The sequence below is a fragment of the Novosphingobium sp. genome (assembly GCF_032093395.1).
Lineage (GTDB): Bacteria > Pseudomonadota > Alphaproteobacteria > Sphingomonadales > Sphingomonadaceae > Novosphingobium.
In genome coordinates, this window is the sequence record NZ_DAMDBA010000002.1 from 1 (window position 1) to 56,281 (window position 56,281).

Sequence of the window (56,281 nt, forward strand, 5' to 3'; positions counted from 1 at the left end):
GATCGGGAACGAGGATTGGCGGCAAGTTCCGCCTCCCCCGGCCGCACGGCCTTGGCCACCTGATCGAACGTCGCCTGCGGGCCGGAGCCGACTTGCGGCAAGTGCCGCGAGATGGTCTGGGCCTGGCCGGCGGCGTCGCGCAGGAAGCGCTTCACCTTGCGGTCCTCGAGACTGTGGAAGGTCACCACCGCTAGCCGCCCCCCGGCGCTCAGCACGGTTTCAGCCCCTTCCATCCCGGCATCGAGTTCGTCCAGCTCTCCGTTCACGTGGATACGGATCGCCTGGAAGCTGCGCGTCGCCGGATCCTTCGGCGCGGAAGCTCCCTTGTAATTGGCATTGTACCCCAAGGCCTTGCGGACCACGCGGGCGAGTTCGCCGGTCGTCTCGATCGGCCGCGCCGCCACGATCGCGCGCGCCACGCGGCGCGACTGGCGCTCTTCGCCGTAGAGATAGAGCACGTCGGCGATCTGGGCCTCATCGGCCTCGTTCACGAAGTCGGCAGCGGACATCCCGGCCTGGCTCATGCGCATGTCGAGCGGACCATCGGCGCCGAAAGCGAAGCCGCGCTCCGCCTGATCGAGCTGCATCGAGGAGACACCGATATCCATGACGACGCCGTCCACGCTCGTGACTCCGGCTTCTTCCAGGCCCGCGACCATTTCGGAGAAGCGACGCGCGTGCAACACGAGGCGGGGCGGATTGGCATCGAGTTCCGGCCATTTCGCGCGGTTATCCACGATTGCAGCGATGGCGTCGGGATCGCGGTCGAAAGCATGGACGGTCGCGCCGGCATCCAGCAGGCGGCGGGTATAGCCGCCCGCGCCCAGGGTGCCGTCGACGATGACGTCGCCGCCCTGGGGGTTCAGGGCGGCGACGACCTCCTCAAGGAGCACCGGAACGTGGGGAACACCCTCGGGTATGGTGCGAGAGGCGCTCATTTCTTCGACGCTTTCTGAAGTTCCTTGGCGGCAAGGCTGCGGCAGGCGGTCTGCGCCGCCTTCCAGCCTTCGTCCATTTCGTTGAGGTTTTCCGGGCTCCACACCGTGAAGAAGCGGCCGTTGCCGCGGAAGTAGAGCTGGTCGGTGACATTGGCGAGGGCGGACAGATCCTCGGGCAGGACGAAGCGCCCGCTGCCGTCGAACGGCACTTCGTAGGAAGCGTAGATATCCGCCGCGCGCTTTTCCGCGTCGAAATCCTTACCCGCGCGAACGGCCATTTCCTGCTGTTCGCGGATTTCCTGCTCGAAGTCCTGGATGCGCGAGAGACCGAAGCCGACAAGGCAGGGCCAGCGGTCATGGGTGGTCAGGCAGAGCAGGTCCTTGCCGCTCGATTCGCGCACGGTGCCGCGAAATGCATTGGGCAGCACGAAACGGTTCTTGTCGCGTAGCAGCGAGAAGCCCTGTCCGTTGTAGATGAATGGCTGCCCAGCCATGATGTCCCTGTTTCGCCCCTTGGCTCGCCTCTCGGGCATGACGAGGCCCTACCCCACCGCACGGTCGCGCGATTGGGCCCGCACCCTGAGCACAGGGCACGACGAGACTCAGCCATTCCGATTGACATTGCTTTTATAACGGGAAATTCGGGGATTAAAGGGAAATGTGGGGATCAACGGGAATTAATCGGCGGATTTCTTCGGATTTTAGACACGGGTCATCCCACGGGCCGTCATGGTAACAGCCATTAAACTCTGAAAATACTTGATATCTATGGATTTTCCCTGAGCTGAAGCGCGCGCCTGCGTATTCCCCGCTCAATCCCCACTTTCGGCACGAGCGATCAGCGCCGCCAGGGCTTTCCGCCGCTGGGCAAGCATATCGGGATCATCGCCCTCTTCCAGGATGGACGCATCGGAAACCGCAAGAACCCGACCCTTTTCCACCCGACAGCGAGCGATGAGACCCTCAGCCTCCAGCTGGCAGATGCCCGGCGCGTCCCCGACTTTCCCCTTGATCCCGGATTTTCCCGTGGACGCTTCGCGGCCCCGCTTCTCCCCACTCTCCCCGAAATTCCCCAGGACGCGGAAACGTCCGGTAAAGTTCACCGGGATCGCACCAAGCGTGGTTTCGACCATATGCTCGCCGGAGGGCTGCACTTCGTCGAACTCCAGGCGCAATCCCCAGCGGGTAAGAATCGGCGAGAGCAGCACGGTGTCCTGCGGTCGACGCGGATCACCCAGGGCGTAAGCGGTCGGTGCGGTGAGCATCGGGTCGGCAAAAAGCAGGACCCTGCCGCCCTCTCGCACCCAACGATCCAGCGCCACGTTTTCCTGCGGGCCAAGCGGGCGCGGCTGGGCGAGCACCAGCAGCGCATCGCGGGGTAGCGGCAGACTGCCGTCCCCATCCGCCAGCGAATCCAGCGGAATCACCGGTCCCGCCGACGAGAGCGCGGCCAAGGCCCAGTGCTGCGGCCGTTCGGAAGCAAGCAGCTCGCGAATGTCGCCGCTCTCACTCCAGACGATCGGCAGACTGGTATAGAGGCCGATCGCACGACCGGAGCGAGGCGCCGCCGGGTCGCCGCAGGCAGCAAGGGCCAAGGCACCCGCCAGCACGAGGAGCATGACGATGCTGCGCAGCGTGCCTTCCGGCGACTTACTGAACCGCAGTACCGCTCGTTTCGACATCGGTGGCTTCAGGCGTCGGCGCGGGCGTTGGGCTGGGATCGGCTGCCGGCACCACGCCGATATCGGCAAGCGGATCGCTCGCCGTCTTTTTCGGCTTCGCGTCCACGGCGACGACCTGCTGGATCGGATCGGTGGTGTCGATCAGGCGGGTGCGATCGTTGATGATGTTCGCCAGCCCGACGATCAGCAGCATGGCGCAGAGGCCGAAAAGCCCCACCTGCAAGCGATGCACGGCCTGAGAGCGCAGTTCGCGCGCCGTCGGCGGCACGAAGTGCTGCGGTGCTGTGATCGGCTCGACCATCGTGGCCCCGACCAGAGTAGGCGGAATGTGTCCTGCCATCGACGGACCGTTTACCTCAGGATTGCAGCCATGGGAAGACGGGCAGGTTCTTCGACTTCAACCATTCCGGATTGTAGAGCGACGAAAGGTAGCGGAAGCCGGTGTCGCACAGGATCGTCGCCACGCGCGCATCGCCCCGGCCTTCCGCGACCAGCTTGCGGCCGAGCGCGACCGCCCCGGCCACGTTGATGCCCGATGACAGGCCGAGGCAGAGCCCTTCTTCCGTCAGCAGTCGGCGCACCCATTCGAGGCCTTCCTCGTCGGAGATGCGAAACTGGGTATCGATCGGCGCGCCTTCGAGATTGGCGGTAATCCGGCCCTGCCCGATACCTTCGGCAACCGAGCTGCCCTCGGCCTTGAGTTCGCCGTGCGCATAGTAGTTGTAAAGCGCGGCGCCATGCGGGTCGGTCAACGCGACGGCGATATTCTCGTCGAACGCCTTGAGGCCCAGCCCCGTGCCCGCGATCGTGCCGCCGGTGCCGGCCGCGCAAGTGAAGCCGTCGATGCGGCCTTCCATCTGCTGCCAGATTTCCGGCGCGGTGCTTTCGATGTGCGCCTTGCGGTTGGCGATATTGTCGAACTGGTTGGCCCAGATCGCGCCCGGCGTCTCCTCGGCCAGGCGGCGCGAGGTATGGACGAAGTGTCCGGGATTGGAGAACGGCGCTGCCGGGACGAGCACCAGCTCGGCGCCGAGCGCTCGCAGCGTATCCATCTTCTCGCGCGATTGGGTCTCGGGCATGACGATGATCGTCTTGTAGCCCAGCGCGTTGGCCACAAGCGCGATGCCGATGCCGGTATTGCCCGCCGTCCCCTCGACGATGGTGCCACCGGGCTGGAGCAGCCCCTTCGCCTCGGCATCCCGCACGATCCAGAGCGCCGCGCGGTCCTTCACCGAAGCGCCCGGATTCGCGAATTCGCACTTGCCCCAAATCTCGCAGGCCGCCGCTTCGCTCGGTCCCTTGAGGAGGACGAGCGGGGTGTTTCCGATGAGATCGAGAGTGGAGCGCTGGGGGATGGGTGCAGTCATGGCCGCACAGGTAGGAAGTGAATGGGAAAGGCGCAAATGTTTTGCGCGATTATCTGCCGAAAGCGAATTCTCCCCGCTTCCGGCACAGCCCCACCGTCGTCCCGGACCTGATCCGGGACCGCTGGCAGTTCTTGAGGCGATAGCTTGCGCGAGAGCGCCCTGCCATGGGGTGGGCGGTTCATAGCCAGCGGTCCCGGATCAAGTCCGGGACGGCGCCAGATCGCTAAGCCTTAGGCGCGACTCTCAGTCTTCCTGCGCGATAGTAACCTTGCAGCCTTCGAGCGCCGCAGTGATCGGAACCTGGCACGACAGGCGCGAGAATTCGTTGCGATGATCGGAACTGTCGAGCAGATCGTTCTCGTCTTCGCTCATCGCCGGCAGCTTGTCGGCGAAAGCGGGATCGATGTGGACATGGCAGGTTGCGCAGGAGCAGCAGCCGCCGCAGAGGGCCAGCAGTTCGTCGAAGCCGCTGTCGCGGATCGTTTCCATCAGGGTGCGGCCTTCGGCGGCCTCTACAGTGGATTCTTCGCCCGATTGATTGATGACGATGATCTGCGGCATTCTCGTCGATCCTCTTTTGATATTGCATGTATCATAACATGCGTGTTTCGGCCTTTGAGGCCGGCTGCTAATGACTGCAACCCGCTTTTGCAAGGTAATCGACGAATGGGCTTGAGCGCTGACGCACTGAAACTGGGACTGGACGCAATTGCAGCGAAAGAGCCCGCCGTCGCCCGCGCGCTCGATGCGGCCGGCTACCCCGAGCCGCGCCTGCGGCCGAGCGGCTATGCCACCCTGCTGAGGACGATCGTGGGCCAGCAGGTCTCGGTGGCGGCGGCGGCTTCGGTATGGAAACGCCTCGAAGACCTGCTGGGCGAGGGCATCGCGCCCGAAACCCTGCTGGCTGCGGAGTTCGACGCGCTTCGCGGCTGCGGCCTGTCACGCCAGAAACAGGGCTATGCGCGCAGCCTCTGCGAACTGGTGGTCGCCGGGGCGCTGGATTTCGACAACCTGCCTCACGACGACGAGGAAGCCATCGCCCAGCTGGTACGGATCAAGGGGATCGGCAGATGGTCCGCGGAAATCTACCTGCTTTTCGCGGAAGGCCGGGCCGACATCTGGCCTGCGGGCGACCTCGCCGTTCAGGCCGGGCTACACAAGATCCTGGGTCTGGCGGAACGCCCGAGCGAGAAGGAAACGCGCGCATTGGCCGAGGACTGGCGCCCCTATCGCGGCGCCGCCGCGATCTTCACTTGGCACTGCTACAACAATCCCGCGCTTTAGGGTGCGTGGGGATTCAGCTCATGCGGGCCTGCGAACGGCGGCCTTTCGCGCTTCCGGTGCTCACGTACCGAAAGTACGCTGCGCTCCGGGTCACGAAAGTCCACCATTCTCGGCTCCACCTGAGCTGAATCCCCACGCACCCTAGGCTGGCGCCATCCCGACAGGCGTTTCCAGGAAACGGGCCTCCATCCACCGGCGCAGACGCGGCGACTGGCGCTCCGTCAGGATCGATATCCCCGCGCAGGTCAGCACGATGAGCGCGATCAATGCCGCGAAAACCGGCAGGCTGCGGCCGGCCTCCAGCCCCCAGGACCGCAGGAGCTGGATAAGGGGCCAGTGGAACAGGTAGAGCGTGAAGGAGAAACCGGCGAGCGTCCGTGCTGCCTCGCCGCATCGCAGGATCGGGCCCTCCCACCGGCTCGCCACCGGGCGCAGGGCCACCAGCGCCAGCGTCATCACGATGCCCATGAACACGTCGGAAAGCGCCCATTGCGACCACTCGGCATCGCCCGGCCACCAGGCCTTCAGCAGCGGATTGAGCACATCGTGATCGACGCGGAACAGGGCAAGCGCCATCAAGAGCGCGCCAAGGGCCACGGGCGGCGCGGCGCCGAGCGGAAGACGACGCGCGACCGGCGCATGGGTCAGGGCCACGCCGAAAAGCCACACCGGCATCAGCAGCAGGATCGCCCCGCCCGCCGCCACGCAGCCCATGGCCACGGCGACGACGCGCGACCAGCCGCGCAGGAAGAAGGCCAGCGCAAAGATCGCGTAGTACCAGACCTCATAGCAGAGCGACCAGTAGGGCGGGTTCCAGACCGGCCCCGCCACGCCGGGCCAGGCGCTGATGAACGTCAGCGGCGCCAGGAGTTGCCTGGTCACGGCCAGCGCGTCTTCCGGGCTGTTGTCCATGCGCACCGGGCTCGGCCCCGCCAGCAGGTAGGCGGCAAGCGTGCTGAACACCAGCGAGGGGATCGCGACCGGCAGGATGCGGGACAGACGCGCCACCGCATAGCGCGGCAGGCTGGACCGACCGCCCAGCACCGAAGTGCTGATGACCAGCCCGGACAGCACGAAGAACACGATCACGCAGTAGTGCTGCATCCGCACGCCGAACGGAAACCAGCCGTGATAAAGTCCCAGTTGGACCGCGTGTCCCACGGCCACCAGCAGCGCCGCGCCGAAGCGCACGAAATCCAGCACGACCGACAGCGGACGCGTGAGAAAAGGTTCTTCGTGCTGCTTCACCGCAGCGCCCCTGTCAGGCCCGGGGCGCCAGGGCGTCTATGAAGCGCGCCATCTCCACATCGCGGCGGCTGAGCCCGCCTGCGTCATGCGTGGTCAGCGTGATCTCCACGCGATTGTAGACATTGAACCATTCGGGATGGTGATCGACCTTGTCCGCTTGGATCGCCACGCGCGTCATGAAGCCGAACGCCTCGTTGAAATCCTTGAATTTCAGCTTGCGCGAGAGAGCAAGGCCATCTTCCGCCAGTTCCCAGGCAGGCAGCGCAGGCAGCGCTTCGTCGCGTTCGGCATCGGTAAGGCGGGCAATCGACATCGGCGACTCCGTGTGGGACGCGGCCAGCTTGGCACTCGTGGCCCTTTCCACTATCGCCTCACGCCATGCAAGGGGCCTCCATCGCCATCGACGATCTCGCCTGCCGGCGCGGCGACAGGCTGCTGTTCCGTGGGCTCTCGCTGCGGCTGAAGGCGGGCGAGGCGCTACGGGTTTCCGGCCACAACGGCATCGGCAAGTCCAGCCTGCTGCGAATCGTCGCCGGGCTTGCTCCTGCTTTCGCGGGAACCGTGGTCACGGAAGGCGCGATCGGCCTGGTCGACGAACGTCCCGCGCTCGACCCGGCGGTGACGCTGGGCGCCGCCCTGGCCTTCTGGCAGCGGCTCGATGGCGGCATCCGCGAAAGGCACGTCGACCGGCTGGGCCTGAACGACTTGCTGGACGTTCCGGTCCGCTATCTTTCGACCGGGCAGAAGAAACGCGCCGCCCTCGCCCGCCTGCTCGGCCAGGACGCGCGGATATGGCTGCTCGACGAACCGCTCAACGGGCTGGACAGCCACGCCACGGCGCTTGCCGAGACGCTGGCGGCCGAGCACTGCGCCGAAGGCGGCATCGCCCTGATCGCCTCGCACCAGCCCTTCGCCCTGCCGGGAATGCGGGTGCTGGCACTTGCGGACCACGCGGCATGAGCGGCGCTTTCGGGCCGCTGCTCAAGCGCGACCTTGCCCGCCTGCTGATGGGCGGACGGGGGGGCGGGGCACTGTTGCCGATCCTGTTCTTCCTCTCGGTAGCGATGCTCTATCCCTTCGCGGTCGGGCCCGACGCCCCGCTGCTCGCGCGAACCGGCGGCGGCGTGATCTGGGTGGCCGCGCTGCTCGCCGCGATCCTGCCGCTCGACCACCTCGTCGAACCCGACATCGAGACGGGCCTGTTCGACCAGTGGGCCTTGCGCGGCATTTCCGAGGAACTGGTGCTCGCCGTGCGGGTTCTGGCCCACTGGCTCAGCTTCGGGCCGCCGCTCATGCTGGCGACTCTGCCCGCCGCCGCTCTGCTCGGGCTGGAGAGGCACACGCTGATCACGGTGGAAATCGGGCTCCTGGCGGGAACCCCCGGCCTCGCCGCGCTGGGGGTGACGGTGGCGGCGCTGACGGCGGGGTTGCGCGGCGGGGCAGCGCTGGCGGGCCTGCTGGTCATTCCGATGGCCGTGCCGGTGCTCGTATTCGGCGCCGGAAGCCTCGGCAGCGGGGGCGAAAGCGGACTGGCGCTTACCGCTGCGGCAAGCCTGATCCTGCTTGCCATCGCCCCTTTCGCAGGGGGCGCGGCGGTCCGCGCGGCGAGAGGGTGAACTCCCGAGATTCCGGGCAGAGTACGTCGTCCCGGACCTGATCCGGGACCGCTGGCCGGGAACAGCCCAACCCTCGGCAGGGCGCGGACCGGAAAGGTTGCGCCTAAAGAACTGACAGCGGTCCCGGATCAAGTCCGGGACGACGGTCTGAGCAACGGCCCCTTCATCGCCACGGCGGTTGGCGCAGCCGCACCCCACCTCGCATAGTGCCAACCCGATCCGGCCGGAAACGAGCCGGACGCCGGGAGAGCGTCATGCAGGGTTATCGCCAACTGATCGACCGAGCCAGAAACGAGACCGGCCTCGACGACTTCGGCCGTGATTCGTTTCGGGAAGGCCTCGAAATCCTGGTCGATTCGCTCAGGCGAGAGGCGCGCCTCAATGCGCTGGGCGAGAGCGCGCTGGCGGAACGGATCGTCCTGCATCTCAGGCAAAGGCTGGAAATCGAGGACTGGTACAGACGCCATCCGGAGATCGCGGAGGAGGAAATCCGCCAGCCGCTGTTCGGCGTCAGCCTGCCACGCACCGGCTCTTCCGCACTCTCCTTCCTGCTCGCGAGCGATCCGGCGATCCGCTACCTCCGCGTCTGGGAGAGCAGCCGCCCCTGCCCGCCGCCCGGCACGGTTGACGGGCCCGATCCGCGCCGGGGCGTCTCGGCCAGCAGCGCCGACGAAAGCCTCAAGGGTGGACATCGTACCCCAACCGGGATCGACGGTGCGATGGAGTGCCAGGATCTCATGGCGCTCGATTTCAAAAGCCAGATCTTCCAGGCCTTCGCCCAGGTTCCCCGCTATTCCGACTGGCTGCTCCAGGCCGACCTGACGGAGACCTACGCCTACCAGAAGCGCGTGCTGAAACTGCTTCAATGGCGCCAGCCGGCCCGGCCCTGGCGGCTGAAGGCGCCAAGCCACATGCTTTATCTGGACGCGCTGGTTTCCGCGTTTCCCGACGCCCGCTTCGTGATGACGCACCGCGATCCCAGCGAGGTGATCCTGTCGGTCGCCACCGTCTATGCCGACATCGTCGGCAAGTTCACCGACAGCATCGACCATGCCTATCTCGGCGACCTCAACCTGCGCACCTGGTCCGAGGCGATGCGCCGCGCCATCGCCTTCCGCGATGCGGGGAACGACCATCGGTTCCACGATATCCACTTCCGCGCCATGCACCGCGATCCGCTGGCGCAGGTTCGCGAACTCTATGCCTGGCTCGGCGAGCCGGTCTCTCCCGAATTCGCACGAACGATGGCCGAATGGTGGGCCGCAAACGAGGGCGGCGAGCGGCTGGCCAAGCCGGATCCCGCCCGGTTCGGCCTCGATCTGGCAGAAGTGCGGGGGATGTTCGGGGAATATCTGGCCCGCATGGAGCGCTGGGCGCCGTCCAGCGAAGCCGCATGACCCATTTACAGAAAAGCAGGTGATGACAGATGAGCGAAATAACCAGCGGCCCGGTGCAGTTCGACGCCGCTGCGCGAGAAGCGCAGACGATTGCGGGGGGCCCGCGCTATGCGCCGCTGCGCCTCGATGAAGTGAGCCCCGAGGGTCAGGAACAGGTGGATGCGATTCGCGCCGCTTTCCAGATTCCCGAGAGCCGCCCCTTCCCCGATGTCAGCCTTATCACCCTGCGTCATCCCGGCATGTTCAAGGGCCAGATGGTGCTGGGTATCGAGCTGGCGGCGAAGGGAGCGATTCCCGGCCGCGAACGGGAATTAATGATCCTGCGCCTGGCGCTTCTGGCAAGGGCGCCATTCGAATGGTGCGAACATGTGGATATCGGCAAGGTCTTCGGCATCGGCAGCGAAGAGATCGATCGGGTTATCGCGGGTTCTTCCGCTCCTGGCTGGAGCGATCACGAATCGGCCATGCTGCGCGCAGTAGAGGAACTCGTGGCGGATCACTGCATCAGCGATTCGACCTGGGATATCCTGGCGCGCACTTGGGATGAGAAGCAGATGCTCGAGGTTCCCATGTTGGTCGGCGCCTATCTGATGACGGCGATGCAGCAGAATTCCCTGAAAATTCAACCGAAGGGCAGCTTCGATTATCGCTGACCCAGATCTGTGCGATTCGCCCGATGACATGCGCGGCGATTCGCCGGACTGAAGTCCGCTGATTCGAATCCGAATCGAAAAGCCGCCGCCCCACGGGACCGGCGGCTTTTTGCCGTCCGGATATCACCCGTTTTCCTGCACGTTTCATCGGCGCGAGCCGCCGCACCGCCTGTGGAAAAAGCGGGCAAAAGCCGCGGATAACTGCGGCATAACTGGCGGAAATGCGGGGGAAAAAGTGGGCCGGGGCGGTTTCTCGCGCATAGCGTGAAATCGCCCCGGCCCAGTCGACAGGAAGGGCAGGACGGCGCCCCATGACAAGCGCCGGCCCTAGGTCCTTGGTGCAGACTTGACGGGCAAGACAAGCTGCGTAGACATAGCTAATGATAATCATTCTCAAATACAAGCCCATGGAGAACCAGGCATGTATCAGTACGTCGATCGCCCGCTGAATTCGCTCGACGAGGGCTGCCGTTTCCTCGTCTGGTCCATGCGCGCCTGGGTCACGACGCTGGCACGCCGGCAGTGCCCCGCCCAGGCTCTGGCACCCGCTTTCGCCAAGTGGCGGATGATCGGTGGCCTGCAACCTTTCCACCGCGCCATGCTGCTGTTCAACCGCGATGCGCTCGAGACTTTCGCCTTCTGCCCGATGGCATGCAGCCACGTATCGGAGCACGAAGCGGTGATCCTCGAGCTCATCACCTCGCTGCGCGATCGCGGCCCGCAGCAGACCCGCGCCACGCTCGAACTGGTGGTCTCGGAAGACAGCGTGGGCGACGTGCTGGAGACGCTTTCCAAGCTGGGCGCGGCGATGGCGATCGCGGGAATTTTTCCCGGCGAGCCTGTCGAAGCAAAGAACCAGCGGCACTGAAAGATAAGCAGGGTCCGGGGGTAACCCCGGAACCCTCTTTCTCTCAGGCTCCGATCAGTTCGCGCCCGATCAGCATCCGCCGGATCTCGTTCGTGCCCGCGCCGATATCCAGCAGCTTGGCATCGCGCAGATAGCGCTCGACCGGCCAGTCCCTGGTGTAACCGGCGCCGCCCAGCGCCTGTACGGCCTCTCCGGCGACGCGGAAGGCATTCTCGCTGGCCAGCAGGATCGCGCCCGCCGCGTCGAAGCGGGTCGTGCGCCCGGCATCGCAAGCCCGCGCCACCGCATAGACATAGGCGCGGGCGGATTGCAGCGCCACGTACATGTCCGCCACTTTGGCCTGGATGAGCTGGAACGTGCCGATCGCCGCGCCGAACTGGCGACGCTCGCGCACATAGGGAATCACGGTATCGAGGCAGGCCTGCATGATGCCGATCTGGAGCCCGGCCAGCACCACCCGCTCGTAGTCCAGCCCGCTCATCAGCACTTTCACGCCGCCGTTGAGCGGCCCCATCATGTTCTCCTCAGGCACGAAGCAATCGTCGAACACGAGTTCGCAGGTCGGCGAACCGCGCATGCCCATCTTGTCGATCTTCTGGCCGATCGAGAATCCCGGCATTTCCTTTTCGACCAGAAAGGCCGTGATGCCCTTCGAGCCGGCCTCGGCATCGGTCCGGGCATAGACCACCAGCACGTCCGCATAGGCGCCGTTGGTGATCCAGAACTTGGTGCCGTTCAGGCGGAAGCCGCCGGGCACTGGCTCGGCCCGCAACTTCATGCCGACGACATCGGAACCGGCCCCCGCCTCCGACATGGCAAGGCTGCCCACATGTTCGCCTGAAATCAGCCCCGGCAGATACTTGTCCTTCTGCGCGGCACTGCCCCAGCGCCGGATCTGGTTGACGCAGAGATTGGAATGGGCGCCGTAGGATAGTCCCACCGATGCCGAAGCCCGGCTGACCTCCTCCACTGCGATGACGTGTTCGAGGTAGCCCAGCCCGATGCCGCCCCATTCCTCTTCCACGGTGATCCCGTGCAGGCCGAGATCGCCCATCGCCGGCCAGAGTTCGCGCGGGAACCAGTCTTCCGCGTCCACTTTTGCGGCGATCGGGGCGATCTGTTCGTCGGCGAACCGCGCGACGCTTTCTCGGATCATCTCGGCCGATTCGCCCAGCGCGAAGTCGAAGTCGGGGGTTGCCTTCATGCCCTTGCTCCCATTCTCTGTTGAACCGGCCCGCGCTTTTCACCGGGCCGATTTTCACCAGGACGACAGCCGCTGTCCGGCCGTCCGTTCTTGATCCGCAAGGTAGTGCCCGCGTGTTCTCCAAACAAATTGAAACTTCCATCGCTATTGGATAAATTTTTCCAATGATAAAGCGCGCGCATGTCCGCCACTTCCTGGCCGTGGCCGATTCCGGGAGCTTCAAGCAGGCGGCGGCGCGGCTGCATGTCACCCAGCCCACGGTGTCCACCAGCATCGGCGAACTGGAGCGCCTGGTGGGTTCGCCGCTGTTCGTCCGCGATCGTCGCCATGTGCGGCTGACCGAAACCGGCGGCGCCTTCCTGCCCATCGCGCGTGACCTGGAAGCAGTTTTCCGCCGCGCCGACCAGTTCGGACGGCCGATGCTCGAGCAATGGCCCGGCCTGAAGCTGGGTGTGATCCCGACGGTTTCCGGGCCGATGCTGGAACGGATCGCTCATGAACTGGCGCGGGATTTCGGGATCGAATTGGTGGAGGGGCCTGACCGGGACTTGCGCGGGCAACTGGCGAGCGGGAAGATCCAGCTAGCGTTCACCTTGCTCGACGAGGATGAGACAGGCGACCGTGTCCATCCCCTGCTGGATGAGCCTTACGTCCTGGTCATGCCGGAGAGCCACCGCTTCGCAAAGGTTGCCGAAGTCGCGCCGCAGGACATCGCTGGCGATATCATGATCGCGCGGCGCTCCTGCGAGGTGCTGCAAAAAACCAGCCGGTTCTTCACGGACGCCGGCGTGCGGCCTCGTTTTGCCTTGCGAAGCGAGAACGAGGACCGCTGCATGCGCATGGTATCGGCCGGGCTGGGGATTACGGTGGCGCCGCTGTCGCTGGCTCCGGCGGGAACGGCAACGGCCGATATCGTCGGATATGGACTGCGCCGCCGGCTGGGTCTCGTTCGGGGCCCGGCCTTTCCGGAGGAAACGGCGGAACGACTGACGGCGACGCTGGAGATCGTCACCGCCAGCCTTCCCTCCCTGGCCCTTCGATCCGGGCCTGTCCCTCAAAACCTGCCCTGAACCTCAACCTTTTCCGCGAGTGGGGGCGCCCTTGCACAGGGTGTCCCTTTTTACTCCCGATGCAGGAAGTGCGCCCCCAACCGCCGCGCGGTCACGCGCCGGTCCGGCCCCGTTGGGAGGAGAGGCCGGACCGGCACGGTCGCGCGTTTCGGTGTTGCCGTATGGGTAAAGAGATGACAGGTAACGATCAAACGCAATGAATATGACACAGCGTTGCAAAAATTAGCGCAGGTGGAATGATCCGAAATGCCCGCATTTTCGCGTTTCCTTCGTTATTTCATGGCGGTCGGCCGCCTCGGCTCGATCCGCAAGGCGGCCGACGAGCTTAACGTCTCCGCCTCCGCGATCGACCGGCAGATCCTCAACGTCGAGGCGGAACTCGGGCTGCCGCTGTTCGAACGCCTGCCCACCGGACTGCGGCTCACCGCGGCGGGCGAGATGATGATGGCTTCCGGCGTCCAATGGCAGCGGGGGATGACAAGCCTTCGCGGCCGGATGGAGGACTTGCGAGGGCTCAAGCGCGGCCATGTCGATATCGCCGTGATCGACGCGCTGGCGACGGGCCATGTGCCCGCCGCGCTCCACGCGATCCAGGAGCGCTATCCCGGCATAACCCTGGGGGTGAAAGTGCTGGGGAACGATGCCGTTCGCCGCGCGGTGACCGATGGGGAAGTGGATTTCGGCATCCTGTTCGAGCCGCAATCCTATCGCGATCTCTCCGTGCGCGCCTTCACCGAAGTGGTGCTGGGCTTCGTCACGCCGCCCGATCATCCGCTGGCCCGCCTGCAAGAGACGCGCTTCTCGCGTTGCGTCGGAGAGCCGATGATCGTTCCGGCCAGACCGCTGGCCGGCTATCAGCAGATCGCCGTGCTGGAAGGCGCGACGGGCATTTCGCTCGACCGCAGGGTGAGCTCCGACAATATCCGGATGATCACCTCGCTGATCCTGCAAGGCGCCGGCGTGGGCGTGCTGACTTCGCTGGACGTGCAGACCGAGGTGCAGCGCGGCATCCTGGCCTTCACCCGCATTTCCGATTCGCTGCTGAGACCGATGACCCTCGCGCTCTGCACCGCTTCGGCGCGCACGCCGTCCCACGCCGCCGCGCTCCTGCTGGGCGAGTTCGAGACCGGCTTCCCTGCACTTGGTCATTCCGCTTCAACGACTTAGCCGATATCCTGATACAATCAGGCCGGATCGGCGCATTCCCACGATTGCGGATTTCGCAAGAACGCGGTAACCGGGGCAGCTTCCTCCCCAGATTGCCGTCAGGATATGCTGCAAATGAGTGAAGCTTCCGAGCCTCAGCTCCACTTTCTCGAATACTACGAAGATTTCCTCGCCAAAGTGCGCCAGCTTTCGCGGCAGGTGCAGCAGGCGACGTGGAAGCCGGATTTCATCATCGGCCTCGGTCGCGGTGGACTGGTCCCGGCGGTCTATATCTCGCACCAGCTATCGCTGCCGATGCTGTCGATCGATCATTCGTCGAAGATCCCCGGCTTTGCGGACGAACTTCTGGCGAAAGTCGCCGCGATGAGCGCCGAAGGCACCCGCATGCTGTTCGTGGACGACATCAATGATACCGGCGGCACCATCGCATATATCCGCGACCAGCTTACCGAGAGCGGCTGCAACCATGGTAACTTGCGGTTCGCGGTGGTGATCAACAACAGAAGCTCCAAGGTCGAGGTCGACGTCTGGGCCGATGTGATCGACCGCGCGGAGGACAAGCGCTGGTTCGTGTTCCCGTGGGAGTCGGTCGGCACCCGCGACAGCATCGTCGAGGAGGCCCTTTCGGTGCCCGAGCGGCTGGCTTGAAGTAAGGGAAGAAGCAGGGGAGCATAGCCCCCCTGCACCCCCAGGAATGTCGACGTCACGCGGACCAACCGCGTCGTGCGCCCATGGCGGCGTCGGGAGACATCTTGGCTGCGCCGCAGGGAGCGCGCATTGGATCGGACGCGCACAAAGTCGACATTCCGAGGGTCTGGGGGATCATCCCCCAGGACTTCCTTTCACCTTCAAGACATCCAACAACCCAGCATCATCCAGGTCTTCCAGGTCGAGCATCGCTCGATAGGGACCACCCTCCAGCCCAAGCACCTGCGCGAAGGCGGGCTCCGTCTTGGCGCCTTGCCGCCGCACGGTCATGACGGCCTCGCGCAAATCCTCGCCGCCCAACCGGAGCAGGCGCTTTTCTACCCAGAAATGCCGCCAACCATGCTGCTCCCGCACCGGCCGCGCCTGCCCGAATATCTCGAACGGAACGCCCGCCACGCGGAACGTCGCGATCACCGGACGATCTGCCCTCTTCCATTGCCACATCGCAAAATGGTCGAAGTCCCCACGCCCTTCCCACAAGGCAGCGGCAAACGCATCGGCATCGGGAGCATGGCACAGCACGTCGATATCGCTGCCGGGAACCGCGAGGCCCAGCGGAAACGTCCCGGCGACATGCGGATCGAAACAGGCGAGCCGCCGAAGAACGCCGCTGGCGTCCAGTGCCGCGCGCCAGTCCGGCCCGCTCAGCGATGCGTCTCCAGATAGGCATCCAGGCGATCGAGATGATCCGCCACGGCCTGTGCGGGAAGGAAGGAGCCGGTGAAGCTGTTTCGCGCCAAAGTCCCAAGTGCATCCCGGCTCAGGTTCCGCGCCGAGGCGATGGCGCGATAGTTGTCCGCTACGTACCCCCCGAAATAGGCCGGATCGTCGGAGTTGATGGTTGCCTTGAGGCCGTGCGCCAGCATGGCGTCGATGGGATGATCGGCCAGGTCTTCCACCACGCAGAGCTTGTGGTTCGAAAGCGGGCAGACGGTCAGCGTCATTTCCTCGCGCACCAGCCGCTCGACGAGCGCGGGATCTTCCAACGCACGGTTGCCGTGGTCGATCCGGTGGACGCCGAGGAGGTCGAGCGCCTGGTGGACGTATTCCGGCGGGCCTTCCTCTCCGGCATGGGCGGTGATGCGCAGGCCCTTCTCGCGCGCGGCGGCGAAGACGCGGGCGAATTTCTCCGGCGGATGGCCCACTTCGGACGAATCCAGTCCCACCGCCGCGATCCGGTCCAGCCAGGGCTCGGCATCCTCCAGGGTGGCGAAGGCGGCCTCTTCCGGAAGGTGGCGCAGGAACGACAGGATCAGGCTGCTCGAAATACCGTGCTCCGCCTGTGCGACCTCCATTGCGGAAAGCAGGCCTTCGATCACTTCGGAGAACGGCACACCGCGATCGGTATGGGTCTGGGGATCGAACATGAGTTCGGCATGGACCACGCCGTCCGCCGCCGCCCGCGCGAAATAGGCCGCCGCAAGGTCGTGAAAGTCCTGACGCTTCAGCAACACGTTCGCGCCCGCGTAGTAGATGTCCAGGAAGTCCTGGAGACTGGAGAAATCGTAGGCCGCGCGCACGTCTTCCACGGTGGCGAAGGGGATCGAAACGCCGTTGCGCGCCGCCAGTGCGAACATGAGTTCCGGCTCCAGGCTGCCCTCGATGTGAAGATGAAGCTCGGCTTTGGGGAGCCCGGCGATGAAGGTGTCGAGGTCGGTCATTTCATGTCCCTGTTCCAGGCGCAGCGGCCCAGCAGATAAGTACGCGCCACGGCGCGGTCGTCCCCCAGCACCTGCAACGCAAAGAGGCGTTCCGCAAGATCGGCGTGGCGCGTCCGGCGCGCGAGCAGTGGCGTGGCCTGTGGATCGAGCACCAGGAAGTCGGCCTCCTGCCCCGGTTCCAGGCCACCCACGCGGTCGCCGATATGCAGCAGGTCGGCGCTGCCGGCAGTCGCCAGCCAGAGTGCGCGGAAGGGGTCCAGGGTAGTCCCCTTCGCCTGTGCCGCCTGATAGGCAAGACCCTGGGTATGGAGCAGCGAGAACGTGGTCCCCGCTCCGATGTCGGTGCCCAGGCCCAGGCGCAGGCCGTGCCGCTCCGCCTGCGCGAAATCGAACCAACCGGAGCCGAGAAACAGGTTGGAACTGGGGCACACCGCAACGCCCGCCCCGCTCTGCCCGAGACGACCGCAGGCACGATCGGGCAGGTGGATTCCATGCGCGAAGATCGATCGCTTGGTCACGAGGCCGAAGCGGTCGTAGACGTCGAGGTAGTCCCTCGCCTCGGGGAAGCGCGCCGCCACTTCCGCGCATTCGCGCAGGTTCTCGGCAAGGTGGGTGTGCATCAGGACATCGGGATGTTCGGCCAGCAACGCGCCCGCATCCGCCAGTTGCGCATCCGAGGATGCCAGCGCGAAACGGGGCGTGATCGCGTAGCCGAGCCGTCCTACACCGCGCCAGCGCCGCATCAGCGCCTCGCTCTCCGCACGGCCGGACGCCACCGTGTCGTTCAGGCCTTGCGGCCCCAGGTCCATCAACACCTTCCCGGAGATCACCCGCATGTCCCGTGCCGATGCCGCCTCGAATAGCGCATCGACCGACTGGGGGTGGACCGTGGGGTAGACGAGCGCGCTGGTGGTGCCGTTGCGCAGCAGTTCGTCCAGGAAGAACGCGGCGACCGCGTCGGCATGGGCCTTGTCCACGAAGGCCTTTTCGGCAGGGAAGATGTGCCGCTCCAGCCAGTCGAGAAGCTGCTCTCCGTGAGCGGCGATGCGGTCGGTCTGCGGATAGTGGACGTGGGCATCGACGAAGCCGGGCACGACGAGCCCCGGCAGCGTTTCCACCGGAACCTGCGCGTATCGCCCGGCCAGTTCGGCATAAGGCCCCCGTGCCGCGACCACGCCGTCCTCGACCACCAGCAACCCGTCGGGTTCATGCCGCACGGCCTCGGGATCATTACCGGGATCACGGGAAATGGAGAGGATTTCGGCGCGGAAGGCTTGGATCATCCACGTACCTTAAGGGGATGCCGATGCGAAGGCGAGTGTCCGGCGCCGCTCAGCCTCCGGCCAGCCAGGCGAAGCGGGCGACGAAGATCAGCGCCAGCACCAGCAGGAACCAGTCCTTCCGCGTGATCGTACCGCGCACCAGCTTGAGCAGGGCATGGGCGGTGATGCCGAAGGCAAGCCCGTTGGCGATCGAGAAGGTGAAGGGGATCATCGCCACGGTCAGGAAGGCCGGGATAGCGGCCAGCGGGTCTTCCCACTGCACTTCGGCCAGCGGCAGCAGCATGAGGCCGCCGACCACGATCAGCGCCGGAGCCGTGGCCGCGAGCGGAATGACCTGGGCGTAAGGGGCGACGAACAGCGTGGCGAGGAACAGCAGGCCAGTCACCACCGCGGTCAGCCCGGTGCGACCGCCCGCCTGCACCCCCGCCGCGCTTTCCACATAGCTGGTGACCGTGCTCGTCCCCGCCATGGAGCCGACGATGGTGGCGGCGGCATCCGTCACCAGGATGCGGTTGAGACGGGGGATACTGCCTTGCGCGTCGATCAATCCGGCGCGCTTGGTCACCGCGACGAGAGTGCCGATATTGTCGAACAGGTCGACGAACAGGAACACGAAGAGGATCTCGAACAGTCCCAGCCCATGGCTGCCCGAAAGGCCGAACACGCCCGCAAGGTCCAGCTTGAAGGCGGTGCCGGTCAACGCGTCCAGCGAATAGGGTTCCGGATGCACCGACACCAGGCCGAAGAGCCATCCCAGCGCGGTCGTGGCGAGAATGCCGATCAGCATCGCGCCGCGCACGTTCCATACGGAGAGCCCGCCGATCAGCACCAGCCCGAACAGCGCCAGCGCTGCGCTCGGCGCCTTCAGGTTGCCGAGGCCGACGATGGTCGCCGGGTCGGCCACGACGATGCCCGCGCTCTTCAGTCCCACGAAGCCGATGAACAGGCCGATGCCGCCTGCCACGGCCGCAAACAGATATTGCGGTATCGACGAGATGATCAACTGGCGCACGCCGGTGAGGGTCAACGCCAGGAATGCCACGCCGGACAGGAACACACAGCCCAGCGCCACCGGCCAGGGAACGCCCATCTGCTGAACGACGGTGAAGCTGAAATAGGCGTTGAGCCCCATGCCCGGCGCCAGCGCGAGCGGGACATTGGCTACGAGGCCCATCAGGATCGAGGCGAAGGCGGCCGCGAAACAGGTGGCCGCCGCCACCGATGCCACCGGCATGCCCGCCGCGCCGAGGATCGCCGGGTTGACCAGCACGATATAGGCCATCGTCAGGAACGTTGTCGTGCCCGCCAGCACTTCGGTGCGGACATCGGTGGCGCGTGCGCTCAGGGCGAAGCGGCGTTCCAGAAAGCCTGGGCGGGACGCATCGGCAGACGGACTTTCAGCTTGCATCGGTCGGCCGCCCTTTCGTTCCCGCGCGGCAATCCGGCGCAAAGACCATCATGCCCAAGCGCGAGGGGCCGGACAAGTCGCCGGTTCAGCGCTCCGCCACCCACTCCCGGCGCAAGGCGGGTCCGGCCAGGCTCATCAGCAGTGCGGCCAGCAGATAGAGGCCCAAGGCGAACAGCATGGAGAAGCGCAGAGACTCAGTGCCGTAGAACGGGGAAAGCGCCTTCGACAGCGCGCCTAGCGCATAGATACCGCCCCCCAGCCCGATCAGGTTGTTGATGAGCAGGAACAATGCCGAGGCGGTTGCGCGCGCGGGTGGTTCGACGAGGTGCTGGATGGCGCTCGTGACCGGCCCCAGCCAGACATAGGCGAGCGCCTGCGGCAGCAGGAACAGCAGGAAGGCCAGCGGCACGCTGGAGGTCCAGATGCCCCCGGCGAAAAGCGGCACGGCGACGACATAGGCCAGCGCCGGAACCCGTCCGTACCAGGCGCGGTCGGCCTTGCCGAGGCTGTCCGCGAGCAGCCCGCCCCCGAGCACGCCCACGGTCCCGCCGATCAGCAGCACCGCGCCGATGAACCAGGATGTCTCGACGAGATCGAGCCCGAAGCTGCGCTGGAGCAGGCTCGGCAACCAGAAGGCAAGGCCATAGCCCAGCATCGAACTGGACGCGGCGCCGAAGCTCAGCAGCCAGAACGCGCGCTTTCCGGCGAGCAGCGTGGCGACTTCGCGGAAGCGAACCGTGGGGGCTGCCGTTACCGGGCGCGGCTTGTCCTTGACCACCAGCTTGAACAACGGCGCGATCAGCAATCCGGCAAGGCCCACGGCGACGAAGGCCGCACGCCAGTCCACGCGCGCCGCGACGTAGCCGCCCGCCAGCACGCCCGCCGCCGAGCCGAGCGGAATGCCCAGGGAGTAGACCGAAAGCGCGAAGGCCCGCCGCTCGCTGGGGAAATGGTCGCCGATCACGGCATAGGACGGCGCCACTCCGCCCGCCTCCCCTACCCCGACGCCGAGCCGGGCGAGGAAGATGTGCCAGAACCCCGTCGCCGCGCCGCAAAGCCCGGTGAACAGGCTCCAGACCACCAGCGATACGGTGATGACCCAGGAACGGCTGGTCCTGTCCGCCAGCCAGGCGAGCGGCACGCCCAGCGTGGAATAGAGGATCGCGAAAGCCAGCCCACCCAGCATCCCCATCTGCGCATCGTCGAGCCCCAGTTCCTGCTGAATCGGCGCGGCCAGGATCGCGAGGATCTGGCGGTCCACGAAATTGAAGATGTAGACCAGTAGCAGCATCGCCAGCACCAGTCGGGGCGAGGCGCTGCGGGCTGTGTTTTCGTGGCTCATCGCGTTCATCTCTTTCGTCGTCCCGGACTTGATCCGGGACCGCTGGCCGGGAACAGCCCATTTCCCGGCAAGGTGCTCCACTGCTCCCGCCCGCCTAAAGACCGCCAGCGGTCCCGGATCAAGTCCGGGACGACGGTATGTGCTCGCGCAGGAACGCAGAGATCGCGCCCAGCGCGGGCAGTTCGTCAAGGAGCGGCGCATGGCCCACGCGGGGCACCTCCACGGCTGCGAAGGCGCCCGAATGGCGCGCCGCCATCTCTCGCACGGTCTCGACGGACAGGAGGTCGGACAGGGCTCCGCGTACCACCAGCACCGGCGCCGCATCGAGCAAGTCCCACAAGGGCCAGAGGTCGGCCGGCACCGTCTGCGGCGCGTCCCCGTCGATACTTTTCGCGATCGCCGGATCGTAAGCGAAGGAAACGGTGCCATCCGCGTTCTCCCGGCAGGTTCGCCGCGCGAAGGCCAGCCACTCGGCATCTCCGAAGTCCGGGAATGCCGCCGCGTTGATCGCCCGGCACCGCGCCGCGGCGGCTTGCCATGTAGGCATCGTCGCTCCCGGCCCGACATAACCCTGGATGCGCGCCAGCCCCGCCGGATCGAGCACCGGGCCGATGTCGTTGAACACGAAGCCGCTGGCGAGGTCGGGCCTGAGCGCGTTCATCACCATGGCCATGAGCCCGCCCATCGAGGTCCCGATCAGGCAGACCCGCGCAATGCCCAGGCTGTCCAGCAAGGCCAGCATGTCCTGCGCGTAGACATCGGGCCGGTATTGCGACGGGTCGGAATCCCATTCGGACAGCCCCCGCCCCCGCTGGTCCGGCACGAGGAGCCGGTAACGCCCGGCAAGATGGGCCGCGAGCGGTTCGAAATCGGCAGCGTTGCGGGTCAACCCGTGCATCAGCAACAGCACCGGCGCCCCGGCCTCCCGCGCCGGATATTCGCGCGCGGACAGGTCCAGCCTCCCGCAGGCGCTGCGGTAGCTATGGAGGCGATATTCCATGGCGGGCAATGTCCTTTCGCCGCTAAACAAGCGGATGACAGGCCTCGCCTTCCCCCGGCGAGGCCCATCCGGCGTGATCAGAATTCCAGCGTGCCGGTGACGAAGACCTGACGCGGATTGCCGTAGAACGCGGTCAGCGTTCCCTCCTTGCCGAGTGTCGGGATCAAGCCGCCGCTGGGACTGCGCAGGATCGTGCCCGTCACCGGATCGGCTCCGATGAAGGTATAGCCCGAAGTCTTGTATTCCTTGTCGAGGATGTTCTTGCCGTGGACGCCCAGGCTCCAGCGGCCGCCCGGCGCGGTGTAGACCAGGCTGGCGTCGAGCAGGGCATAGGCCTTCTGGTCGATGTAGGGGTTGGGCACTTCGAACTGATAGGTCTTGCTGCGGTAGGACAGCGTGGTGTTGAACGAGACGTCGCCCTCGCCCACCGGCGTGTTGTAGGACAGCGTCGCGCTGCCATTCCACTTCGGTGTGTTCTGCACCTTGCGGAAATCGGCCACGTCCACCGGTCCCTGCCCCGGAATCTGGGTGATGTATTCCTTGTAGCGGGCATGGATGTAGCCCAGCGAGCCCGAGAGATTCACCCGGTCTCCGGATATGGCAAGGTTCTGCGCCAGGCGCGCGTTGGCCTCGAACTCCACGCCGTCGATCTTGACCTTGCCGGCATTGGTGATGACGCCGCAGAAGCTGGGAACACCGGCGATGGTGCAGCCAGATGATCCAGGGATCTGCACGTCCTTGTAGTCCATGTGGAAGGCCGCCAGCGCCACGTAGAGCCCGCCGTCGAACAGGTTGCCCTTGTATCCGATCTCGTAGCTATCGACCGTTTCCGGATCGAAGCTGAGGTAATCGGCCACCTCGCTGTCTTCGCGAATGCCGTCTCCGTTGAGGTCGGGCGCATTGACGCCGACGCCGCGCGGGTCGAAGCCGCCGCCCTTGAAGCCTTGCGAGAAGCTGGCGTAAAGGTTGTGATCCGGCGTCGGCTTGAAGCTCAGCGAGGCGCGCGGGGTAAACTTCTTGAACACCGCCTTGCCCGAGAAGTCCGTGCTCGGCGCTCCGGACGGCACGCCCTGCCCGCCGAAGACCGGCGAACCGCCGCCGAGATAGTTCTGGCGCAGAATCTGCGCCTTGCGCTCGTCCCAGGTATAGCGGCCACCCACCGCCAGGCTGAGCTGATCGGTGAAGTCGAAAGTGAAGTCTCCAAAGATGGCCCAAGTGCTGGTGTCCACGTCGGCCTGGGTGAAGGCGGTGAGGCCGTTGACGGCGGTGAAAAGCCGCACGTCGAAAGCCGTGTCGGCCTTGGCGCCCAGATAGTAGGCGCCGATCATGCCCTGGAGCCAACTGCCGTTGTCATAGAGCAGCTGGAATTCCTGGCTGACCTGCTCGTTGTTGTAGAAGGCCGGCACATCGACATCGACGGCGGGCAGCGCGTCGAAATCGATAGGAGATGCGCTCTTGTCCTTGCGCCAGGCGCTGATCGAGCGGAACGTCAGAGCGTCCGTCAGCTCGGCGCTGGCATTGATCGCGAAACCATAGGCCTTCACGTCCTGCCGGGGGTCGATGAGGCCGCCCTGGCTGTCGAACACGTCGTCCAGCACCGGCGTGCCGGAAACCATGCCGGGGATCAGGCGGTGGCCGCCACGCGTGTTCGACTTGTCGCGCGTGTAGTCGCCGGAAATGCGGATCAGCACGGGCTGGCCTTTGCCGCCGATCTCCACCGTGCCGCGCCCGGCCCAGATGTCCTTGTTGTAGTTGTCCTCGCCGGTGGTCAGGTTCTTGCCGAAGCCCCCGCGCGACAGGCGCGCCACCGAGCCGCCGACGCGCAGAAGATCGCTGATCGGGGCGGAGACGGTCAGCACGCCGTCGGCCTGGTCGTAAGTGCCGTATGTGCCGCGCAGCTTGAGCGAGAAGTGGTCGGGCAGTTCGCGGGTGACGTACTTCACGGCGCCGCCGATGGTATTGCGGCCGTAGAGCGTGCCCTGCGGGCCGCGCAGCACCTCGATGCGCTCCACGTCGTAGATGTCGAGCACTGCGGCCTGTGGGCGGTTCAGATAGACGTCGTCGAGATAGATGCCCACGCCCTGCTCGAAGCCGGACACCGGATCCTGCTGGCCGATGCCGCGAATGAAGGCGGAAAGCGTGGAGTTGGTCCCGCGCGAGACTTCCAGCGTGACGTTGGGCGTGGACTGGGCGATGTCGGTAATGTCGAGCGCGCCGGACTTGGCGAGCTGGTCGCCGCTGAAGCTGGTGACGGCGATCGGCACGTCCACCAGCCGCTCCTCGCGGCGGCGGGCGGTTACGACGATCTCGCCGGTGCTCACCTCCTCGGCAGTAGACGGCGTATCGGCTTGTTGCTGCTGAGCGAAAGCGGGTGCCGCTACACCCAAACTCGTTACCAGCGCCAGGCGACTCGCCCAGCCACCGATCCCCATGCTGCGGAAACGCGCCTTCTGCATCTGATACTCCCATCGCACTCTAGTGGTGTTGCGGTCTCAGTATCGAAACATGAACCACCTTTCAATATTGAAGGTTTGCCACGCCGCCGATATGGGTCTAGCTGTGCTTTTGTGACCACAGACCAAGCGCCCCAGGATACGAAGATTTCGCGGCCGGAGATTTCGCGAGAGCCGGCCATTTCGGCGAAAGTTCCCCGCACGGAGCGCGGGCGGCGCACCTTGCGCAAGCTGCTCGACGCCGCCGCGGTCGAATTCGGCGAGAACGGTTTCCACGAAGCCTCGATTACCGGGATCACCCGGCGAGCCGGCACCGCGCTCGGCAGCTTCTACACCTACTTCGATTCCAAGGACGAAATCTTCCGCGCCCTGGTGGACGATCTCAGCGGCAAAGTGCGCGAGGCGGCGCGCGAGGCCCTTCGCGAGCCCCTTCCCGCGCTGGAAACCGAACAGGCCGCACTCGCCGCGTTCCTGCGCTTCGCCCGTGAGCACAAGGAAATCTACCGCATCATCGACGAGTGCGAGTTCGTCGATCCGGCCAGCTTTCGCATCCACTACGAATCGACCGCGCGCCGCATCCGCGAACGCCTTTCTGAAGGCGCCCGCAAAGGCGAGTTGCGCGAAGGATTGGGCGAGGCCCATGCCTGGGCGATCATGGGTATGAACGTGTTTCTGGGCCTGCGCTATGCCGTCTGGTCGAACGAGGGAACGCCGGAGAGCCTTGCCGAACTGGCGAACTCCATCCTGCGCGAAGGCATTGCGGTGCGGGATGGGGATGAGCAGGACAGTGACAAGAGCTGACCTATCGCCCACCACTCCGTCATCCTGAACTTGGTTCAGGATTTATTTCTGACCATCAACGGCGGCTCAATCGGCAAGATGGATCCTGAACCAAGTTCAGGATGACGAGTGCGTTACCCTAAGCGATTTCAGGTCCCCCACGTTAATCTTTGCCCTCCGCCAGTCCCCTTGCGGGACATCGCGCAGAGCGCGCTGGCCATCGCCGCGGCCATGCGCGATGTCAGGCTGGTGAAAACCACCGAACCGACAGGACACCCCTCCTCGTGAATGCCCGCCTCCTGCTCGCCTCCGGTGCGCTTGCGATTGCCGTGATCGTCGGCGTCTTCGCGCTGTCTTCCTCGAAGACGGGAACGACGATCGCGCAGGTCACCCCAACTCCTACCAAGGCGCCGGTCGCCGTTGCAAAGCCTGCGGCCCCGCCAAAGGAAGAGCCTTTCGTCATCAAGCGCATCCTGCCGATCGAGGGCGCGATCAAGTACGGCGACTGGCACTGGGACGATGCGCAAGTCCCGGCCGGTCAGATCGTCGTGACCGTGGACCTCGACGCGCGGGTGCTCTCGGTGTTCCGGGGCGGCTACGAGATCGGCGCCACCGCCGTCCTGCTCGGCACCGAGGACAAGCCCACTCCGCTTGGCGTCTTCCCGATCACGCAGAAGGACAAGGACCACGTCTCCAACATCTACACCGGCGCGCCGATGCCCTACATGCAGCGGCTGACCAACGACGGCATCACCCTCCACGGCTCTGACGTGGCGCTGGGCTATGCCAGCCACGGCTGCGTCGGCATGCCGGTGGATTTCGCCGCCAAGCTCTTCGCCACGACGAAGCTGGGCGACAAGGTGTACATCACACGCGGCAAGCAGGTGGGCCTGGGGGACAGTCTTACCGAGGGGTAGAGCGCCCCGTCATCCTCAACGCCCACCTTGCGCATGCTGCCGCGATGCCCGAAGACCCGCCACGATGACCGAAACCAGCCTCTACGACCGCATCGGCGGCGCCGCGACGATCGACGCCCTGGTCGACAGCTTCTACGCCCGCATGGACCAACTGGACGAAGCGCGCACCATTCGCGCCATGCACCCGCAGGATCTCGCCCCACTGGGACAGGTTCTGAAAGACTACCTGTCGGAATGGCTCGGCGGCCCGGCGCTGTTCTCTCCGGTGCGCGGCCATCCGCGCATGCGCCAGCGCCACCTGCGGGTACCGATCGACTCCGCCGCGCGCGACGCCTGGCTGCTCTGCATGCGCGGCGCGCTGGCCGAGACGGTGGCCGACGAACAGCCCCGCGCCGCCATTGACGAATCGATGGCCCGGCTTGCCGACTGGATGAGAAATGTCCCCGACACGGAACCCGCCGAAACCACGATTAGCCAGAACTAATCGGCGCCAAAGCCAATCCCCTTCGCCTTTCCTGCGGCTTCCGGCCTAGAATGACGGCCTGAAATTCCGATAATGCAGGAGAGCACGTGATGAGTGGTATCGTCGTCCAGAACATCGAGCGGGCCGACCCCGCGGTGATCGACGGCCTCGCCAAGTGCGGCGTCGCAACCGTCCATGAAGCCCAAGGCCGCACCGGGCTTCTCGCCAGCTATATGACCCCGATCTATCGCGGCGCGCGCATCGCCGGCTCGGCGGTGACCATCAGCGCACCTCCGGGCGACAACTGGATGGTCCACGTCGCCATCGAGCAGCTCAAGGAAGGCGACGTGCTGCTCCTCGCCCCGACCAGCCCCTGCGAGGACGGCTATTTCGGCGATCTCCTGGCCACCAGCGCCATCGCGCGCGGCTGCCGGGGCCTGATCATCGACGCCGGCGTGCGCGACGTGCGCGACCTTACCGAGATGGAATTCCCGGTCTGGTCCAAGGCGATCTACGCGCAGGGCACCGTCAAGAACACCCTCGGCTCGGTCAACGTCCCGGTCGTCTGCGCCAATGCCGCCGTGAATCCCGGCGACGTGATCGTGGCCGACGATGACGGCGTGGTCGTGGTGCCGCGTGAAAAGGCCGCCGAAGTGCTCGCCGCCGCGCAGGCCCGCGAAGCCAACGAAGGCGAAAAGCGCGAAAAGCTGGCCGCAGGCGTGCTCGGCCTCGACATGTACAAGATGCGCGAGCGCCTCGAAAAGGAAGGCCTCAAGTATGTCTGAGCGGATCACCTCGTGGCACGCGGCCCCGAGCAAGCCGCTCTACACGCCGCCCGCAGGCGCCGTTGACGCGCATTGCCACGTCTTCGGCCCGATGGCGCAGTTCCCGTTCAGCGCCAAGGCTAAGTACCTCCCCGAGGATGCCGGGCCGGACAAGCTCTTCGCCCTGCGCGATCACCTGGGCTTCGCCCGCAACGTGATCGTGCAGGCGAGCTGCCACGGCACCGACAACGCCGCGACGCTGGACGCCATCGCCAAGTCGGACGGAAAGGCACGCGGCGTGGCCGTGGTCGATCCGGCGATCTCCGACGCGGAACTCGCGGCGCTGCATGAAGGCGGCATTCGCGGCATCCGCTTCAACTTCCTGAAGCGCCTCGTCGACGATGCGCCGAAGGACAAGTTCCTCGAAGTCGCCGGTCGCCTGCCCGAAGGCTGGCACGTCGTGATCTACTTCGAGGCCGACATCCTCGACGAAATGCGCGCCTTCATCGACGCGATCCCCGTACCGGTCGTGATCGACCACATGGGCCGCCCGGACGTGACCCAGGGCCCTGACGGCGCGGACATGACAGCGTTCCGCGCCCTGCTCGATTCGCGCGAGGACATCTGGTTCAAGGCCACCTGCCCCGACCGCCTCGACCCGACGAATGACCCGTGGGACAAGTTTGCCGAAGCGGTCGCGCCGCTGGTGGCGGACTACCCGGACCGCGTGCTCTGGGGCACCGACTGGCCGCACCCGAACATGCAGGACAACATCCCGGACGACGGCCACCTGGTCGACATGATCCCCCGCATCGCACCTACGGAAGCGCTTCAGCAGAAGCTGCTCGTGACCAATCCGATGCGGCTTTACTGGCCCGAAGAGCTTTAAAGGTTAAGGGAAAAGCAGGGGAGCATAGCCCCCCTGCACCCCCAATACTTTCTCGGCGTGCCCCGCACTCGCGGTCGGCGCGCCGATTGCGTCGGGAGACATAAAGCCTGCGGCGCAGGGAGCGCGGAACAGGTAGGTAGCGCGCAAGGTAGACATTCCGAGGGTCCGGGGGATCATCCCCCGGGTCTTCCTCTTCTACTTCAACCTTTCCGCATGCCAGCCCACATGCTCGGCCATGAACGTCGAGATGAAGTAGTACGAATGGTCGTACCCCTCCTGCATCCGGATCGTCGCTGGCTGTCCGGCCTTGGCGCAAGCCTCTTCCAGCAGATTCGTCTTCAACTGACCTTCAAGGAAGCCGTCCGCCAAGCCCTGATCCACCAGCAGATCCGGCAGGCGCGCGCCATCCTCGATCAGTGCGCAGGCGTCGTACTCACGCCATGCTGCGCGGTCCGCGCCGATGTAACCCGTCAGCGCCTTCTCGCCCCAGGGGCAATTGAGCGGCGAGACGATCGGCGCAAAGGCGCTGACCGAGCGGAACCGCGAAGGATCGCGCAAGGCTATCGTCAGTGCGCCGTGGCCGCCCATCGAGTGGCCGGTAATGCCCTGCCGCGCCATGTCGGCGGGGAAGTGCTCGGCGATCACGGCGGGGAGTTCGATTTCCAGATAGGAGCGCATCCGGAAGTTCGCGCTCCACGGTGCCTGCGTCGCATCGACGTAAAAGCCCGCGCCCTTGCCGAAGTCGTAGCCTTCGTCGTCGGGCACATCGTCGCCGCGTGGAGAGGTGTCCGGCGCGACGAGGATCACGCCATGCTCGGCGCAGGCGCGGCGGAACTCGCCTTTTTCGGTGACGTTGGCGTGGGTGCAGGTCAGCCCCGAAAGGAACCACAGCACCGGCAGCTTCGTGCCCGGCGCATGCTCCGGCACGAAGACCGAAAAGGTCATCTCCGTGCTGGTCTCGGCGGAGGCGTGGGTGTAGACACCCTGCACTCCGCCGAACGCCTTGTTGGTCGAAACCGTCTCCATCAGAACACGACGACCGAGCGGATCGACTTGCCTTCATGCATCAGGTCGAAGGCGGTGTTGATCTCTTCCAGGCCCATGACGTGGGTGATCATCGGGTCGATCTCGATCTTGCCGGTCATGTACATGTCGACGATCTTCGGCACATCGGTACGGCCCTTGGCCCCGCCGAACGCGGTGCCGCGCCAATTGCGCCCCGTCACGAGCTGGAACGGGCGCGTCTCGATGGTCTTGCCCGCTTCGGCCACGCCGATCACGATCGAGGTGCCCCAGCCGCGATGGCAGGCTTCCAGTGCGGTGCGCATCACTTCGGTGTTGCCGGTGGCGTCGAAAGTGTAGTCCGCACCGCCGTCGGTCATCAGCACGATCCTGGCGACCACGTCTTCGCGGCTCATGCCCTTGGTATTGAGGAAGTCGGTCATGCCGAAGCGGCGGCCCCATTCCTCACGGTCCGGGTTTATGTCCACGCCGATGATCTTGTTGGCACCGGCGAGGCGCGCACCCTGGATCACGTTCAGGCCGATGCCGCCGAGGCCGAAGACCACCACGTTGTCGCCCACCTGCACCTTGGCAGTGTTGATGACCGCGCCGACGCCGGTGGTGACGCCGCAGCCGATGTAGCACGAGGACTGGAACGGCGCGTCTTCACGGATCTTAGCGACGGCGATCTCGGGCAACACAGTGAAGTTCGAGAAGGTCGAGCAGCCCATGTAGTGATAGATCGGCTGGCCCTTGTAGGAAAAGCGCGTGGTGCCGTCCGGCATCAGGCCCTTGCCCTGCGTGGCGCGGATCGCGGTGCAGAGGTTGGTCTTGCCCGAAAGGCACGACTTACACTGGCGGCATTCCGGAGTGTAGAGCGGGATCACGTGATCGCCCGGCACCACCGAGGTGACGCCCGCGCCCACTTCGCGCACGATGCCCGCGCCTTCGTGGCCGAGCACGCTGGGGAAGATCCCCTCGCTGTCGAAACCGTCCAGCGTATAGGCATCGGTATGACAGATGCCGGTCGCCATGATCTCGACCAGAACCTCACCCGCCTTGGGGCCTTCCAGGTCCAGTTCGACGATTTCGAGCGGCTTCTTGGCCTCGAAGGCGACGGCGGCGCGGGTCTTCATGGGTATGCTCCTTGAATGTCTTGCGCGCTTTGTAAAACCGGACGGTGCTGTGATAAAGCGCTCGTTCTGAAAAGGATTATCACCGTACGGGGACAATGATGCTGGGCCAGTGGGATGGTATCGAGGAATTCGTGATGGTGGCCCGCCACGGCAGCTTCACGCTGGCGGCGGAGGCCTATGGCGCCTCGGTCACACATATGAGCCGGGCGCTGGCGCGGCTGGAAGCCCGGCTTCAGGTCCAGCTGATGCTGCGCACCACACGCACGCTGCGGCTGACGGAAACGGGGCAGATCTTCCTCGAAACCTGCCGCCGCCTGATCGAGGAGCGCGACGAAGCCATCGCCGCGATCACCTCTCAAGGCGAGCCGCGCGGGCACTTGCGCGTCACCTGCTCCTACGCGCTGGGCGAGAAGTTCGTGGCGCCGCTGGTGCGCGAACTCTCGCAAGCCTTCCCGGCGATCTCGGTAACGCTGGACCTCGACAATTCGCTCGTGGACCTCATCGCCGAAGGGTACGATCTCGCCATCCGCACGGGCCATCTGGAGGACTCGCGACTGGTAGCGACGCGCGTCGCCAGCCGGGCGCTGGTGACGCTGGCCTCGCCCGCCTACCTCGATGCGCGGGGAAGACCTGGCGATATAGCCGAACTGTCTCGCCACGAATGCCTCATAGGTTCGGCGGCGCAGTGGCATTTCCGAGGCGGCCGAAGCTTTCGCCCGCAAGGCCGCTGGCGGTGCAACAGCGGCAACGCCCTGCTGGAAGCGGCGCTATCGGACATGGGCATCTGCCAGTTGCCGGCGTTCTATCTGGGCGACCACGTCTCCGCCGGACGGCTCGAGCCGGTACTGGCCGCGCTGGCACCGGAAGAGGAGCCGATCTGGGCCGTCTATCCGCAAAGGCGGCATCTCTCGCCCAAAGTGGGAGCATTGGTGGAGCACTTGCGGGCGCAGCTTCCGATGCGGTTGGCCGAAGCGAGTGCTCAGGCGTAAGCCGTGTAATTCGAGGGGTATATTTTGTCGTCCCGGACTTGATCCGGGACCGCTGGCCTTGCCACGCCCAACCCTCGGCAGGGCGCATGTCTGTCAGGTAGCGCCTAAAGACTCGCCAGCGGTCCCGGATCAGGTCCGGGACGACGTTATCTTCTGCACAATCTTCTACGTTATCTTCTGCGACGCCCTACCCGATCACCAGCGGCGGCGTGCCGTCTTCTTCCGCATCGTCGTTGGCATGCTCCACCGGATCGTCGATCGTCGGCGCAGGCACGCGGAAGTAGCCAAGCCGCTCCGCGCGATCGCCGATCTGCTGGCTTGACGTCAGGCTGATAAGCCAGGGCGAAGCGAGCAGGCCCAGGGTCAGCGGCGACAGCCAGAGCGCGGTTATCGGATCGATCAACACCGTGGCGGCGAAAAGCAGACCGAGCGCGATATGCTCCTTGAGGTCCGGCAGCACCTCGCGCACCGAAATGCGGCGCGCGTCGCGGTCCTGGGTGTTCCAGTGAACCGGAATGCCCAGCGCCAGGCCGACCAGCGCCTTGACCTGCATGACCATCGTCACCGGCGCGAGCAGGATCGCCAGCGGCACTTCCAACGCGACAGAGCGCAGGACGCCGCCAAACCCGCCGAAGCTGCGGCGGCGCTTGCCGTCGGCCAGAACCCAGATCGTGCCCATCGCCTTGGGGCCGAACAGCAGCAGCACGGTAAGCCAGAGCACGCTCGGCGGCGTCACCACGCCCAGCAGCTGCCCACCCTTGCTGGCCGCAGCCTGCGCGATCGAGGTCAGCAGCAGCAGCAGCCAGCCCGACGACGTCAGGTAGGCAGAGGCGCCGATCAGCAGGTGCAGGCGGCTCGCCCAGTGCAGGCCAGAGGCATCGAGCAGGCGCAGATGCTGGAGGTTGCCCTGCATCCAGCGCCGGTCGCGGATCGCGTGGTCGACGATGGTGGGCGGGAATTCCTCGTAGCTGCCGTCGATCATGACCATGTGAACGGCCCAGCCCCGGCGGCGGAGCAGTGCGGATTCGAGCATGTCGTGGCTGAGGATGTGTCCGCCGAACGGCGGCTTGCCCGGAAGCTCCGGCAGCCCGCAAGCCTCCGCGAAGGCACGGGTGCGCACGATCGCGTTGTGCCCCCAGAAGTTCGATTCCGCACCCGACCACCAGAGCAGGCCTGCCGAGGCGATCGGCCCGTAGGCGTCGCTGGCGAAGCGCATCCAGCGCTGGAAGACCGTGTGGGCATTGATGATCATCGGCACGGTCTGGAGCAGGCCGATGGAGGGCCGCTCTTCCATGATCGCCGCCATGCCGACGATGGCATCGCCGCTCATCAGCGAATCCGCGTCGAGGATCAGCATGTTCTCGTAGGCCCCGCCGAAGCGCTGGACCCATTCCGCGATATTGCCGGGCTTGCGCGCGATGTTCTTCTCGCGGCGGCGGTAATAGACGTTGATCGGCGCCTCTGCGGCGATCTCGCGCCAGGCCGCTTCCTCACGCTTGCCGTGGAAGGCATTGGAATCGCTGAGCACGAAGAAGTCGATCCACTCGGCCGCGCCCGCCGCGGCGATCGAATTGGTCATGGCGCGCACCCGGCCGAACGTCGCCTCCACGCTCTCGTTGTAGACCGGCATCAGCACGGCGGTGCGATGGCGCAGCGACGAGGCCGGGCTTGGGATCGCGGTAAAGCCGGGATGCTTGCCGCTGATGAGCTGGAGAAAGCCTATCATCGACGTCACGAAGCCGAAGGAAATCCAGCAGAACAGCGGCACGAAGAACAGCAGCAGGATCACGTCGATCACGCCGAGCCCATCGCGCGACAAGGCAAAGCGCACTTCGCTCGAGGCGGCGAGGCCGATCATGGCCGTCAGCGCGATCAGCAGCAGGCGTTTCACCAGCATGCCATGCGGGCTGGTGGCGACGGCGATCGTGCCGGGCGCGATGCCGTCCAGATCCTGGATCGGCATCGCCAGCGGCGCTTCCGCCGGAAGCGGGTTGAGGGCGCGGTTCATGGCTGAACTCCCTGGATTACCGTCTCACTGAGCGCCTGCTCGCCCCCCGACTTGCTTGTGCGCTTCAGATATAGCCTGAATTCCGGAGCAGGGACAGCCGATGGCAGCACGTCCAGCGTCACGCGCCAGCGGCCTTCCTGTCCCGCCACCGGATAGGCGGCGGCATGCAGCAGAGCCTTGGGCGGCAGGTTGGTGGCCGCGGTTACGCCGCTGTCGCGAGTCAGGCCCTTGAGCGCCGGGCCTTCGAAATCGAACACGAACTTGCGCGCTTCCTGTCCGCCGGGCGTATCGCCCGGACGGCCTGCCCGCCCCTGCCAGCTGTCGACACAGCGCGCCGTGGTGCCAAGCGTCGGATCCTGCGAAGTCCAATTCAGGCGATAGGAAAACTCGCGGCTTTGCCCCGCCTTCGCCGGCTGGTCGGAAACCCAGAAGGCGGCGATGTTGTCCTGCGTCTCCGCATCCGTGGGCATGCGATAGAGCATCACCGTGCCCGCGCCCCAGTCTCCCTGCGGCTCGACCCATAGCGAGGGGCGGCGGTCGTAATAGGCGCCGTCATCCTGGTAATGATCGAAGGCCTGATCGCGCTGGAGCAGCCCGAAGCCCTTCACATGATCCGCCCGCAATGCATTGGTGCGGTTCACCGAAGGGTTGGATAGAGGCACCCAGATCCGCTCGCCGCTCCCGGACCAGAGGGCCAGCCCGTCCGAATCGTGAATTTCCGGGCGCCAGTCGTCTCGCTTTGCGGAATCCGACTGGTCGTACCAAAACATGCTGGTGATCGGTGCGGCGCCCAGGCGTTCGATGTTGCGGCGGAAGAACAGCGCGGCGCGCACGTCCTGCGTCACCCCGGCCCCCGCGCCGGATCCGGCCTTGCGGCAATCGAAGGCGTAGGCTCCGGTCAGGCTCGGCCCGTCGAGCAGGGCGTGGATGCGGACGTGATCCGCGCCCAGGTTCTCGATCCAGAACTCCGTGAAGGAGGGGAACTCCTCAGCCTTGGGCAGCGCGGTGTCCACCGCGATACCCCTTGCCGAAAGCCCGTACTGGTCGCGCGAACCGGATGCCCGGAAATAGGATGCGCCGAGATAGGCCATCCAGTCCGATCGCTGGTCGGCGGTCATGACCCGGAAGCCGGCCGGGTCCGCCGCCTTGTCGCCCACGAAAAGCCCGCGCGCGTCGAGAAGCTCACGTGCGCTGCCGTTCTCCACGAGGTGAAGCTTGACGGCGTGAGGAGATGTTCCCTTCGCGGCCGGAAACAGGCGGACGTTGCCACCCAGTGCCTGTGCCTGCCCGTAAGTCAACTTGCCCACAGCGTCGAAGTCGGCCACGGCGCGTGAAGAGATGCCGGGCGCGGCCCAGGGGCTGGCAGCCAGGGCGCGGGCCTGTTGAACCAGACCGTCCCAGGAGAACGGCCTCGCCGCAGCAAATTTCGGCTGCACGGCTGCCTCCGCCAGGCGCGGAAAGGCCGCAACGCCGGCCATCAAAGCCAGAATACCGGCAAACTGGCGGCGAGCGAACGTTCCCTGGGCGGGGAACAAATCGGCCTCTTGCCGCGCTTCTGGGCTGGAGCCCCTCATGTTCGTCTGGTTCATGCGGTCAATACGCATGGACGAAACCAAAGTTTCGTTCCTGCGTCGCAACGGTCCTTCTATGGTGGGACGTTCATCTGGCGGGCGGGGTGCGCCAGCCGATGATGACTTCGTCGCCGGGCTTCAAATCGTTGGCCACGACTTCGGTGCGCTTGCCGTCGCCCGCGCCGGTGGAGACATAGACCCGGCGCGGCTCTCCGTCCGGGGAAACGAGGTAGATGCGCGCCCTGCTGCGATCAGCCGAGTTTTCCGGCTCGAAAGTAAGCGCCGCATCGGGGACCAGCATCACGCCCTTGCGCGGCGGCAGCACGATCTCCACCGTGGCGGCCATGCCCGGCCGGACCGTTTCGGCAGGGTTTTCCAAAGTGAACGCCGCCCGGCGAGAGCCCGGCGCGTCTGCCCGGTCCACCAGCACGCGCGCCAGCGTTGCCTGCTGGACGTCATCCGGCATGGCATCCAGCCGTATACGGGCGACGGTGCCGGCGCCGATTTCGGCATTGCCCGCCTTGGCGAGAGGCACTTCGACCTCCAGCGTCTCGTCGCTGGCCGCAAGGGTGAACAGGCGCATGCCCGCCCGCACCCGCTGGCCGTTGCGAATGTTGCGATCGACCACGAAGCCCGCAAACGGCGCGCGCACCACCGCTGCCGCCAATGTCTCGCTATCGGCCTTCAAACTGCTGCGGGCGGCGGAAAGGCGGGCCTGCGCGGCTGCAACCTCGCGCGTGGCGCGATCGACGGCACTCCGGGCGCTTTCCAGTTCGTTGATGGCCGGAACCCGGTGCCCGGAACGGCGCCAGACGTCCTCGAACCGGCCGAGCCGCGCTGCGGCCTCGTCACGCGATGCCTGGGCGGCGGCGACGTCGGCCTGGGCGGCGGAAACCAGCGACCGATCGGCGGCAAGGGTGCTGCGTAGCGGTTCCGCATCGATAGTAGCCAGAACCTGGCCTTCCTCCACCCGACCGCCGGCGGGAACGCCCTCTGCCGACACCGTGCCGTCGAGCGCGGCCGCAAGCACCACCTCGCCGCTGCCGTGAACCGTGCCGCGCTCGGAAACCAGGGGATTGACGTCGCCGCGTTCGACCAGGGCCGTGTAGTAAGGCGAATCCGTGCCGCTTACGAACCGCACCAGCAGCAAGACCGCCGCCACCGCCGCCACCGCCAGCAGCAGCAGGCTCAGCAGGTGACTTCGCCCACGCCGCCGCCCGGACCCGAGGAAAGTATCGAGCGCGCCCGATTCCGCGTCAGTCACAGGTAGCAGCCCCCATCGGCGGATCGAGATCGTCGGAAGACCAGCCTGCGCCCTCCTGCTTGTGCAGGCGAACGAGCGCTGCCGTGCGGTCCGCCTTCAGGTTCACGCGCGCCTCGTCCGCAGCCAGCGCCGCCGCTTCCGCGACATAGAGCGTGGCGAAATCCCCGAAGCCCGCCTTGTAGGCGGCGCGCGCATCGGCCACCGCACGCTTGGCCTGTGTCGCCGTTGCCTCGATCGCGGCCTCGCGGGCATCGAAAGTGGCAAGCGACTGGCGGGTGGAAGCGATTTCCGCCCGCGCGCCCTGCTCAGCCTTGGCCAGCTTCTGCAAGGCATCGCGCAAAGCGGGGGCGGTTGCGGGATCCTCGGGCGCGGCGCGCGCGGCGTCGAGCTGCTCCTGCGTGACCTTCTGGTGCGCCAGGCTGGATTCCAGCCGGCTGCGCAGGGCAAGCAGATCGGCGCGATGGAGCGGAGCGTCAGCAGCGGGGGCGATCTGCGCATCGGGCGAAACGGCCGGAACCTCCGCCTTTTCGCCCAGCGCCGTCAGCAGGTCGGTATCGGTCATCCCGGTCAGCGCGGCAAGGTTCCCCCGCGCGGCATCGAAGCGGGCGCGCGTGGCGGAAACATCGGCATCGACCACGCCCGCCATGCTATTGCCAAGCCCCCCGTCGATGGCATTGACCAGACCGGCCTGACGGCGGAACTCGGCAATCACGGCATTGTCGCGAAACTGGTCCAGCCGCTCGGTCCGCAGGACGAGTATCTGCTGGAGACGGCGCACCTGCACATAGGCCAGCGCCACCTCGGTCGCGCGATCGGCGCGGGCCTGCGCATAGGCATAGGCCCAGGCCATGCGCGCGGCGTCGCGTTCCGGCGCCTCGTCCCGGCCGACCAGCGCGCGGACTTTGCCCGAAAGCCCGCGCGAAGCGGAGGCATCGGTTTCCTCCTGCTCGTGCAGCCGCGCGGCACGGCAGGCCAGATCGTTGTCCGCCGCAAGTCCGCGCTCCACGAGATTGGCCAGCAGCGGATCGTCGGCGGTCTTCCACCAGTCTCCGTCCTGCGGCGCTGCCACCGGCGGCGCGATCACCAGGTTGGCGGGAGCCTCTGGCGCCCTGGACGTGGCGCACCCGGCCAGCGCAAGAGTGAGCCCAGTGGCTGACGCCAGCACGAAGGGGCCGCGTGCGCGGAGGAGAACAATAGGATTTCGCACAAGGGCTGCGATAGCAGCAAAGCGCGCGGAGGCAATCGTGCTGCGCATGCGAAGACCCCAAGTTCTTGCCTGGGAGGCGAAAAACCCGTCCTTACTTCCGTCGAGGGCGCCATCCCATGCCGAGCGCCGGTTGCCATCCATGTCCGCTCATCCCCTCCCTGCATCTCGCTCGAACGGAGCCGAAACGCACGGGAGAGTGAAGGGTTGTCGGAAAGAAAGAAAAGAGAAACGCAGGGGTTAATACCCCTGCACCCCGTTACTGTCTGCGGTGCGCCCTGCCCTATCCGTTGCGCGCCCAAGCCACCGTCGGGAGACATAATGGCTGCGCCGCAAGGAGCGCACCATGAAAAGGCGGTGCACAAGGTCTACATTCCGAGGGTCTGTGGGATCATCCCCCAGGACTTCCCCTTAGTCTTAAACCGGCAACCCCACGTAGTTCTCGGCGATGACCCGCCGCGCATGTTCGCTGGACGCTATGTAGTCCAGCTCCGCAAGCTGCATCCGGCGCTCGAACGGGCCGTCTTCCGGGAAACGGTGCATCAGCTTGGTCAGCGACCAACTGAAACGCTCCGCCGCCCAGACCCGGCGCAGGGCCTTTGTCGAATAGGCGGGAATGGCGTCGTTGTCGGCCTTCCTGAAGAAAGCGGTCAGCGCTTCATGCGCATAGTAGACGTCGCTGGCGGCAAGGTTCAGGCCCTTGGCTCCGGTCGGCGGAACGATATGCGCCGCGTCGCCGCAGAGCAGCAGGCTGCCGTGGCGCATCGGTTCGAACACGAAGGAGCGCAACGGCGCAATCGACTTCTCGATGGAGGGGCCGCGCGTGATATGGGCAGCGGCATCGGGGCCGAGGCGGATCGAGAGTTCGTCCCAGATGCGGTCGTCGCTCCAGTCTTCCAGCTTCTCGGTCAGCGGCACGTCGATGTAGTAGCGGCTGCGCGTGTGACTGCGCTGCGAGGCGAGCGCGAAGCCGCGTTCGTGGTGGGCGTAGATCAGTTCGTGATTGCACGGCGGCACATCGGCAAGGATGCCCAGCCAGCCGAAGGGATAGACGCGCTCGAAAGTCTGGCCGACGCTGGCCGGGATCGCCTGCCGCGAGGGGCCGTGGAAACCGTCGCAGCCGACGATGAACCGCGCATCGATGCGGTGCTCGGTGCCGTCTTTCGTATAGATGACGTAGGGCGCGTCGCTTTCGATGTCGTGCAGGGCAACGTCGGCGGCCTGATAGATCACTTCAAGGCCGCGTTCCTCGCTGGCTTCCATCAGGTCGCGCGTGAGTTCGGTCTGGCCGTAGACCATGACCTGCTTGCCGGTCAGCGCCTTGATGTCGATGCGGATCAGGCGCTCGCCGTCGGCCAGGTTGAAGCCGTCGTGCGGCAGGCCTTCCTCCTTCATGCGGGCATCGAGTCCGAGACGCTCCATCAGCGCGACGGTGCCCTGCTCCAGCACGCCGGCACGGATGCGCGATAGGACGTAATCGCCGGTCTGGCGCTCGACGACGACACAGTCGATGCCCTCGGCCCGCAACAGGTGTCCGAGGAGGAGACCGGCCGGACCGGCACCGATGATGGCTACTTGCGTGCGCATTTTCGCATTCTCCCAATTCCAAACCTGCGGGCTCGCACTTCGACCTTGTGGCCGACTTCCAGGGGAGCCTCGCTTCGCCATCGGGATTGACACTGAGCGCGGTCTGGCGGAATGCACCGGAAGGCCATTCTTCAGGTACTTTCGAGACACTCATCATGCTTGCCCGTCCCGTCCCGTCTTATGTCCTCTATGGTGAGGATATTCCCGAAAGCTCTGCGGAATTCGGACATATCGAGACGATCGCCGCGCGAAGTTCCCTGCATGATTGGGAAATCGCACCGCATCGCCATGTCCGGGGCGTGCAGGTCATGCTGGTATCGAAGGGACAGGTAACGCTCACCATCGACGATACCACCGAGACGCTGGAAGCGCCCTGTCACATCGTGATCCCGGCGGGCAGCATTCACGGCTTCCGCTTCCGGCCGGAGACCCTGGGCTATGTGCTGATGCTCAGCAGCGGCTTCGCGGAACGGCGGAGCGGATTGAGTGAGCGCCGCCGCGGGTTGGGCGACCCATTGCTCCATGCCGCCACCCACGGCCGCTTTGCGCCGACTCCGCCGGAGGTACTGCAGCGGGTCGAGTTTCTTTGCGCCGAGATGCTCGCGATCCCGCAGGATTGGCGGCGCCCGAACGCATTGTTCCTGTCCATGGCGGAGGCGCTGCTACGCTCGCTGCTGCCGGAGGAGGAGACGGCGGACGAAGGTAGCGGCGATCAGCGCATCTCGCACCTCCGCCATCTGGTTGAACTGCACTTCCGCGACCAGTTGCCGGTGAGCTGGTATGCCGAGCGGCTGGGCATGACCGCGCGCACGCTCACTCGCCTGTGCCGCGCCCGGCTGGACTGCTCGCCGCAGGAACTGCTCCACGCCCGGCTCGCGCTGGAAGCGCAGCGGCTGCTCTGCTTCGCCAATGCCAGCGTGGTGCAGGTGTCGAACGAACTGGGCTTTTCGGATCCTTCGTATTTCTCGCGGTTCTACCTACGGATGACGGGGCACCGGCCGCATCTGGACAAGTCCACCCATGCGCATGGGGAGTGAGGCTCCGCGCGGTGCTTCGTCATTGCGAGGAGGCGAAGCCGACGCGGCAATCCAGAGCGGGCGCAGGACCGCCCTGGATTGCTTCGCTACGCTCGCAATGACGAAAGGCAGGTATCTTCGCTGCACGCGGTGCCTCGAAGGCGCTGCTTACTTCTCCAAAACAACCGGCCCGATCAGTCCCGAAGGCCGAAGCGGCGCATCCGCCCGATAAGTCGGCATGGCCGTCCAGGTAATCGGCTTAGCCCCCGAATTCGGCTGAATCTGGGCATCGCCGACCAGGCGATTGACCCAGAGGTTCGCCACCTTCACCTCGATGGTATTGGCGCCGCCCTTCACGGCCTTGCCGATGTCGATCCGATAAGGCGCGTGCCACGCCGCACCGACCGGCTTTCCGTTCACCGTGACTTCCGCCAGATCGCCCACCTGCCCGAGATCGAGCCAGAGCGGCTGCCCGGCCCTGGCGCCCTTTGGCAGAGTGAAGCTGCGCGAATAGGTCGCCTCGCCGGAGAAGTATTTCACGCCCGCATCGGCGTTCCGTTCGAGCGGGGCCAACTTTGCCATCTCGATCGAGACGGGAGCGCCCCGGTCGGCCTGGAACCGCACGGTCCAGCCGTCGTCGAGCGAGGCCAGCGTCTGCACCGGCTTGGCGGGCAGCGTCAGGCTCTGCTTCGCGGCATCCTTGCGGAACACCACGAATACCGCGTCACCGTCCACCAGCGAGAGCGGCACCACCGTCTCGCCGTTTTCGATGCGGTAGCTTACCGGCTCGCTGGTTCCGGTTTCCGGGTGCCAGAGTTCTGGCACCTTGCCGGTGACGCGGAAGCGCGCCTGGATGCTCTGCGGACCCTGCGGGTTGGAGAGGTAGTAGATTTCACCCTGCGCGTCGCGGCGGTGGACGAAGGGAATTTTCGCGCCTTGCCCCGCGCCGGTGAAGGTGAAGTCGGGAGCGACTCCCATGGCCTTCAGCGCGCCTTCCACGTCCTTGCCCGCGATCACTCGGCCCTTGCCGACAGTCGCATCACCGCTGCCCGGCCAGAGCTTCGCCACCAGTGCCGACCACTCCGCGTTCTGCCCCCCCATCATACTGGGTGTCGAAACCGGCGCCTCACCGATCACCGTCGCACCGCCTTCGACCAGCGCCGCCAGCTTCTTCAGCGCCCCCAGCGTCATGCGCTGCGAGGAACCCCCGAGGTAGATCGCCCGATAGCGCGCACCGCTGGGTGCGACGACTTCGTTGCCGTCGTTCGACAGCAGGCCGGTCAGCGCGTCGTAGCTGAGGAAGTCGTAGGCGTGCGAAACCGGCGCATCGGCCACCGGCTTGTCGCCATAGAGCCCGGTCAACGGCGCTTCCTCGCCGTAGAAATAGGCCACGTCCGCCACGTTCCGCCCCGCCTGAAGCAGCAGCGAAGAGCGCGAGATATAGTCCACCCAGGGCTTCGCCATCTCGCCCCAGCTTTCCATCCGGTTGAAATATTGGCCGAAGATGAAGAGCGAGAGTCCGGGCTTCTTGTCATCCACCGGCACATGGACCGAGGTGTGGACCACCGGGCGGTTGACGCCGTTGACGAATTCCATGTCGATGAAGCGCTTCAGATCCTTGGGCGCGAAAGCCCAGGGTGACATCGAGGCGGTCATCGATTCCGCCGCGACGAGGTTCTGCCCATAGAGATGCGCGACCGAGGCCGCGCCTTTCATGTCGGCGATCAGCGTCTGGCGCGGGCCTTCCTCGCGGAAGGTCCACATGGCGGCCATCGGAATGTCCGTGTGGCTGCGCATGGTCATGTCGTCGCCCAGCATGGGGCGCTTGTCCTCCAGCGCCTCGCCATAGACCTTGAGGCCGTTCTCGTGGGCGACCTTGGCGACGGTGCCGTAGTGCTCGCTCGCGAGAAGATCCGCCAGCGTCCGGCGATAGTCGTAGAGGAACTTGTCCGTTTCAGCCCGAGTGCCGACCAGCACCCCGGTGAGCGTAGGCAGCCAGGGCCGCGCATCGTAGCCGCGCAGGCGCTGGAACTGCTCCAGCATCCGGGGCGTCCAGTTCGCCTCGCCCACCTCGATCGAGTCGGTCAGCAACGCGCGCACACCGCGCTGGCCGACCATGTCCGACCCTGCGGCCTCCTTGTACATGCCCAGGTAGTGGTCGAGATAACGTCGCACGGCATCGCCGTCGAACTTGTCCACCTCAAGCCCCGTGGCTTCCGGCGGCGCGGGGTGGTTGGTGGTGCCCAGCAGCGAATAGCCCATGCGCAGCACCCGCCAGCGCTGGCCCTTGGGCAGCGCCGGTGCCTGCCAGTCGAGCGTGCCGTCCGCCTTCAGCTTGCCGGTCAGATCGATGACGCTGGCAGGCGCGACACCGGTTGCGCCGTCCTTAGGCTCCGCGAGGGCGTAGTAATCGCGGCTCATCACGAAACCGGCCTTCGTCTCGAAGCGATCGACTTTCGTGCCCGTGTCGAGCGCGAAAGTGCCGACGATCAGCGGCCGCTTGGCCATCTCCGCGCCGACGCCGTCGAACAGGCCGTCCATGACGATGCCCGGCACGGGCGAACCCAGACCGCCATCCGGCTTGCGCGCATTGAGCACCAGCCGGAAATGCGCAGCGGTAACAGCCGGGAAGCTGACGGTGGTGGGCACCGCGCCCAGGGTCAGCGCTGCGATCGGCGTCCAGGTCTTGCCGTCCGCGCTCGATTCCAGCGCGCCGGTGAAGGCGGCTCCGGCAAAAGGCACCACCACGCCGAGCACGAAGACCGTGGCGGACGCAATGCGTGTCGGCTTGGCGTAGTCAAGTTGCAGGCTAGCCGCCTCGCCCTGCTTGCGTGCAAGGGTAACGCCCTTGCCGAGATCCGCGTCGAACAGAGCAGCGGCGGACAGCACGTTGCCCAGACCATCGACGGCGCGAGGAAGTCCCGGGCCCGTCTCGACGGCTTCCGGGAACGCGAAAAGCCCTACTTCGCCGTAGTAGGTGGGAGGCGGCGGAGCCGAATGGCCGGAGATCATCTCCTCGATCGACAGCGGTGCGCCAAGCGCCTGATAAGGCCCGGTCGCGGAGGGCGGCGAGGTCAGCTTGCCGGAGAAACGCCGCCCGGCGGGAACGGAAGTTTCCGACCAGACCAGCTTCTTCAAACCGTCCTGCGGCTTCACCCAAGGGCCGCCGGTTTCGGACCAGCCGGGCGAGGCGGCAATGGCCAGTTCCAGCCCTTGCCGGTCGGCCTCATGCGCGGCGAAGCGGAAGGCGTCCTTCCACTCGGGCGTCATGTAGACGAGGCGCTTGTCGACTACCTGGGGGGTCTGGAGATTGGCGTCGAAGTTTTGGAGGCCGCCGATGCCGACGCGCTTCATCCAGGCCATGTCCTTGGCGATACCGTCCTTCGAAATGTTGCCGTTCATCCAATGCCACCAGACGCGCGGGCGGGCGGAGTTCGGCGGATCGCGGAACTGTTCTTCGAGCTGGGCGGTGGCGCTATCAGCAGCGGTGCCCGTTGCGGTAGAGGCAGGCGCCTGCTCCTGCGCAATAGCGGGAACGGCAACGAGTGCGGTGGCGACGCACAGCAGAGTACGCAGCGTAAGGATCGGCATAGTCCCTCCCGGATCCAATGGTTGTTTTTTCGCGCAGTGGCCATGCCGGGAGGGCTTTTGCCCTTCCCGGCGGCAGTTCAGGTATTGATGTAATCAGACGATCCCGGCGCCGAGGCCCACGGCCTTGCGTTCCTGCGCCTTGCGGTCGCGCCAGCGGCTCTCGCGATAGACGCCCAGCACGTCCGCCGCGCCGCCTGCTTCCACGCGGGCCTTGGCGAGGATCGGGGTGACATCGACGTTGTAGGCCCGGCGCAGCGCCTGGAAGGCCATCATCGTGTCGTTGGCTTCCTGCGAAAGATGCAGCGCCTCGCGGTCCACCAGCAGCGCCTTGGCGTAGCAGGAGCCGATGGCTTCGGCCGAAGACAGCATCGATTCGATCGGATCTGTCACGTTGTGCGACTGGTCGATCATATAGCTGGGCTTGAAGCCGTCACGCGGGGCGAGTTCCGCCTCGACCAGTTCGTTGAACACCAGGAACAGCTGGTGCGGATTGATCGAACCCGAATCGAGATCGTCGTCGCCGTACTTGCTGTCGTTGAAGTGGAAGCCGCCCAGCTTGCCGAAGCGGTGGAGGCGGGCGACGATCTGTTCGATGTTCACGTTCGGCGCATGGTGGCCCAGATCGACCAGGCACTTGGCCTTGGGGCCCAATTCCTGCGCGGCGAGGATCGAGGAGCCCCAGTCGCTGATGACGGTGGAGTAGAACGCCGGTTCGAACATCTTGTGTTCGAGCAGCATGCGCCAGTCGTCCGGCAGCGCGGCATAGACTTGCGCGGCAGCATCCAGATAACGGTCGAGGCTGCGGCCCAGGTCCTGCTGGCCGGGGAAGTTGGTGCCGTCACCCACCCAGACGGTCAGGTCGGTGGAACCGAGCTGCCGGCCGATCTCGATGCACTCGATGTTATGCTCCACGGCCTGCTGGCGGGTCGCCTCGATGGTCGAGGAGAGCGAGCCGGTGGCGTAACTATGCGCCTGGTCCTTCTGGTCCTGGAACGTGTTGGAATTCACCGCATCGAAGCCGAGGCCGAGGCTTGCGGCTTCCTCTCGCAGCGCCTTGTAATCGCTCACCTTGTCCCAGGGGAAGTGCGGCGAGACGCGCGGGGTGAGGCGCGAAAGCTGGTTGATGACGGCGCAGTCTTCCAGCTTCTCGTGAATGTTGGTCGGCTCACCCGCGATGGGGAACTTGGCGAAGCGGGTGCCGCCCCGGCCCGCGCCCCACGAAGGCACGGCGACCGAGAAGGCGGCGACCTTGTCCTTGATCGCGTCGATGGCGATGCCCGAACGCTCCAGCTTGCGGCCGAGCGAGGCGTATTCGTCCTCCAGCGCGTCCGCCGCGCGGGCATTGGCTTCGGCGATCAGTTCATCCGAAATCGGCAGTCTGCTCATTCTTCTATCCTCTAGCCCGTTCGGGGGAACACACCGGTTCGCGCCTTCCCCCGACATATATCTCTTAGCGCGTGAACGCCTGTGCGTTACCCGCATCGACATTGATCATGTTGCCGGTCGATTTCGCCGACTGGTCCCCGGCGAGGAAATAGACCGCTTCGGCAATGTCCGATGGCAGCACGTCGCGCTTCAGCATCGAGCGCTGGCGGTAGTGCTCTTCCAGTTCCTTGCCGGTGTCGATGCCATGGGCGCCCGCGCGTTCCTTGCGCCAGTCGCCGTCCCAGATCTTGCTGCCCTTGATGACCGCATCCGGGTTGACGACGTTGACGCGAATGCCGTGGGGGGCGCCTTCCAGCGCGAGGCAGCGCGCAAGATGGTTCGCCGCCGCCTTGGCCGAAGCATAGGCCGAGGCATTGGTGGCCGCCGCCACGCCGTTCTTCGAACCGATGAACACCACCGAAGTACCGCCCTGCTCCTTCATGCCCTTCAGCAGCGGCCAGGCGGCGCGGCTGGTGAGGAAGTAGCCCTGCGCCAACACGTCGTAGTTGCGGTTCCACAGTTCGATCGTGGTCTCCTCGATCGGGGCCGAGGAAGCGATACCGGCATTGGCGACGAGGATGTCGAGCCCGCCGAACTCACGCGCGGCCACGGCAAAGGCTTCTGAGACTTGCGCTTCGTCGGTCACGTCGCAGACGGCGGCGCGAACCACGTCCTTGCCGAACTGCTTCGCGAAACCGGCGCGTACTTCTTCGACGGCATCGGCATCGCGATCGGCGAGCAGCACGCAGGCGCCGTCCGCCATCAGGCGCGCGGCGGTGGCTGCACCGATGCCGCCTGCGCCGCCGGTGACGAGCGCCACGCGGCCGACCAGCGGCTTGGGCGCGGGCATGCGCTGGAGCTTGGCTTCCTCAAGCAGCCAGTATTCGATGTCGAACGCTTCCTGCTCGTCGAGTGCGATGTAGTCGCCGATAGCCTCCGCCCCGCGCATCACGTTTATGGCGTTGCCGTAGAATTCCCCGGCAAGGCGCGCGGTGGTCTTGTCGGTGGCGAAGGTGATGCGGCCCAGGCCGGGCACCAGCACGACCACCGGGTTGGCGTCGCGCATGGCAGGTGAATTCGGACGCTTGCAGCGCTCGTAATAGGCGGCATACATGTCGCGATAGTCCGAGACCTTCTGCGCCAGATAGGCATCGTCCTGGAGGCGCGCGGGATCGAGGGTCAGGGGAGCGATCTTGGTGCGCAGGAAGTGATCGGGGCACGAGGTGCCGAGTCCGGCCAGCCGCTCGAACTCGGCAGAGTTCACGAATTCCAGCGCTTCGGCGTCGTCCGAAAAATGGCCGACCTTACGCCGTGCCCCAGTCATCTGGCTGCGCAGACGCGGCATAAGGTCGGCAGCAATGGCGGCTCGGTCCGAGGAGGAGGAGTGGACTTCGCCGCCGAAAGCGGGCTTTTCGGCAAGTTTCGCATTGAGGTACTTGGCGGCGTCGGCGATCAGCTCGACTGTGTGCTCGTAGCAGGACTTGGCCGTATCGGCCCAGCAGATGATGCCGTGGCCTGCCAGCATGACGCCCTCGACACCGGGATTGGCCGCCACGTAGTCGCGCAGCTGCACGCCCAGCGTATAACCGGGGCGCTTCCAGCCGAGCCAACCGATCTTGCCGCCCCAGATCGCCTGCGTCGCCGCTTCGCCGCCCGAGCTGGCCGCGAGCGCGATGATCGCATCCGGGTGGACGTGGTCGACATGCGCAAAGGGCAGCAGCGAGTGCAGCGGGGTATCGATCGAGGCGGCGCGGGCATTCAGGTTGAAGGTGCAGTGCGGCAGGTAGCCGACCATCTTGTCGTCGTCTTCCGGCCCGGCGTAGTGCGCTTCGAGGCCAAGCAGCTTTTCCTGGTAGAGCGTGGCGAAACCGTCGAGCTTCATCGAACCGATGTCGCCACCCGAACCCTTGACCCACAGCACTTCCACCTCGCCGCCGGTCAGCGGGTCCACTTCCGTCAGCTTGGCCGAGGTATTGCCGCCGCCGAAGTTGGTGACGGTGAGGTCGGAACCGAGCAGGTTGGAGCGGTAGAGCAGCAACGCTTCCGGAGAAAGCGTCGCAGCCAGCGAATCGTCCCAGCGGCTGGTGGGAACGGCAAACGGTATCGCGGCCGGGCGGGAAGCGGTCATGGTGTCCATAGTCATCCTCTACCAATTCGTGCTTGCATGAGCAATCTGTTTCGCTACAAAACGATCACGTTCGATCGCTTAAGTCAATCATAATTGGTCAGAGCGTCTTGGGATTTGAGGATGGTTGAAAGAGCCATGACGGGTACGGGTACATTCATCGTCGTCGATATCGGCAAGACTCTCAGCAAGTTGACGCTGTGGACGCGAAACGGGCGCATGGTCGATCGACAGGTGCGTCCCAACAGCCCTTGCGAACAGGACGGCCTGCGCTGCCTCGACGTTGCGGGGATCGGCCAATGGCTGCGCGCCACCCTGCGCGGCTGGTCGGGCCATCCGGTGGAAGCGATCGTCCCGGTGGCCCACGGCGCCGGTTTCGCGGCACTGGACGAAAATGGCCTGCTGTTCCCCCCGCTCGACTACGAACAAGCCATCCCCGAAGACGTGATGGCGGACTACCGCCGCGAGCGAGACGCCTTCACGGTTACCGGCTCCCCCGCCCTGCCCGACGGCCTCAACCTCGGCACCCAGGTCTACTGGATGAGCCGCCTTCATCCCGAGAAAATGGCCGAGGCCACGCTGGTGCCCTGGGCGCAATATTGGGCCTGGTTCCTCTCCGGCCAAGCGGCCAGCGAAGTGACCAGCCTGGGCTGCCATACCGACCTTTGGCGCCCGGCCGATGCGCGCTTTTCCCCGATGGCCGAGAGATTCGGATGGGCGGAACGGTTCGCGCCTGTCGTCAAGGCAAGCGATGCCGTGGGCACCCTGCGCCCCGAGCTTGCGGCCGAGACAGGACTTCCCGCCACGGCGCAAGTGCTTGCGGGGCTGCACGATTCCAACGCCGCCCTGCTCGCCGCACGCGGTTTTCCCGAAATCGCGCGGCAAGAGGCAACGATCCTGTCCACCGGCACCTGGTTCATCGCCATGCGCCTTGCCGCCGAAACATTCTCCATCGCCTCGCTGCCCGAAGCGCGCGACACGCTGGTCAATGTCGATGCCTATGGCTGGCCGGTGCCGTCTGCCCGCTTCATGGGCGGGCGAGAGATCGAATCGGTAATCCAGCTCGATACCCGCCGCGTCGATATCAGGCCGGATCAGCCCAAGCTCATGGAAGAAGTGCCCGGCCTGCTGCGCCGCCGCACCATGATGATGCCGACGCTTGCTCCCGGTTTCGGACCGTTCCCGGACGGCGAGGCGCGCTGGGTCAATGCGCCGGTCGAGTGGCAGGGCACCTGGTACGCCCGCCGCGCCGCGATCTGCCTCTATGCCGCGATGGTGGCCGATACCTCGCTGGACCTGATCGGATCGAAGCAGCGCCTGCTGATCGAAGGCCGCTTCGCCGAAGCCGAAGTGTTCGTTCGAGCACTCGCCGCGCTGCGACCGGATACCGAAGTCTACGTCGCCAACGCCCATAACGACGTCTCGTTCGGGGCGCTGCGTCTCATCAACCCGCTGCTGCAAGCACAGGGCGGGTTGCGCCGGGTCGAGCCGCTGGAGGGCGACCTCGCGGGTTACCGCGCGCTGTGGCGGGATTCCGTGGCGAAGGCCTTCGCATGATCACCGCATCGATCCCGGACTTCCGCGAAGCTGCCCGCCGCAAGCTGCCGCGCTTCCTGTTCGAATATATCGATGGCGGCTCCTATGCCGAGGCGACGCTGCGCCGCAACGTCTCGGACCTTGCCGATCTTGCCCTGCGCCAGCGGGTGCTGCGCGACGTCTCGCAGCTGGACCTCTCGACCGAGCTGTTCGGCCAGAAGCTGGCCCTGCCCGTCGCGCTCGCCCCGATCGGTCTGGCGGGCCTGAATGCCCGGCGCGGCGAGTGCCAGGCGGTGCGCGCGGCGGATAAGGCGGGCATTCCCTTCACGCTCTCCACCGTCGGCGCCTGCACCATCGGCGAAGTGGCCAAGGCGGCGGCCAAGCCGTTCTGGTTCCAGCTCTATATGATCCGCGACCGCGCCTTCATGAAGGATCTGCTGGCCAAGGCCGTGGAAGCGGGCTGCTCCACCCTGGTCTTCACGGTCGACATGCCCGTGCCCGGCAGCCGCTATCGCGACTATCACACCGGCCTTGCCGGGACCGGCGGGTTCAAGGGCGCGGCCTGGCGTTTCGCCCAGGCCGCCGCGCGCCCCGCATGGGCCTGGGACGTGGGCATCCACGGCCGTCCGCATACGCTGGGCAACGTCGCTCCCGTGCTGCTGGGCAAGACCGGCATCGAGGATTTCTTCGCCTGGATGCGCAATAACTTCGACCCTTCGATCAACTGGCGCGACCTCGATTTCATCCGCTCGGAATGGAAAGGGCCGCTGGTCATCAAGGGCATTCTCGACCCGGAGGACGCCAAGGAAGCCGCCGCGCTCGGCGCGGACGGGCTGGTCGTCTCCAACCACGGCGGCCGCCAGCTTGACGGCGTGCTCTCCAGCGCCCGCGCCCTGCCGCCGATCGCCGACGCGGTGGGAGACCGCATGACGGTGCTGGCAGACGGCGGCATCCGCTCCGGCCTCGACGTGGTGCGGATGCTGGCGCTGGGCGCCAAGGGCGTGCTGCTCGGCCGGGCCTGGGCCTGGGCACTGGCCGCAGGAGGCGAAGCGGGCGTCGCCAAGATGCTGAAGCTGATCGAGGCCGAGATGCGCGTCGCCATGGCGCTCACCGGCACCACGAAAATCGCAGAGATCGACAGAACGATCCTGGCGGGAGGGACCTGACAATGACGCAAACCGCAGGGCAAGAGGAAAACTGGCGCAACACCATACTCGCCGGCCTCGCCAATTATATCGACGCCGGCTCGATCGTCGCCGGTTCCGCCGCGCTCGCGCTGTGGCAAGAGAGTTATCATCTCTCCAACGACTTCGTCGGCCTGATCGCCGCCTTCGGCCCCAACGCCATCGGCGCGGGCGTTGGCGCGCTTATCGGCGGCTGGCTCTGCGACAAGCTGGGCCGCAAAAAGATCTACCAGTGGGACATGCTGATCTACGCGCTCGGCATGTCGATGCTGGTCTTCGCGGTGGCGCCGTGGATGATCGTCGTCGGCTTCCTGATCGTCGGTCTCGCGGTGGGCGCGGACATTCCGGCAAGCTGGTCGCTGATCGCCGAGCAGGCGCCGGACGACAAGCGCGGCAAGCATTCCGGCGTGGCGCAGGCGCTGTGGTACCTCGGCCCGGTCGTGGTGCTGCTGATGAGCCTGGCGCTGACCTCGCTGGGCGTGCTGGGCGCACGGATCGTCTTCGCGCATCTGGTGGTTATCGCGCTGGGCCTCACCCTGCTGCGCTCCAAGATGAAGGAATCCGAACGCTGGGAAGAAGCCCAGAAATCGGACGTAAAGCGCCCGCCCGTGTCCAGCCTGTTCAAGGGCAAGTATCTGACATCGATCCTTGGCCTCGTGGGCATGTACGGGTTCTGGAACCTCTGGGCCGGCACCAACGGGTTCTTCTTCCCCTACATCCTGCGCACCATGGGCGCGGCCACCCAGGCGCAGAGCGTCGCCATCCAGGCGGTATCGTTCTTCGTGGCGATGATTTCCGTCACCTTCGTGTTCATGCGCCTGTCCGACAAGGTGAACCAGCGCACGCTGTTCATCATCTCGGCAGTGATCCAGGTGGCGGGCATGATGCTGCTGGCGGTGTTCCCGCTGACGATCCCGGTGGCGCTGCTCTACGTCTTCCTGCTCCAGTTCGGCGGCGGCTTCGGGGCTCAGAGCTTCTTCCAGCTCTGGAGTTCGGAGATGTTCCCGACGATGCTGCGCTCCACCGCGCAGGGCGTCTGCTTCGCGATCGTGCGCATCTCGCTGGGCGTTTTCAGCTTCTTCGTGCCTATGCTCAACGCCACGGGCTTTACGAACCTGGCCTGGATTCTTACCGGGTTCCTTGTCATCAGCGGGATCATCGGCGCACTCTGGGCGCCCCGCAACGAGGGCAAGTCGCTCGAACAGCTCGAAGCGGAGCAGGCCGATCCCGGCCTGTCCCCTCAGAAGGAAGCACAAATCGCATGCACGCCGAGGAACGCGAACGCCTGATACTCGAGGCCGTCGCCGACACGGGCTTCGTGAGCTACCGTGCTCTCGAAGCCCAGCTCGACGCCTCGCCCGCCACGATCCGGCGCGACCTGACGCGGCTGGAGGAATCCGGCCGCATCCAGCGCGTCCACGGCGGCGCCAAACTGCCCGAAGAGGAAAAGCCCGACAGGCCCCAGGGTCTGGCCGGCACGCCGTTCGAACAGTCGATCACGCAGAACCTGCCCGCCAAGCAGGCGATCGGCCGCGCCGCCGCCAGGCTCTGCGGCCCCGGAGAGGGGATCATGATCGACGGTGGGAGCACCACTCTCCAGATGTGCCCCTATCTCGACGGGCTGGACGTGCAGGTGCTCACCAACTCGCTGCACATCGTCCACGCCTTGCTGCCGCAGGCGGGAACCCGCGTGCTGCTACCCTCGGGCACGGTCTTCCGCGAACAGAACATCGTCCTCGCCCCGGCGGGTGAGGATTCCATGCCGCGCTTTCACGCTCCCAAACTGTTCATGGGCGCGGCGGCGGTCGGCCCGCAAGGCGTGATGCAGCAGGACGTGATCCTCGTCGCTGCCGAGCGCCGGTTCATGGACCGGGCCGAGGAAGTGGTGCTGCTGGTGGACAGTTCGAAGTTCCGTTCCTCTTCCGGCGCCATCGTCTGCGGGCTGGATGAAGTGGACACGATCGTTACCGATGCCGGCATTCCACAGGACATGGTCGAGCGCCTAGAGGAACTCGGCGTCAAACTGATCGTGGTATAAGGTTCAGGCGTTCTGTGCGTCCGGCGCCGAAAGAGCGTTCAACATCGCTTCGGCCAGAGGCGAAAGCCGGCGCTCGGCCAGACGCAGCACGCCGACGCTGCGTTCGAACACGGCTTCCTCGATGGCGATAGCCCGGATCGATCCATCGGAAGCGCCGTCGAGCGCAACGGTGCGCGGCAGCACCGTAACCCGGTCCGTCTCGCGAACGATGGCGCGGGTGGTGAGCAGCGAGTCGCAGCGGATCGTCGTGCGCGGCACCGAAACGCCCGCGGTAATGAACAGGGCATCGACTTGCCTGCGGAAAGCGCCGCGCGCTTCGGGCAAGACCCAGGGATAGTGCTCCACGTCGCGCAAGGAAACGCGCTCGCCCAGGTCGGCATGGCGTGGGCCTACGATGAGCGCGAAGGGATCGCGCGCGCAAGTCACTTCGGACATGTCCTCGGGCACGTTCTGGATTTGCGTGGTGACGAAGGCCAGTTCGATCTCGCCCTTGCGCAGCATGTCGAGCAATTGCTCGTCCGCCCGCTCCACCGCGCTCAGGGCGAAGTCGCCCACGGCCTCCTCCACCCGCATGATGGCGCCGGGCAGCAACGTCAGCAAGGCGCCGGGCGTGCCGCCGATGCGCAGGGGCCCCGCAATATGGTGGCGCGCGTGAACCACGTCGCTCACTGCATCGGAGAGCAGGCGCGCCATCGCTTCGGCCGGTCGGCGCAGCACTTCGCCTTCGCGCGTGAGCACGATCCCGCCCCGCCGCCTTTCGAACAGGGTGACGCCCAGCCGCCGCTCCAGCAGCGCGATCGTGTTCGACACCGAGGGCTGCGCCAGATTGAGCGCCCGCGCCGCCGCGCTGATCGAGCCTGTTTCGCAGACCACGCGAAACGTCATCAAGGCGCGGGGATCGATCGCGGGAAGGCGTGCCAATGTAGGGGAAGTATTGTCCGTCATGTCGAAGCTGTTCCCCTCACCTATCCTCAAATATCCCAACCCTTAGAACACAACGTCATCCTGAACTTGTTTCAGGATCCATTTCGCGACACCAACGGCAGTCTGTTTGGCACAATGGATCCTGAGCCGAAGGCCAGCGCAGCTAAACAAGTTCAGGATGACGATTCCAGAACGGCCAATGAAGCCCTCTACAGCTGCCGTTTCTCAAGCTTGCGCGCGAGCGTGCGCCGGTGAAGGCCCAGACGGCGGGCGGCTTCGGAAATATTGAACTCGCACTCCACGAGGGTGCGGTGGATATATTCCCACTCCAGCGTCTTGATCGAGCTACGCCGTCCGTCGACCGGCACGCTGGCGTCGCCCTCGCCGCTGGTGAACGCCGCCTCGATGTCATCGGTATTGGAAGGCTTGGCGAGATAGTGCGAGGCGCCGAGCTTGATCGCCTCGACGGCCGTGGCGATCGAGGCGTAGCCGGTGAGCACCACGATCCGCGTCTCCGGCGAACGCGCGTGGAGCGACTGCACCACGGCCAAGCCCGACGAGGCGCCGAGCTTGAGATCGATTACCGCATATTCGAAGGCCTCGTCCCCGCTCAGGGCCTCGACCTCGTCGGGGCTGGCGGCGGAGCTGACGCGATAGCCACGCCGCTCGAACGATCGACGCAGGGTGCGTGCGAACGTGGGATCGTCCTCGACGATCAGCAGGCTGGCGCCCTCCACTTCGTTGATAGCTGTTTCTGTCATGCGGCCCCGGCTGTATCCTCGCCCTTTCTGGGCTCGAACGCCAGTGTAGCAAGGGGAATCGCAAGTTGCACCCTCGCCCCGCCCTCCGCCAGGTTGTCCACCGCAACCTTGCCGCCGAGCTTGCGCAGCACGTTGACCACCAGAAACAGCCCCAGCCCGCCGCCGTCGCGACCCTTGGTCGAGGCATAAGGCTGGCCGACGCGGGGCAGCATGTCCGGCGCGAAGCCGGGCCCGCGATCGCTGACGGTCAGGACCAGGCGGCCCTGCTCCACCCGTGCTTCGATGACGACCAGGCCGGGCGAGACTTCCACCGCATTGTCGATCACATTGCCGATCACCTGCCTCAGGCCGGGATCGGCAACGATGGAGCGGTCTTCCACGATGCGGTCGATGAAGCGCAGTTCGCCCGGCATGCGCGCACGCCATTCCTCCAGGATCTCGCCCAGGAACCCGCGCAAGGTGGTAACGGCTGGGTCGATGCCGCGAATTTCGCCCGCCGACATCAGGATGCCGCTGACGATGTTCTTGCAGCGCGCCAGTTCGCGGCGGACGTCGGCAAGGTCGGCGGCAAGGTCGGGATCATCGGCAATGCCCGGCTGCCGCGACCAGTCTCCCAAGATCACCGAAATCGACGACAGCGGCGTGCCCAGTTCATGCGCCGCGCCCGAGGCGAGCAGGCCCATGCGGATGATGTGGTCTTCCTCGACCGCCTGCTGGCGCATAGCCGCCAGCTTGGCGTCGCTCTCGCGCCGGGTGAAGTCAAGCCGGGCGACGAAGACGATCAGCAGGACCGCCGCCAGCACGAAGCAGAACAGGCTGCCATAGATATAGAGTTCGAACGGGTGCTGCGCATAGCGTGCCGGCAGTTGCAGCGGCACGTAGAAATAGGTCAGCAGCAGCATGCAGAGGCAGGCGTTGATCGCGACCAGCGAACTCCACCGAAGGTCGAGGATCACCGCCGCGATCACGATCTGGAGCAGGAACAGGAACGTGAAGGGATTGGTCGCGCCGCCGCTGTGGTAGAGTTGCCAGCACAGGGCGATCACGTCCACCATCAGCGCGGAGAACAGTTCGCCCTGACTGAAATCGCGCCGCCTCAGCACCACGCTGGCGGAAGCAAGGTTGACGACGATCAGCAACAGCGGCGCCAGCAGCAGCGGCGCCAGCTCCAGCTTCACGCCCAGCCCCTGCGATACGATCACGATCGTCGCAAGCTGGCCGAATACCGCCGTCCAGCGTAACTGGGTGAGCAGCACCACATTCGCCCGGCTCGCCGAGCCTCCCGGCAATCCGTGTGGTGCGAAAAGCTCTATCAGGCGATCCATCGCCCCCGCCGCCAGACGAAGATCAACGCCATGGCCGACATCGCCGCCATGGCGAACCAGGTCAGCGCATAGCTCAGGTGGCTGTCGGGAAAGTGGATCTGGGTGAGGCCGGGCACGGGCCGAAGACCCTGCACCGGCGCCGACTGCTCCACCTGGGCATCGACGAAGGCGGGGGCGACCGGACCGATGCCCCGCGCCAAGGCCAGCGCCTTCACGTCACGCGAATACCAGCGGTCGGCGCCGGGCTGGTTCGACTGGAGAATGCTGCCGCCCGGTTCCGTCGGCCGCAGCAGCCCGGTCACGACCACCTGACCCGCCGGGCTCGTTGCGGCGGCCTGTACGCGCTTGGTACCGGCGGGCACGAAGCCGCGATTGATCCAGACCTGCCGTCCTTCGGCCGTCCTGATCGGCGTCATCGTCCAGTAGCCGGTACCCAGTTTGGTCGCCGCGCGAACCAGCGACGTCGCCTCGGCCAGGTACGTCCCGGTAATCCGCACGCGCAGGTAATCGAGGTCGCGCGCGCCCTCTCCCGTCAGCCGGGCATCGTCCGGCACCGCGACGGGCGCCGCGTGGACCCGCGCCTCCACGCGGGCGATCAGGGCATGCTTCCACTGCATGCGCTGCACCTGCCAGAGGCCCAGCGCCAGGAAGGCGACAAGCGCCACCAGCAGAAACGCGGCGAGCCCCCAGGGCCGCCGCGCTTCCGTTCGATCCGTTTCTGTCCGCATTGGGTCGGTCAGTTTCGTCTCTTTTCCCAAGTCCCGATCAGGGCAGCTCGCCCATCTCGTGGCTCGTCATCGGCATCATGTTGTGGTTCAGGTGGTACATCACCCAAAGCGAGCCGGAAAGCGTGATCACAAGAATGACGATCGTGAAGATCAGCGCCATGACGGTCCAGCCGTTCTCGGACTTCGTGTTCATGTGCAGGAAGTAGATCATGTGAACCACGATCTGCACTGCCGCGAAGGCCATGATCACCAGGGCCGTGGTCGACTTGTCGGCAATCGCTCCGGTCATCACCAGCCAGAACGGAATGGCGGTGAGAACGACCGAGAGGAGGAAGCCGATCACGTAGTCGCGAAGCGATCCGTGGCTGCCGTGATCGTCGTCGAGGTGGTGGTTGGGGTGAACGTGGTCGCTCATCACAGCATTCCCATGAGATAGACGAAGGTGAAGACGCCGATCCAGATCACGTCGAGGAAGTGCCAGAACAGCGAAAGGCACATCAGGCGGCGCTTGTTGGCCGGGATCAGGCCCTTCTTGCCGATCTGGACGACCAGCGTGAACAGCCAGATCAGGCCGAAGGTGACGTGGAGGCCGTGGGTGCCCACCAGCGAGAAGAACGCGGTGAGGAAGCCCGAGCGCATCGGCGTCGCGCCTTCGTGGATCAGGTGGCTGAACTCATAGAGTTCGATGAAGAGGAACGCGCCGCC

The 56,281-nt window shown here is 65.8% G+C and carries 52 protein-coding genes (1 of these 52 cut by a window edge); 20 read left to right on the forward strand and 32 right to left on the reverse strand.

Going from position 1 to position 56,281, the window contains the following annotated elements; translation table 11 throughout:
* The 6 genes from rsmH to RT424_RS00650 all read right to left on the reverse strand — a co-directional run.
* On the reverse strand, positions 1-938 hold a 938-nt coding region (gene rsmH / locus RT424_RS00625), incomplete at its 3' end, for a 16S rRNA (cytosine(1402)-N(4))-methyltransferase RsmH (protein WP_313433715.1).
* Complete coding sequence (locus RT424_RS00630; RefSeq protein ID WP_313433716.1) at positions 935-1,432, reverse strand: division/cell wall cluster transcriptional repressor MraZ; 498 nt, start codon at positions 1,430-1,432, stop codon at positions 935-937. The genes rsmH and RT424_RS00630, both read right to left, overlap by 4 nt.
* A gap of 318 nt (positions 1,433-1,750) precedes the next feature.
* Positions 1,751-2,620 carry an ABC transporter gene (locus RT424_RS00635; protein ID WP_313433717.1) on the reverse strand — a complete coding sequence of 290 codons (870 nt, stop codon included), beginning with the start codon at positions 2,618-2,620 and terminating at the stop codon, positions 1,751-1,753.
* Entirely contained in the window at positions 2,589-2,960 is a 372-nt protein-coding gene (locus RT424_RS00640; RefSeq protein WP_313433719.1) for a hypothetical protein, read from the reverse strand. The genes RT424_RS00635 and RT424_RS00640 overlap by 32 nt, the downstream gene beginning before the upstream one ends.
* Before the next feature lie 16 nt (positions 2,961-2,976).
* Entirely contained in the window at positions 2,977-3,987 is a 1,011-nt protein-coding gene (locus RT424_RS00645) for a cysteine synthase A (RefSeq protein WP_313433721.1), read from the reverse strand.
* A 243-nt stretch (positions 3,988-4,230) separates the two neighbouring features.
* Positions 4,231-4,548, reverse strand: a complete 318-nt coding sequence (locus RT424_RS00650) for a 2Fe-2S iron-sulfur cluster-binding protein (RefSeq protein ID WP_313433722.1) — start codon at positions 4,546-4,548, stop codon at positions 4,231-4,233.
* Between the two features lie 105 nt (positions 4,549-4,653).
* On the opposite strand from RT424_RS00650, the gene RT424_RS00655 reads away from it, so the two are divergent.
* Entirely contained in the window at positions 4,654-5,271 is a 618-nt protein-coding gene (locus RT424_RS00655; RefSeq protein ID WP_313433723.1) for a DNA-3-methyladenine glycosylase 2 family protein, read from the forward strand.
* Between the two features lie 141 nt (positions 5,272-5,412).
* Here RT424_RS00655 and RT424_RS00660 read toward each other — a convergent pair whose 3' ends face one another.
* Together RT424_RS00660 and RT424_RS00665 are read right to left on the reverse strand one after the other, a co-directional pair.
* The gene (locus tag RT424_RS00660) at positions 5,413-6,519 is read right to left on the reverse strand and encodes an acyltransferase (protein ID WP_313433725.1); all 1,107 of its coding nucleotides are present in this window, start codon (positions 6,517-6,519) and stop codon (positions 5,413-5,415) included.
* Between the two features lie 13 nt (positions 6,520-6,532).
* Positions 6,533-6,832: a 4a-hydroxytetrahydrobiopterin dehydratase gene (locus RT424_RS00665; protein WP_313433726.1), complete on the reverse strand. Its 300-nt coding sequence runs from the start codon at positions 6,830-6,832 to the stop codon at positions 6,533-6,535.
* A gap of 65 nt (positions 6,833-6,897) precedes the next feature.
* On the opposite strand from RT424_RS00665, the gene ccmA reads away from it, so the two are divergent.
* From ccmA to RT424_RS00690, 5 genes are all read left to right on the forward strand, one after another.
* On the forward strand, positions 6,898-7,479 hold the full coding sequence (gene ccmA, locus RT424_RS00670) for a heme ABC exporter ATP-binding protein CcmA (RefSeq protein ID WP_313433728.1): 582 nt from the start codon (positions 6,898-6,900) through the stop codon (positions 7,477-7,479).
* Positions 7,476-8,135, forward strand: coding sequence for a heme exporter protein CcmB (locus tag RT424_RS00675; RefSeq protein ID WP_313433730.1), 660 nt, complete (start codon positions 7,476-7,478; stop codon positions 8,133-8,135). Before ccmA ends, RT424_RS00675 begins: the two co-directional genes overlap by 4 nt.
* Positions 8,136-8,389: 254 nt before the next feature.
* Positions 8,390-9,532, forward strand: coding sequence for a sulfotransferase (locus tag RT424_RS00680; protein WP_313433732.1), 1,143 nt, complete (start codon positions 8,390-8,392; stop codon positions 9,530-9,532).
* 29 nt (positions 9,533-9,561) lie between these two features.
* Positions 9,562-10,185, forward strand: coding sequence for a carboxymuconolactone decarboxylase family protein (locus RT424_RS00685; protein WP_313433733.1), 624 nt, complete (start codon positions 9,562-9,564; stop codon positions 10,183-10,185).
* A 421-nt stretch (positions 10,186-10,606) separates the two neighbouring features.
* On the forward strand, positions 10,607-11,053 hold the full coding sequence (locus RT424_RS00690) for a hypothetical protein (RefSeq protein ID WP_132261730.1): 447 nt from the start codon (positions 10,607-10,609) through the stop codon (positions 11,051-11,053).
* A gap of 43 nt (positions 11,054-11,096) precedes the next feature.
* Here RT424_RS00690 and RT424_RS00695 read toward each other — a convergent pair whose 3' ends face one another.
* The gene (locus RT424_RS00695) at positions 11,097-12,257 is read right to left on the reverse strand and encodes an isovaleryl-CoA dehydrogenase (RefSeq protein ID WP_313433736.1); all 1,161 of its coding nucleotides are present in this window, start codon (positions 12,255-12,257) and stop codon (positions 11,097-11,099) included.
* Positions 12,258-12,421: 164 nt separating this feature from the next.
* Here RT424_RS00695 and RT424_RS00700 point away from each other — a divergent pair, with 164 nt between their 5' ends.
* The 3 genes from RT424_RS00700 to RT424_RS00710 all read left to right on the forward strand — a co-directional run bounded on the left by RT424_RS00700 (position 12,422) and on the right by RT424_RS00710 (position 15,142).
* Positions 12,422-13,327 carry a LysR family transcriptional regulator gene (locus RT424_RS00700; RefSeq protein ID WP_313433738.1) on the forward strand — a complete coding sequence of 302 codons (906 nt, stop codon included), beginning with the start codon at positions 12,422-12,424 and terminating at the stop codon, positions 13,325-13,327.
* A gap of 246 nt (positions 13,328-13,573) precedes the next feature.
* Positions 13,574-14,494 (forward strand): LysR family transcriptional regulator, encoded by a 921-nt coding sequence (locus RT424_RS00705; protein ID WP_313433739.1) that lies wholly within the window; start codon positions 13,574-13,576, stop codon positions 14,492-14,494.
* A gap of 114 nt (positions 14,495-14,608) precedes the next feature.
* Positions 14,609-15,142 (forward strand): phosphoribosyltransferase domain-containing protein, encoded by a 534-nt coding sequence (locus RT424_RS00710; RefSeq protein WP_313433740.1) that lies wholly within the window; start codon positions 14,609-14,611, stop codon positions 15,140-15,142.
* A gap of 174 nt (positions 15,143-15,316) precedes the next feature.
* Here RT424_RS00710 and RT424_RS00715 read toward each other — a convergent pair whose 3' ends face one another.
* The 7 genes from RT424_RS00715 to RT424_RS00745 form a co-directional block, all read right to left on the reverse strand.
* Positions 15,317-15,850, reverse strand: a complete 534-nt coding sequence (locus RT424_RS00715; protein ID WP_313433929.1) for a DUF4269 domain-containing protein — start codon at positions 15,848-15,850, stop codon at positions 15,317-15,319.
* Entirely contained in the window at positions 15,847-16,863 is a 1,017-nt protein-coding gene (locus tag RT424_RS00720; RefSeq protein ID WP_313433742.1) for an adenosine deaminase, read from the reverse strand. The genes RT424_RS00715 and RT424_RS00720 overlap by 4 nt, the downstream gene beginning before the upstream one ends.
* On the reverse strand, positions 16,860-18,146 hold the full coding sequence (guaD, locus tag RT424_RS00725) for a guanine deaminase (protein ID WP_313433744.1): 1,287 nt from the start codon (positions 18,144-18,146) through the stop codon (positions 16,860-16,862). Before guaD ends, RT424_RS00720 begins: the two co-directional genes overlap by 4 nt.
* 49 nt (positions 18,147-18,195) lie before the next feature.
* Positions 18,196-19,554: an NCS2 family permease gene (locus RT424_RS00730; protein WP_313433746.1), complete on the reverse strand. Its 1,359-nt coding sequence runs from the start codon at positions 19,552-19,554 to the stop codon at positions 18,196-18,198.
* Positions 19,555-19,639: 85 nt separating this feature from the next.
* Positions 19,640-20,896 (reverse strand): MFS transporter, encoded by a 1,257-nt coding sequence (locus RT424_RS00735; protein WP_313433748.1) that lies wholly within the window; start codon positions 20,894-20,896, stop codon positions 19,640-19,642.
* Between the two features lie 118 nt (positions 20,897-21,014).
* Entirely contained in the window at positions 21,015-21,896 is an 882-nt protein-coding gene (locus RT424_RS00740) for an alpha/beta hydrolase (RefSeq protein ID WP_313433750.1), read from the reverse strand.
* Between the two features lie 77 nt (positions 21,897-21,973).
* A complete protein-coding gene (locus tag RT424_RS00745; protein ID WP_409521415.1) occupies positions 21,974-24,328 on the reverse strand; it encodes a TonB-dependent receptor in 2,355 nt (784 codons plus the stop codon).
* A 135-nt stretch (positions 24,329-24,463) separates the two neighbouring features.
* On the opposite strand from RT424_RS00745, the gene RT424_RS00750 reads away from it, so the two are divergent.
* The 5 genes from RT424_RS00750 (at position 24,464) to RT424_RS00770 (ending at position 28,162) form a co-directional block, all read left to right on the forward strand.
* Positions 24,464-25,150, forward strand: coding sequence for a TetR/AcrR family transcriptional regulator (locus RT424_RS00750; RefSeq protein WP_409521409.1), 687 nt, complete (start codon positions 24,464-24,466; stop codon positions 25,148-25,150).
* 263 nt (positions 25,151-25,413) lie between these two features.
* Entirely contained in the window at positions 25,414-26,046 is a 633-nt protein-coding gene (locus RT424_RS00755; protein WP_313433753.1) for a L,D-transpeptidase family protein, read from the forward strand.
* 64 nt (positions 26,047-26,110) lie between these two features.
* Positions 26,111-26,530 carry a group II truncated hemoglobin gene (locus RT424_RS00760; RefSeq protein WP_313433755.1) on the forward strand — a complete coding sequence of 140 codons (420 nt, stop codon included), beginning with the start codon at positions 26,111-26,113 and terminating at the stop codon, positions 26,528-26,530.
* An 89-nt stretch (positions 26,531-26,619) separates the two neighbouring features.
* Positions 26,620-27,294, forward strand: coding sequence for a 4-carboxy-4-hydroxy-2-oxoadipate aldolase/oxaloacetate decarboxylase (gene ligK, locus RT424_RS00765; RefSeq protein ID WP_086491799.1), 675 nt, complete (start codon positions 26,620-26,622; stop codon positions 27,292-27,294).
* Positions 27,287-28,162, forward strand: coding sequence for an amidohydrolase family protein (locus tag RT424_RS00770; protein WP_313433760.1), 876 nt, complete (start codon positions 27,287-27,289; stop codon positions 28,160-28,162). Before ligK ends, RT424_RS00770 begins: the two co-directional genes overlap by 8 nt.
* A 195-nt stretch (positions 28,163-28,357) precedes the next feature.
* Here RT424_RS00770 and fghA read toward each other — a convergent pair whose 3' ends face one another.
* Both fghA and RT424_RS00780 read right to left on the reverse strand, forming a co-directional pair.
* On the reverse strand, positions 28,358-29,188 hold the full coding sequence (fghA, locus tag RT424_RS00775) for an S-formylglutathione hydrolase (RefSeq protein WP_313433761.1): 831 nt from the start codon (positions 29,186-29,188) through the stop codon (positions 28,358-28,360).
* Positions 29,188-30,300, reverse strand: coding sequence for an S-(hydroxymethyl)glutathione dehydrogenase/class III alcohol dehydrogenase (locus tag RT424_RS00780; protein WP_313433763.1), 1,113 nt, complete (start codon positions 30,298-30,300; stop codon positions 29,188-29,190). Before RT424_RS00780 ends, fghA begins: the two co-directional genes overlap by 1 nt.
* A 95-nt stretch (positions 30,301-30,395) precedes the next feature.
* Between RT424_RS00780 and RT424_RS00785 the strand changes: the two genes are divergently transcribed.
* A complete protein-coding gene (locus tag RT424_RS00785) occupies positions 30,396-31,289 on the forward strand; it encodes a LysR substrate-binding domain-containing protein (protein WP_313433765.1) in 894 nt (297 codons plus the stop codon).
* A 187-nt stretch (positions 31,290-31,476) separates the two neighbouring features.
* Here the strand turns inward: RT424_RS00785 and mdoH are convergent, their stop codons facing one another.
* The 5 genes from mdoH to pobA all read right to left on the reverse strand — a co-directional run bounded on the left by mdoH (position 31,477) and on the right by pobA (position 38,923).
* The gene (gene mdoH, locus RT424_RS00790; RefSeq protein ID WP_313433767.1) at positions 31,477-33,297 is read right to left on the reverse strand and encodes a glucans biosynthesis glucosyltransferase MdoH; all 1,821 of its coding nucleotides are present in this window, start codon (positions 33,295-33,297) and stop codon (positions 31,477-31,479) included.
* Positions 33,294-34,886, reverse strand: a complete 1,593-nt coding sequence (locus RT424_RS00795; RefSeq protein WP_313433768.1) for a glucan biosynthesis protein — start codon at positions 34,884-34,886, stop codon at positions 33,294-33,296. The genes mdoH and RT424_RS00795 overlap by 4 nt, the downstream gene beginning before the upstream one ends.
* A 70-nt stretch (positions 34,887-34,956) precedes the next feature.
* Positions 34,957-36,132, reverse strand: coding sequence for an efflux RND transporter periplasmic adaptor subunit (locus tag RT424_RS00800; RefSeq protein ID WP_313433769.1), 1,176 nt, complete (start codon positions 36,130-36,132; stop codon positions 34,957-34,959).
* Complete coding sequence (locus tag RT424_RS00805) at positions 36,125-37,339, reverse strand: TolC family protein (RefSeq protein WP_313433770.1); 1,215 nt, start codon at positions 37,337-37,339, stop codon at positions 36,125-36,127. Before RT424_RS00805 ends, RT424_RS00800 begins: the two co-directional genes overlap by 8 nt.
* A gap of 414 nt (positions 37,340-37,753) precedes the next feature.
* Positions 37,754-38,923 carry a 4-hydroxybenzoate 3-monooxygenase gene (pobA, locus tag RT424_RS00810; protein ID WP_313433772.1) on the reverse strand — a complete coding sequence of 390 codons (1,170 nt, stop codon included), beginning with the start codon at positions 38,921-38,923 and terminating at the stop codon, positions 37,754-37,756.
* Between the two features lie 155 nt (positions 38,924-39,078).
* Between pobA and RT424_RS00815 the strand changes: the two genes are divergently transcribed.
* Positions 39,079-39,960 carry a helix-turn-helix domain-containing protein gene (locus RT424_RS00815; protein ID WP_313433773.1) on the forward strand — a complete coding sequence of 294 codons (882 nt, stop codon included), beginning with the start codon at positions 39,079-39,081 and terminating at the stop codon, positions 39,958-39,960.
* A 147-nt stretch (positions 39,961-40,107) separates the two neighbouring features.
* Here the strand turns inward: RT424_RS00815 and RT424_RS00820 are convergent, their stop codons facing one another.
* From RT424_RS00820 to RT424_RS00830, 3 genes are all read right to left on the reverse strand, one after another.
* The gene (locus RT424_RS00820; RefSeq protein WP_313433775.1) at positions 40,108-43,530 is read right to left on the reverse strand and encodes a glycosyl hydrolase; all 3,423 of its coding nucleotides are present in this window, start codon (positions 43,528-43,530) and stop codon (positions 40,108-40,110) included.
* A gap of 93 nt (positions 43,531-43,623) precedes the next feature.
* Positions 43,624-44,916: an L-rhamnose catabolism isomerase gene (rhaI, locus tag RT424_RS00825; protein ID WP_313433776.1), complete on the reverse strand. Its 1,293-nt coding sequence runs from the start codon at positions 44,914-44,916 to the stop codon at positions 43,624-43,626.
* A gap of 64 nt (positions 44,917-44,980) precedes the next feature.
* Positions 44,981-47,092 (reverse strand): bifunctional rhamnulose-1-phosphate aldolase/short-chain dehydrogenase, encoded by a 2,112-nt coding sequence (locus tag RT424_RS00830; protein WP_313433778.1) that lies wholly within the window; start codon positions 47,090-47,092, stop codon positions 44,981-44,983.
* Between the two features lie 126 nt (positions 47,093-47,218).
* On the opposite strand from RT424_RS00830, the gene RT424_RS00835 reads away from it, so the two are divergent.
* The 4 genes from RT424_RS00835 to RT424_RS00850 are packed head-to-tail and all read left to right on the forward strand — an operon-like array spanning position 47,219 to position 51,838.
* Positions 47,219-48,637, forward strand: a complete 1,419-nt coding sequence (locus RT424_RS00835) for an FGGY family carbohydrate kinase (RefSeq protein WP_313433780.1) — start codon at positions 47,219-47,221, stop codon at positions 48,635-48,637.
* On the forward strand, positions 48,634-49,782 hold the full coding sequence (gene lldD / locus RT424_RS00840; protein ID WP_313433782.1) for an FMN-dependent L-lactate dehydrogenase LldD: 1,149 nt from the start codon (positions 48,634-48,636) through the stop codon (positions 49,780-49,782). Before RT424_RS00835 ends, lldD begins: the two co-directional genes overlap by 4 nt.
* A gap of 2 nt (positions 49,783-49,784) precedes the next feature.
* Positions 49,785-51,089 (forward strand): MFS transporter, encoded by a 1,305-nt coding sequence (locus tag RT424_RS00845; RefSeq protein ID WP_313433784.1) that lies wholly within the window; start codon positions 49,785-49,787, stop codon positions 51,087-51,089.
* Positions 51,062-51,838, forward strand: a complete 777-nt coding sequence (locus RT424_RS00850; protein ID WP_313433786.1) for a DeoR/GlpR family DNA-binding transcription regulator — start codon at positions 51,062-51,064, stop codon at positions 51,836-51,838. The genes RT424_RS00845 and RT424_RS00850 overlap by 28 nt, the downstream gene beginning before the upstream one ends.
* Before the next feature lie 3 nt (positions 51,839-51,841).
* Here the strand turns inward: RT424_RS00850 and RT424_RS00855 are convergent, their stop codons facing one another.
* The 6 genes from RT424_RS00855 to cyoC form a co-directional block, all read right to left on the reverse strand.
* Positions 51,842-52,783: a LysR family transcriptional regulator gene (locus RT424_RS00855; RefSeq protein ID WP_313433788.1), complete on the reverse strand. Its 942-nt coding sequence runs from the start codon at positions 52,781-52,783 to the stop codon at positions 51,842-51,844.
* Positions 52,784-52,971: 188 nt separating this feature from the next.
* Positions 52,972-53,523: a response regulator transcription factor gene (locus RT424_RS00860; protein ID WP_313433789.1), complete on the reverse strand. Its 552-nt coding sequence runs from the start codon at positions 53,521-53,523 to the stop codon at positions 52,972-52,974.
* Complete coding sequence (locus RT424_RS00865; RefSeq protein ID WP_313433791.1) at positions 53,520-54,848, reverse strand: ATP-binding protein; 1,329 nt, start codon at positions 54,846-54,848, stop codon at positions 53,520-53,522. Before RT424_RS00865 ends, RT424_RS00860 begins: the two co-directional genes overlap by 4 nt.
* A complete protein-coding gene (locus RT424_RS00870) occupies positions 54,836-55,576 on the reverse strand; it encodes an SURF1 family protein (protein WP_313433793.1) in 741 nt (246 codons plus the stop codon). The genes RT424_RS00865 and RT424_RS00870 overlap by 13 nt, the downstream gene beginning before the upstream one ends.
* A 37-nt stretch (positions 55,577-55,613) precedes the next feature.
* Positions 55,614-55,991 carry a cytochrome o ubiquinol oxidase subunit IV gene (gene cyoD, locus RT424_RS00875; protein WP_313433794.1) on the reverse strand — a complete coding sequence of 126 codons (378 nt, stop codon included), beginning with the start codon at positions 55,989-55,991 and terminating at the stop codon, positions 55,614-55,616.
* Positions 55,991-56,281: the end of a cytochrome o ubiquinol oxidase subunit III gene (gene cyoC, locus RT424_RS00880; RefSeq protein WP_404914568.1), read on the reverse strand. 327 nt of this gene lie beyond the right edge of the window; 291 of the gene's 618 nt are visible here — the last part of the coding sequence; its start codon lies off the right edge, out of view — the gene reads right to left on this strand; its stop codon occupies positions 55,991-55,993. The genes cyoD and cyoC overlap by 1 nt, the downstream gene beginning before the upstream one ends.

What these genes read in the sequence shown, in the direction of transcription:
- RT424_RS00865 (WP_313433791.1), bottom strand. Translation starts at nt 54,848, where the DNA reads ATGGATCGCCTGATAGAGCTTTTCGCACCACACGGATTGCCGGGAGGC.
- RT424_RS00705 (WP_313433739.1), top strand. Translation starts at nt 13,574, where the DNA reads ATGCCCGCATTTTCGCGTTTCCTTCGTTATTTCATGGCGGTCGGCCGC.
- RT424_RS00635 (WP_313433717.1), bottom strand. Translation starts at nt 2,620, where the DNA reads ATGTCGAAACGAGCGGTACTGCGGTTCAGTAAGTCGCCGGAAGGCACG.
- ccmA (WP_313433728.1), top strand. Translation starts at nt 6,898, where the DNA reads ATGCAAGGGGCCTCCATCGCCATCGACGATCTCGCCTGCCGGCGCGGC.
- RT424_RS00795 (WP_313433768.1), bottom strand. Translation starts at nt 34,886, where the DNA reads ATGAACCAGACGAACATGAGGGGCTCCAGCCCAGAAGCGCGGCAAGAG.
- ligK (WP_086491799.1), top strand. Translation starts at nt 26,620, where the DNA reads ATGAGTGGTATCGTCGTCCAGAACATCGAGCGGGCCGACCCCGCGGTG.
- mdoH (WP_313433767.1), bottom strand. Translation starts at nt 33,297, where the DNA reads ATGAACCGCGCCCTCAACCCGCTTCCGGCGGAAGCGCCGCTGGCGATG.
- RT424_RS00760 (WP_313433755.1), top strand. Translation starts at nt 26,111, where the DNA reads ATGACCGAAACCAGCCTCTACGACCGCATCGGCGGCGCCGCGACGATC.
- RT424_RS00645 (WP_313433721.1), bottom strand. Translation starts at nt 3,987, where the DNA reads ATGACTGCACCCATCCCCCAGCGCTCCACTCTCGATCTCATCGGAAAC.
- RT424_RS00630 (WP_313433716.1), bottom strand. Translation starts at nt 1,432, where the DNA reads ATGGCTGGGCAGCCATTCATCTACAACGGACAGGGCTTCTCGCTGCTA.
- pobA (WP_313433772.1), bottom strand. Translation starts at nt 38,923, where the DNA reads ATGCGCACGCAAGTAGCCATCATCGGTGCCGGTCCGGCCGGTCTCCTC.
- RT424_RS00665 (WP_313433726.1), bottom strand. Translation starts at nt 6,832, where the DNA reads ATGTCGATTGCCCGCCTTACCGATGCCGAACGCGACGAAGCGCTGCCT.
- RT424_RS00870 (WP_313433793.1), bottom strand. Translation starts at nt 55,576, where the DNA reads ATGCGGACAGAAACGGATCGAACGGAAGCGCGGCGGCCCTGGGGGCTC.
- RT424_RS00780 (WP_313433763.1), bottom strand. Translation starts at nt 30,300, where the DNA reads ATGAAGACCCGCGCCGCCGTCGCCTTCGAGGCCAAGAAGCCGCTCGAA.
- RT424_RS00830 (WP_313433778.1), bottom strand. Translation starts at nt 47,092, where the DNA reads ATGGACACCATGACCGCTTCCCGCCCGGCCGCGATACCGTTTGCCGTT.
- RT424_RS00640 (WP_313433719.1), bottom strand. Translation starts at nt 2,960, where the DNA reads ATGGCAGGACACATTCCGCCTACTCTGGTCGGGGCCACGATGGTCGAG.
- RT424_RS00850 (WP_313433786.1), top strand. Translation starts at nt 51,062, where the DNA reads ATGCACGCCGAGGAACGCGAACGCCTGATACTCGAGGCCGTCGCCGAC.
- RT424_RS00690 (WP_132261730.1), top strand. Translation starts at nt 10,607, where the DNA reads ATGTATCAGTACGTCGATCGCCCGCTGAATTCGCTCGACGAGGGCTGC.
- RT424_RS00815 (WP_313433773.1), top strand. Translation starts at nt 39,079, where the DNA reads ATGCTTGCCCGTCCCGTCCCGTCTTATGTCCTCTATGGTGAGGATATT.
- RT424_RS00835 (WP_313433780.1), top strand. Translation starts at nt 47,219, where the DNA reads ATGACGGGTACGGGTACATTCATCGTCGTCGATATCGGCAAGACTCTC.
- RT424_RS00820 (WP_313433775.1), bottom strand. Translation starts at nt 43,530, where the DNA reads ATGCCGATCCTTACGCTGCGTACTCTGCTGTGCGTCGCCACCGCACTC.
- RT424_RS00845 (WP_313433784.1), top strand. Translation starts at nt 49,785, where the DNA reads ATGACGCAAACCGCAGGGCAAGAGGAAAACTGGCGCAACACCATACTC.
- lldD (WP_313433782.1), top strand. Translation starts at nt 48,634, where the DNA reads ATGATCACCGCATCGATCCCGGACTTCCGCGAAGCTGCCCGCCGCAAG.
- RT424_RS00680 (WP_313433732.1), top strand. Translation starts at nt 8,390, where the DNA reads ATGCAGGGTTATCGCCAACTGATCGACCGAGCCAGAAACGAGACCGGC.
- RT424_RS00855 (WP_313433788.1), bottom strand. Translation starts at nt 52,783, where the DNA reads ATGACGGACAATACTTCCCCTACATTGGCACGCCTTCCCGCGATCGAT.
- RT424_RS00720 (WP_313433742.1), bottom strand. Translation starts at nt 16,863, where the DNA reads ATGACCGACCTCGACACCTTCATCGCCGGGCTCCCCAAAGCCGAGCTT.
- RT424_RS00740 (WP_313433750.1), bottom strand. Translation starts at nt 21,896, where the DNA reads ATGGAATATCGCCTCCATAGCTACCGCAGCGCCTGCGGGAGGCTGGAC.
- RT424_RS00650 (WP_313433722.1), bottom strand. Translation starts at nt 4,548, where the DNA reads ATGCCGCAGATCATCGTCATCAATCAATCGGGCGAAGAATCCACTGTA.
- fghA (WP_313433761.1), bottom strand. Translation starts at nt 29,188, where the DNA reads ATGGAGACGGTTTCGACCAACAAGGCGTTCGGCGGAGTGCAGGGTGTC.
- RT424_RS00675 (WP_313433730.1), top strand. Translation starts at nt 7,476, where the DNA reads ATGAGCGGCGCTTTCGGGCCGCTGCTCAAGCGCGACCTTGCCCGCCTG.
- RT424_RS00785 (WP_313433765.1), top strand. Translation starts at nt 30,396, where the DNA reads ATGATGCTGGGCCAGTGGGATGGTATCGAGGAATTCGTGATGGTGGCC.
- RT424_RS00710 (WP_313433740.1), top strand. Translation starts at nt 14,609, where the DNA reads ATGAGTGAAGCTTCCGAGCCTCAGCTCCACTTTCTCGAATACTACGAA.
- RT424_RS00770 (WP_313433760.1), top strand. Translation starts at nt 27,287, where the DNA reads ATGTCTGAGCGGATCACCTCGTGGCACGCGGCCCCGAGCAAGCCGCTC.
- RT424_RS00655 (WP_313433723.1), top strand. Translation starts at nt 4,654, where the DNA reads ATGGGCTTGAGCGCTGACGCACTGAAACTGGGACTGGACGCAATTGCA.
- guaD (WP_313433744.1), bottom strand. Translation starts at nt 18,146, where the DNA reads ATGATCCAAGCCTTCCGCGCCGAAATCCTCTCCATTTCCCGTGATCCC.
- RT424_RS00730 (WP_313433746.1), bottom strand. Translation starts at nt 19,554, where the DNA reads ATGCAAGCTGAAAGTCCGTCTGCCGATGCGTCCCGCCCAGGCTTTCTG.
- RT424_RS00745 (WP_409521415.1), bottom strand. Translation starts at nt 24,328, where the DNA reads ATGGGGATCGGTGGCTGGGCGAGTCGCCTGGCGCTGGTAACGAGTTTG.
- RT424_RS00860 (WP_313433789.1), bottom strand. Translation starts at nt 53,523, where the DNA reads ATGACAGAAACAGCTATCAACGAAGTGGAGGGCGCCAGCCTGCTGATC.
- RT424_RS00735 (WP_313433748.1), bottom strand. Translation starts at nt 20,896, where the DNA reads ATGAGCCACGAAAACACAGCCCGCAGCGCCTCGCCCCGACTGGTGCTG.
- RT424_RS00685 (WP_313433733.1), top strand. Translation starts at nt 9,562, where the DNA reads ATGAGCGAAATAACCAGCGGCCCGGTGCAGTTCGACGCCGCTGCGCGA.
- RT424_RS00700 (WP_313433738.1), top strand. Translation starts at nt 12,422, where the DNA reads ATGATAAAGCGCGCGCATGTCCGCCACTTCCTGGCCGTGGCCGATTCC.
- RT424_RS00695 (WP_313433736.1), bottom strand. Translation starts at nt 12,257, where the DNA reads ATGAAGGCAACCCCCGACTTCGACTTCGCGCTGGGCGAATCGGCCGAG.
- cyoD (WP_313433794.1), bottom strand. Translation starts at nt 55,991, where the DNA reads ATGAGCGACCACGTTCACCCCAACCACCACCTCGACGACGATCACGGC.
- rhaI (WP_313433776.1), bottom strand. Translation starts at nt 44,916, where the DNA reads ATGAGCAGACTGCCGATTTCGGATGAACTGATCGCCGAAGCCAATGCC.